Here is a 57,671-nt window from a genome sequence, read left to right on the forward strand (position 1 = left end):
GGTCCTGACCGCGCTGACGCCCGAGCGGTTGGCCGCGGTGTGGGCGCCGAAGGCGGACGGGGCCCGGCACCTGCACGAGCTGACCCGGGGCCACGACCTGGCCGCGTTCGTCCTGTACTCCTCCGTCGCCGCCGTCCTGGGCGGTCCGGGGCAGGGGAGCTACGCGGCGGCGAACACCTATCTGGACGCGCTGGCCGTCCACCGACGGTCGATCGGTCTGCCCGCCCAGTCCCTGGCCTGGGGTCAGTGGGAGGAGGCCAGCGGCATCACCGGCCACCTGACCGACGCGGACCTCCGCCGCTCGGCCCGCGCCGGACTGCGCACGATCTCCGGCGAGCGCGGCGCCCGCCTGTTCGAGGCGGCCGCCCGCGTGGACGCCGGCTACCTGGTGGCCGCGCCGCTGGACCTGGCGGCCGTCCGGGCGCAGCAGCCCGTCCCGGTGGTGCTGCGGACCCTCGCTCCGGCGCCGCGCCGGGCCGCCAGGGCGGCGACCGGCGACGGCGGGGCACCGGCGCTGCTGTCCCGGTTGGCGGTGCTGGCCGAGGCCGAGCGGCCGGCCGCCGTGCTGGAGCTGGTCCGCGCCGAGGTGGCGGGCGTGCTCGGGAGCGACCCCGGCGGCGTTCCGGCCGCCCGGCCGTTCAACGAACTGGGTCTGGATTCCCTGAGCGCGGTCGAGTTGCGCAACCGGATCACCGCGGTCACCGGTCTGCGGCTCGCCCCGACCATCACCTTCGACCACCCGGACCCGACGCAACTGGCCGACCACCTGGCCGTGTTGATCACGGAGCTGCTGGCCTCCGGCGGTGCGGCGCCGGCCGGCGCCGCACCGGCAGGGGCGGCGGCCGGAACGGCGGCCGGGAGCGTGGCGGCCGCGCACGGGAGCGGTGGCGGTGCGCCGGTGGACGACCCGCGCCACCCGCTCTCCACGCTCTACCGCCGGCTGGCCGCCCAGGGCAGCTTCCCCGAGGCGTCCGCGCTGATCGGTGTCGCCTCCCACCTGCGGTCCAGGTTCGGCGCCGAGGAGCGCGCCCGGCACGTCCTCAAGCCGATCCGGCTGGCCTCCGGCGACGGCGAGCTCGCCGTCGTCGCGTTCCCCGCGCTGAGCGCGATCTCCGGGCCGCACGAGTACGCCCGGCTGGGCCACTCCTTCCAGGGCGAGCGGGACGTCTTCGTCGTGCCGTCCCCGGGCTGGGACCCGTCGGACCTCCTGCCCGACCACCTCGACACCTACCTCGACATGCACACCGAGACCGTGCTCGAACTGCTGGGCGACGAGCGGCCGTTCGTCATCGTCGGGCGCTCGATGGGCGGTTGCGTCGCGCAGGCCGTCGCCGAGCGGCTGGAGGCGCGCGGCCGGGCGGTCGCCGGGCTGGTCCTGGTCGACTCGTACCCGATGGACAGCGCCGCCCGTGAGGGCATGGGCGAGTGGTGGCTGCACGCGATGCTCGGCGGCATGATCGACCGGATCGAGCAGTACGACATGATCTGGAGCGACTCCAGCCTCACCTCGATGGGCGGGTACAACAACGTCTTCGCCGGCTGGGAGCCCAGCCCGGTCGCGGCGCCGATCCTCGCCCTGCGCGCCGACACGCCGCTGCGCGGCATGGTCGTCGACACGGCGGAGCGCGAGGACTGGCGGGCCTACTGGCCGGTGCCGCACGAGGTGCTGGACATCCCCGGCGACCACTTCACCGTGCTGGAGCAGCACACCCCGACCACGGCCGAGGCCGTCCGCGGGTGGATCGACCGCATCGAGCGCACCCGGCAGGGCTGACGACGGGCCTGCCGGCCCCGGGCGGGACCGTACGACCCGGCGGGACCGCCCACGAGGAACACGGCCGACCCCGCCGCCCGTGCCGGGTACGACAACCCGGGCGAGCGGCGCGGCAGCCGCAACGAGAGGAAGGAAACAGGCATGACGGATCCGGTAGTGCTGGTCACCGGAGCGGCGTCGGGCATCGGCGAGGCGACGGTCCGGCTGTTCGCGGAGCGCGGCCACGGCGTGGTCGCCGTGGACGTCGACAAGGCGGGACTGGAGGCGCTGGCCGAGCTGGACGGCGTGGCGACCCTGGTGGGCGACGTGTCGTCCGAGGAGACCAACGTCGCCGCGGTCGCCCTCGCGCAGGAGCGGTGGGGCCGGCTGGACGCCGCGGTGCTCAACGCCGGTACCGGCGGCGGCGGTCCGCTGGAGGCCCCGGGCGCGATCGAGCGGTTCGACCGCCTCTTCGCCGTCAACGTGCGCAGCGTGGTGCTGGGGATCCGGGCCGCGGTGCCGGCGCTCCGCGAGGCCGGGGGAGGGGCGATCGTCGCCACCTCCTCGGTCTCCGGCCTGCGCGGCGACCCGGGCACCTGGGCGTACAACGCGACCAAGGCGGCCGTGATCAACCTCGTCCGGGGCACGGCCATCGACTACGCAGCCGAGGGGATCCGGATCAACGCGATCGCGCCCGGCGGCACCGTCACCGGGCTGACCGCCGGACAGGTCGCCGACCCGGAGTTCTCGGCGTTCATCACCCGCCGGATCCCCGCCCAGCGCTGGGCCGAGGCGCGGGAGCAGGCCGAGGTGGTCTGGTTCCTGACCTCCCCGGCGGCCTCCTACGTCACCGGGGTCACCGTCCCCGTCGACGGAGGACTGAGCGCCAACGGCGGCATCCTGCTGCCGCCGCCGGCCCGGGGCCGCTGACCCGGTACGGCGGCCCGCCGCCGTACCGCACCGACCGAAGTACCCCCGATTTGTCCCAACTGACGAGGAGAGCAACACCGATGAGCATCGAGGCGAACAAGGCCCTGGTCGAGCGGTACTACCACGAGCTGGTCACCGGGCAGCGGGTCGAACTGCTGGAGGAGCTGGTCGCGGAGGACGCCGCCGACGAGACCAGGGTCGGCCCCGGTGGCAGCGGGACCCGGGAGGACTTCCGCGAGCACCTGCGCTGGCTCTGGGAGAACGTCCGCGACGTCAAGGCCACGGTCGAGGACCTGGTGGCCGAGGGCGACCGGGTGATCGCCTTCTGGCGGATCGAGGGCGTGCACGTCGGCCCGGTCTTCGGCGTCCCCGCCACCGGCCGGTCCTTCGTCGGGCACAGCATCAGCTGGCTGACCGTCCGTGACAACAAGGTGGTCCGCTACAACGTGCTGCCCGACCGCCTGGGCATCGTCCAGCAGCTGGCCCCGGCCACCGTCTGACCCTGCCTCACCGGGGCGCACCGCCGCCCCCTCCGGCCCCCGGGGCCCGGCCGGCGCCGCCGTCGGCCGGGCCCCGGGGCGCTTGGCCGAACCCGACCCCGAACCCGACCCCGGAACCGATCCGCCAGGAGGAATCCCCATGACCGCCGCCGACCTGAGCCCGGCCGACGCCGAACAGCTGCGCCAGCTGCTCGCCCGCTTCTCCCACGCCTTCGACAACGCGGACGCGGAGGCGCTGGCCGGGGTGTTCGCCGAGGACGGTGTGATCGAACTCGCCCGCACCGGAGCCGTGTTCACCGGCCTGGAGAAGATCCGGGTGTTCGCCCGTGACCTGGGACAGGACCACCCGGACCACCAGACCCTCGACTCCGTCCTCACCGTGGACGAGGACGGTACCGTCCGGGGCCGCAGCCGCTACCTGGCGATCCTGCCCGACGGCTCGGTCCACAACGGCGACTACTTCGACGTCTACACCCGCACGGCGGACGGCTGGCGGATCGCCCACCGCCGCTCCGTGCCGCGCTACCCGCGCCGCCACCACCACGCCTGACCGACGGGCCGCCGGGTGCGGCCGAGCGGCCTGTCCGACGGCCCGGGCGTCCTGCGCCCGGGCCGCGTCGTGCCGCGACCGGTTCGGCGGCCCGCCGGGGCCCCGAGGCCGGCCGCCGAACGGGCCGGCGAGCCGGTCGCGGTGCAGGTCAGGGCAGTGGCCGGGGCGCCGGGACGGCCTTCGGTCCGGGTGTCGCTCAGGGCCCGTCCTAAGGGTGGGTTAGGGGTCCGGTAGGGGTCCGCGGGGGTGCGCCCGCCGATAGCTTCTCGGCATTCCCCAGCTCGTCCCCTCCCACCAAGACGGAGTCATCAGCATGCCCATCACCGGGCCCCGGCCCTTCCCGCTGCTCGCCGCCCTCACCGCAGGGATGCTGCTCCTGGCCGGCTGCAGCTCAGGCTCCGGAGCCGGCTCCGGCGGACCGGGGGCGGCCCAGGACGGTTCGGCCGACAAGCCGGTCCAGGGCGGGGCACTCACCTACGCCACCGACGTCGAGCCGATCTCCTTCGACATCCACGTCAGCCAGCAGGACATCACCGGCGCGATCCAGCGCAACGTCTTCGACTCCCTCGTCCACCAGGACGCGAGCGGCGAGTTCCAGCCCTGGCTGGCGGCCTCGTGGGAGATCACGCCGGACCTCAAGACCTACACCTTCCACCTGCGCGACGGCGTCAAGTTCACCGACGGCACGCCCTTCGACGCGGAGGCGGTCAAGGCCAACTTCGACCGGATCGTGGCCAAGGAGACCAAGTCCCAGTACGCGGCGAGCCTGCTCGGCCCGTACACCGGGACCGAGGTGGTCGACACCCGCACCGTCAAGGTCTCCTTCAGCGAGCCGTTCGCGCCGTTCCTCCAGGCGGCCAGCACCGCCTACCTCGGCTTCTACTCGCCGAAGACGATCAAGGAGAACGGTCCCAAGCTGGGCGCCGGCGGCGCGGCCGACGTCGGCACCGGCCCGTTCGTGTTCAGCAGCTACACCAAGGGCCAGAGCGCCGTCTTCACCCGCAACCCCGACTACAACTGGGCGCCGTCGAGCGCCAACCACCAGGGGCCCGCGTACCTGGAGAAGCTCACCATCCGCTTCCTCACCGAGGACTCGGTCCGGGTCGGCGCGCTGAACAGCGGCCAGGTCCAGGTGGCCGAGCCGATCCCGCCGACCGACGTCAAGACCGTCCAGGGCGACCCGAAGCTGCGCACCGTCACCACCGACGCGCCCGGCGCCAACTACGCGCTCGTCCTCAACACCACCAAGGCCCCGCTGGACGACCCGCAGGTCCGCAAGGCCGTGCAGCGCGGCATCGACCTCGACACCGACATCCAGTCCGTCTACTTCGGCGTCTTCAAGCGCGCCTGGAGCCCGGTCTCGCCCACCACCCCGTACTACAACAAGGCGCTGGAGAAGTCCTGGCCGTACGACCAGGCGGCCTCCAACAAGGCCCTGGACGAGGCCGGCTGGACCGCCCGCGACAGCGAGGGCTACCGCACCAAGGACGGCAAGCGACTCACCCTGTCGTGGCCGCTGCCGCCCGCCGAGTTCGTCCGCGAGCAGCGTGAGACGCTCGGCCAGGCCATCCAGGCCGACCTCAAGAAGATCGGCGTCGAGATCACCCGGCCCCGCCTGGACATCGGCACCTACATCGGGAACGTCTACGGCGGCAAGGAGCACATCGCCGACTACAGCTGGGCCCGGTTCGACCCGGACGTCCTGCGGCTGTACTTCCACAGCGCCAGCAAGCCGTCCACCGGCGGCCAGAACGCGACCTTCTACCAGGACGCCCAGCTCGACGAGTGGACCACGACGGGCAAGGGGACGTTCGACAAGACCGTCCGCCAGGACGTCTACGGCAAGACCCAGCAGCGCGCCATCGACCTCGGCCTGATCGTCCCGCTGTACGTGCGCACCGCCGTGGTCGGCACCTCGGCCAAGGTGCGCGGCCTCAAGGCCGACCCCAACACCTGGCTCGCCTTCCACGGCGCCTGGCTCGCCCAGTGAGCACCGGCACGGGCCGGTCGGACACCCGAAGCCGAAACCGAAGCCGAAGCCGGGCCCGGAGCCGACGCACGGACTCCCGGACCCACCGCCCGAACTCCTGGAACTGAGGGATGACCACCACCCGACCGACGGCCGCCGCCACCCCGGCGGCCGTCCGCCAGCCCGCCGCCGTCCGCGTCCTGCGCGCCGTGCTGCGCCGCCTGCTCGGGGCGTTCGCCGTCCTGCTCGGCGCCGCCACCGTGGCCTTCGCCGCACTCCAGCTGACCCCCGGTGACCCGGTCACCGTCATGCTCGGGCCGGGCACCGCCGCCACCCCCGAGGTCAAGGCCGCGATCCGGGAGCAGTACGGACTCGACCGGTCCGTGCCGGTCCAGTACGTCACCTACCTCGGCCACCTGCTGACCGGCGACCTCGGCGAGTCCTTCCAGCTCCAGAGGCCGGTCGCCGAGCTGATCGGCGATCAGCTCGGGCCGACCGTCCGGCTCGGCCTGGCCGCCCTGGCGCTGGCCGTCCTGCTGGCGGTCGGTGCGGCCGTGGTCACGGCCGGCCGGCGGCCCGCCCTGCGGGCGCTCAGCTCGCTCGCCGAACTGCTCGCCGTCTCCAGCCCGTCCTACTGGATCGGCATCCTGCTGCTCACCGCCTTCTCGTTCCAGCTACGGATCTTCCCGGTCGCCGGCGACGACGGGTTCGCCGCCCTGGTGCTGCCCGCCGTCACGCTCGCGCTGCCGGTGGCCGGGATGCTCGCCCAGGTGCTGCGCGAGGGACTGGAGGCCGCCCTCGGGAGGCCGTTCGCGCTCACCGCCCGCTCACGGGGGCTCGGGTCGGCGGCCGTGGTGCTCCGGCACGCGCTGCGCCACGCCGCCGTCCCGGTGGTCACCCTGACCGGTTGGCTCACCGGGTCGCTGCTGGGCGGCGCGGTGCTCGTCGAGTCGGTCTTCGGCCGGCCGGGGATCGGGGCGCTCACCCTCCAGGCGACCACCAACAAGGACCTTCCACTGGTGATCGGGCTGGTCCTGCTCTCGGCGCTGGTCTTCGTGGTCATCTCGACCCTCGTCGACCTGCTCTACCTCGTCATCGACCCACGGTTGAGGAACGGCTGAACTCCCATGGCCCACAACACCGTTGCCACCGCCGATCCGGCCGAGCAGGGCGACCCGGCCGGACCGGGAGGTCCGGAAGGTCCCGGAGGTCCGGACGGCCGGCCCGGCCCGGGGAAGCCGGGCGGCCGGACCGCCCGTACCTCCTCGTCGGCCGGCTCCGCCGCGTCGCTCGTCCGCCGGATCGGGTTCGCCCTCGCCGTCGCCGTGCTCGCCCTGCTGGTCCTCGCCGCCCTCGCCCCCGGGCTGCTCACCTCCGTCTCGCCGGTGGAGACCCATCCGGTCGAGGCGCTCACCCCTCCGGGCGCCGAGCACTGGTTCGGCACGGACCAGCTCGGCCGCGACCTGTTCGCCCGGGTCCTGCACGGCGCCCGGCCGTCCCTGCTCCTGGGCCTCGGCGCCTCCGTCTTCGCCGTCATCGGGGGCACCGCGCTCGGCCTCGCCGCCGCGCTCGGCGGACGCTGGGCCGACCAGGTGCTGATGCGGCTGGCGGACGTCCTGCTCGCCCTCCCGCCGATCCTGCTCGCGCTGCTGGCCGTCACCGTCCTGGGCACCGGCTCGCTCAACGTGATGCTCGCCATCGCGATCGCCTTCGTCCCCGGGTACGCACGGATCGTCCGGGCCGAGACGCTGGTCGTCCGCCGCTCGGGGTACGTCGAGGCGGCGGTCGGACTCGGCCTGCCGCGCCCGCTGCTGATCGTCCGGCACGTCCTGCCGAACGCCGTCGGGCCGATGCTGGTCCTCGCCACCGTGGGCTTCGGCACGGCGCTCATCGCGGCGTCCGGGCTCAGCTTCCTCGGCCTCGGCCCGCAGCCGCCCAGCCCCGAGTGGGGCGCGATGCTCTCCCAGGGGCGGCGCTTCCTGGCCACCGCCTGGTGGATCGGCGTCTTCCCGGGAGCGGCGATCACCGCGGCCGCCCTCGTCGTCAACGTCCTCGGCCGTCGCGCCCAGGCCCGCTTCACCCGGAGGACCGAGGCATGACGTCCGCGCAGGCCCCGAAGCAGACCGCGGCACCGGCCACCGCCCCGGCCACCGCGAAGGTCGCCGCACCCACCTCGAAGCAGGCCACCGACCGGGCCCGGACCGACGCGCCGGCCCCGTCGGCCGCCGGGCCGGCGCCCCTGCTGACCGTCGACGGGCTCGACGTGCGGTTCGGCGCGGTGCACGCCGTCCGGGACGTCTCGTTCACCCTCGACCGGGGGGAGTGCCTGGCCGTGGTCGGCGAGTCCGGCTCCGGCAAGAGCGTCACCGCCCGCACCCTGGTCGGCCTCACCGACGCCGCCGCCGGTCCCACCCGTGCGCCCGCCGGCGTCACCGCCCGCCGGCTCGTCTTCGACGACCGCGACCTCACGGCCCTCACCGAGGCCGAGTGGCGCGGCGTGCGCGGACGCCGGATCGGCCTCGTTCTCCAGGACGCCCTGGTCTCGCTCGACCCGCTGCGCACCGTCGGCGCCGAGGTCGCCGAGCCGCTGCGGGTCCACCGCCTGGCCGGCCGCGACGAGCTCCCCGACCGGGTCCGCGGGCTCCTCGAACGCGCCGGTGTCCCCGAGCCCGGACGGCGCGCGGCCCAGTACGCCCACCAGCTCTCCGGCGGCCTGCGCCAGCGCGCCCTGATCGCCTCCGCCCTCGCCGCCGAACCCGACCTGCTGATCGCCGACGAACCCACCACCGCCCTCGACGTCACCGTCCAGGCCCAGGTGCTCGACCTGCTCGACGGCCTCCGCCGCCAGGGCACCGCCCTGCTGCTGATCAGCCACGACCTGTCGGTGGTGGCCCGGCTCGCCGACCGGGTCGCCGTCATGTTCGGCGGCCGGATCGTCGAGACCGGCCCCACCGAGCGCCTGCTCCGCGACCCCCGCCACCCCTACACCCGCGCCCTGCTCGACGCCGTCCCCGGCGCCCGCACCCGCGGCACCCGGCTCGCCCCCGAACCCCTCCGGCAGGCCGCCCCCGAACCCGGCGGCTGCCCGTACGCGGCCCGCTGCGCCGCCGCCGACCCGACCTGCCGGAGCACCCTCCCGCCGGTGGACTCGCTCGGCGCGCGCTGCTGGCACCCCGGGACGGCGGCGCTCACCGTCCGCGAACCGGTCCTCCTCGGTCTCACCGCGCGGTCCGCCGGCACGCCGGCCGGTCCCGACGCGTCCGGCCCGGCCACGCCCGGTCCCGCCACGTCCACCGCCGACGCGTCCGCCCTCGCCAAGTCCGCCCCCGCCACCTCGGCGTCCGACGCGCCCGCCTCCGGCGCCCCGCTCCTCGACGTCGACCGGATCACCAAGTCCTTCGCCGGCCGCCAGGTCGTCCGCGAGGTCTCCTTCCGGCTCCACGCCGGAGAGACGCTCGGTCTGGTCGGCGAGTCCGGTTCGGGCAAGACCACCGCGGCCCGGATCGTCCTCGGCCTGGAACGCCCCGACACCGGAACCGTCCACCTCGCCGGCCGCCCGTGGAGCGAGCTGCCCGAACGCCGCCGCCGTGCGGACCGCCTCCGCATCCAGGCCGTCCAGCAGGACCCGCTCGGCTCCTTCGACCCGCGGTTCACCGTGCAACGCCTCGTCGCGGAGGCCGTCGCCCGCACGGGCGTGCCGCGCGGGGCCGAACGACGGCGCCGGGTGACCGAACTGCTCGACCAGGTGGGGCTCTCCGCCACCCTCCTCGACCGCCGCCCGACCGCGCTCTCCGGCGGCCAGCGCCAGCGCGTCGCCATCGCCCGCGCACTGGCCCCGGCCCCGACGCTGCTGGTCTGCGACGAACCGGTCTCCGCCCTCGACCTCTCCGTCCAGGCGCAGATCCTCGACCTGCTCGCCGACCTGCGCCGCGACCTCGGCCTCGCACTGCTCTTCATCTCCCACGACCTCGGCGTCGTCCAGCACCTCGCCGACCGGGTCGCCGTGATGAAGGACGGCCGGCTCGTCGAGACCGCGACCGTCGACCAGCTCTTCGACCGCCCCGCCGACCCCTACACCCGTCAACTCCTGGACGCCACCAACCTCGTGGAGGCACGTCGATGACCGGATCGCTCCTCGCCACCAGCGACCTGCACGTCGGCTACGCCGAGAACCGGGCGGTCGTCGACCGCCTGTACCCCGGCTCCGCCGACGACTGGCTGATCGTCGCGGGCGACATCGCCGAGCGCTTCGAGGACATCGCCCGGGTGCTCCGCCTGCTGAGCGGGCGCTTCGCCAAGGTGGTCTGGGCGCCCGGCAACCACGAGCTCTGGACCCCGACCGACGACCCGGTCCAGCTGCGCGGCGACGCCCGCTACCGCGCCGTCGTCGAACTCTGCCGCAGCCTCGGCGTCTCGACCCCCGAGGACCCGTACCCCGTCTGGACCGGCCCCGGCGGCCCGGTGGCCGTCGCCCCGCTCTTCGTCCTGTACGACTACACGTTCCGCCCGCGCGGCACCACGACCAAGGCCGACGCGCTCGCCGCCGCCTACGCCGCCGGCGTCGTCTGCACCGACGAGTTCCTCCTCCACCCCGACCCGTACCCCGACCGCGACAGCTGGTGCCGCGCCCGCCTCGCCGTCACCGAGGCCCGCCTCGCCGCCCTCGACCCCGCCGTGCCCACCGTCCTGGTCAACCACTTCCCGCTCCGGCGGGACCCGACCTACGTGCTCCGCCACCCCGAGTTCGCCCTCTGGTGCGGCACCGAGCGCACCGCCGACTGGCACCGCCGCTTCAACGCGGCGGCCGTCGTCTACGGTCACCTCCACATCCCCCGCACCACCCGCACCGACGGCGTCCCGTTCCACGAGGTCTCCCTCGGCTACCCGCGCGAGTGGGCCCCGCGGGGCGCCCCCAGTCCGCTGCGCCGCATCCTCCCCGCCACCCCCGCGCCGCCCGTCGCGGTCCGCCCCGCCCCCCGCTTCGCCGTCCGCCTGTAGGGGCCGGGCGGTACCGGCGAGGGTTGACTGCGGATGACGGGGGTTGACGGCCGGGAAGTGTGAGTGGTTGAGTACTCACATGCAGAACGAACGACCCCGCCAGTTGTCCACCGCCGAGGAGCGTCGCGAGACGGTGCTGCGCACCGCCATCGGGGCCTTCGCCGCGCGGGGGTACTTCGGCACCACCACCACGGAGGTGGCGAAGGCCGCGGGCATCTCGCAGGCCTACGTCTACCGGCTCTTCCCGAGCAAGGAAGCCCTGTTCGTGGCGGTGGTGGACCACTGCTTCGTCCGCGTGCGGGGCAGTCTGGAGCGGGGTGCGGCCGAGGCGAAGGGGAGCTCGTCCGACCTGGTGCTCGCCGCCATGGGTGACGCCTACGCCAAGCTGATCAGCGACCACGACCTGATGCTGGTCCAGCTGCACGCCCAGGCGGCGGCGGTCTCCGAGCCGGCCGTCCGGGAGGCGGTCCGGCGCGGGTACGCCCGGCTGGTGGAGTACGTCCGCGGCGCGTCCGGCGGGGACGACCGGCAGGTCCAGGAGTTCTTCGCCACGGGGATGCTCTGCCACCTGCTGGTCTCGCTGGGTGTCGAGGCCGTCGACGCGCCGTGGACGAGGACCCTCGCGGCCGGCATCACCCACTACTGACCCACCGCCCCCGGGGCGACCCGGTGGCCGCTCGATCCCCCTGGTGAGGCACCGGCGGGGCCGGAGGTCCGCGCGCAGCGGCCCGGACGGCACCGCCGTTTCCTTGGCCGCAAGTGTGAGTGGTCTATCACTCATAGAATGGAAGGAGGGTGTCATGAGTCCGCAGGGAACCCGACCCGCTCCGGTCCGCGAGGGCCGTGGCCCGGGCGCCGCACTGGCGGCGCTGGCCGGGGCGCAGTTCGTCGTCATCCTCAGCACCTCGATCGTCAACGTCGCCCTCCCGAGCATCCGGGACGGCATCGGCCTCACCGACGACGGCGCGTCCTGGGTCGTCAACTCCTACGGGCTCGCCTTCGGGGCACTCCTGCTGGCCGGCGGTCGCCTCGCGGACCTCCTGGGCCGACGGCGCGTCCTGCTCGGGGGACTGGCCCTGTTCGCCGCCTCCTCGGCAGCGGCCGGGCTGGCGCCGAGCGGGGCGGCGCTGATCACGGCCCGGACGGTGCAGGGCCTGGCCGCCGCTGCCGTCGCCCCCGCCGCACTCGCCCTGGTGACGGACGTGTTCCCGCCCGGTCCGGGGCGCGGCCGGGCCTTCGGGGTCTGGGGTGCGGTCTCCGGCGCGGGCGGCGCCGCCGGGGTCCTGCTCGGCGGCGCACTCACCCAGGGGCTCGGCTGGCCGTGGACCTTCCACGCGACGGCGATCGGCGCCGCGCTCGTCCTCGCCGCAACGGTCGCCCTGCTGCCGGCCACCTCTGCGAAGGCCGTCCCCGCGAAGGCCGCCTCCGCGAAGGCCGTCCCCGCGCCGGGCGCTCCCGCGCCGGGTACGGAGCCGCCGGAGCGGGGGAGGGGCGGGTTCGACGTCCTCGGCGCCGGGACGGCCGCGCTCGGTCTGACCGCCTTGGTCTGGGCGCTGACCGCCGCCCGCCGTGCCGGCTGGACCGACCCCCCGGTGCTCGCCGCCCTCGCCGCGGCCGTCCTCCTGCTCGGGCTCTTCCTCCTGGCCGAGCGCCGCCACCCGAGCCCGCTGCTGCCGCCGCGCCTGTTCCGCACCGGACAGGTCGCCGCCGCGAACCTGCTGATGGTCCTGCTCGGCTCGGTCTGGATCGCGCTGTTCTACCTCCTGCCGCTGTACCAGCAACAGGTCCTCGGGGACGGTCCGCTGGCCGCCGGGACCGGCCAGCTCCCGCTCGCCGCCGCCAACATGCTCGGCGCTGCGCTGGTCCCCCGGGCGGCCCGCCGGTTCGGCGCCGCCCCGGTGCTGGCCGCCGCGCTGCTGACCGAGGCGTCCGGACTGCTCTGGCTCTCCCGGATCGACGCCGACGGCGGGTACCTCACGGACGTGTTCGGCCCGAGCATCGCCGTCGGCCTCGGCCTGGGAGCCGCCTTCGCCCAGTTGACCGGCATCGCCGTCGTCGGCGTCCCGCCGACCGACTCCGGGCTCGCCGGCGGCCTGGTGAACACCACCCGGCAGGTCGGCGGCGCGGTCGGCCTGGCCGTCCTCGGCACCCTCGCCGCCGCCGTCACCGCCGGGCAGGAGGGCCGGCTGCCCCGTCCGGAGGCCCTCACCGCCGGCTACCGGGTCGCGTTCCTGGGCGGCGCGCTCGTCCTCGCGGTCGCGGCGGGCCTCGCGCTCGTCCTGCTCCGCCGGCCGGCCCGGACCCCGGCCCCGCTCGCCCCGGCCGCCGCCGCGCCGCTGCCCGACCCCCGTTGACCACCCCGCAGCACGCAGCGCAGCCCGTCCCACCGCGTTCACCGTCGTTTCCACCGCACCGCAGTCCCGCCGAGGAGAGGAACTCCCGTGTCCACGCACACCATCGACACCACCGCCCCCGTCATCGTCCGCCTCGCCGTCACGGTCGACGCCCCGCCGGCCACCGTCTGGGCCGTCCACACCGACATCGACGCCTGGCCGCAGTGGAACCCGGACGTCGAGACGGCCCGGCAGGACGGCCCGCCGGTCGCCCCCGGCACCTCGTTCACGTGGCGGACCCACGGCCTGGAGATCCTCTCCACCGTCCGGGAACTCGTTCCCGGCGCCCGGATCGTCTGGGGCGGCCCGGCCAACGGCATCGAGGGCATCCACGTCTGGACGTTCGAGGAGACCGGGGACGGCCGGGTGACGGTCCGGACCGAGGAGTCCTGGAGCGGCGCGCCCGTCGACGCCATGCCCGAGGCGATGGAGCAGGCGCTGCGGGAGTCCCTGGAGCGCTGGCTCGGTCACCTCAAGGCCGAGGCCGAACGCCGCACCCGCTGAGGCGACCCGCCCCGCACCCCGCCCGACCTGCTCACCCGCCCGCCCCGCACCCCGCCCGACCTGCTCACCCGCTCACCAGCCCGCGAAAGGTTCCTGCCGTGACCGCCACCGCCAAGCCCTACCTGACCGGCCACTACGCCCCCGTCGCCGACGAGATCACCGCGACCGGGCTGACCGTCGAGGGGCACCTGCCGCCCGAGCTGAGCGGCCGGCTGATCCGCAACAGCCACAACCCGAAGCCCGGCGTCACCCCCACCCACTGGTTCAAGGGCAGCGGCATGGTCCACGGCATCAGGCTGGGCGAGGGCCGCGCCGAGTGGTACCGCAACCGCTGGGTCCGGACCCCCGCCCTGGACGGCGCGCCCTACCTGACCGAGCACGGGCCCGACCTCACCGTCTCCACCGCCGGCACCCACGTCATCGAGCACGCCGGACGGCTGCTCGCCCTCTGCGAGTCGGCCCTCCCCTTCGAGCTGACCGCCGATCTGGAGACCGTCGGCGCCTACGACTGGAACGGCCGGCTGACCTCCGCCATGACCGCCCACCCCAGGGAGGATCCGGTCACCGGCGAACTGCACTTCTTCGCCTCCTCCCCGTTCCCGCCGTACCTGATCCACCACGTCTCCTCGCCCGACGGCACCGTGCTGGCCAGCCAGGAGGTGCCGGGCGCGAGCGCCGCCCTGAAGCACGACTTCGTGATCACCGAGCACTACGTGGTCTTCCTGGAGGGCTCGGTCACCTTCGACCCGACCGACCACTCGGGTATCCCGTACGGCTGGGACGACGCCCGGGCGGCGCGGGTCGGGGTCATGCCGCGCGGCGAGGGCCGGGCGTCGGAGATCCGCTGGTTCCCGATCGAGGCCGGCTACGCGATGCACTTCGCCAACGCCTACGAGGACGCCGCCGGGCGCGTCGTGATCGAGGGCCCGGCCGTGGGCCGCGAGGGCTGGCAGCGCTCCTGGAACTGGTGGATCGGTGCACCCGACCGCGGCGCCGAGCCCAACTCCGGCTCCCGCAGCCGCCGCTGGACCGTCGACCTGGCGGCCGGCCGGGTCCGCGAGGAGCAGACCGACGACCTGACCGTCGAGTTCCCGACCATCAACGAGGCGTACCTCGGCCGCGAGCACCGCTACCAGTACGCGCTGTCGTTCCCCGACGACCGCGGCGTCGGCAACCACACCCTGGTCAAGTACGACCGCCGCACCGGAGGGCGGCAGCTCCTGCCGGTCGGCACCGGGCAACTGCCCAGCGAGGCCCTGTTCGTCCCGGCCGCCGGCCGGGCGGACGCGGACGAGGACGCCGGCTACCTGCTCACCGTGGTCAGCGACCTCAACGCCGACGCCTCCCGGCTCCTCGTCCTGGACGCCTCCGACCTCGCGCTCCCGCCGGTCGCCACGGTCCACCTGCCGCGTCGGGTGCCGGCGATGATCCACGGCTCCTGGATCCCGGACGCCGACCTCGGCTGACCACCGGCCCGTCCGGGCCGCCCCGGACAGCGCCCGCCCCGACCGCGACCCCCGTGCGGTCGGGGCGGGCGCGCCCGTTCGTCCGCGGTACCGCCGCTACCGCAGCGCCCAGTCCGGCACCCACGTCCCGCCGCCGTGCTCGCCACCGCCCCCGACGCCCTCCGCGACCGCCGTCCCGGCCGCGCCGGTCGCCCCGTCCGCGCCGTCCGCCCTGGTGAGGTGCTCGCGGAGCGCGGCGAGCCCGGGGTGCGGATTGTCCACGTGCCAGAGCAGCGCGTGCGGGTAGACCGGGGTCGGGTCGTGCACGGTGATGCGCCGCAGGTCGTGGCCGGCGGGCCAGAGCAGGTGGGTCTGCGCGCTGACGAAGGTCGCCAGCTCCGGCACCTCGGCGACGGTGTCGAGCAGCGGCTCGACACCGAAGTCCGACCCGGTCACCTCGACGGTCAGCCCGAAGGCGGCCGCCAGGTCCTCGTAGTAGGCCGCCCACTCGGTGCCCGTGACGATGCCGGGCACCCAGATCCGGTGTCCGGCCAGCGCGGCGAGCGTGACCGCGCGGGCGTCGGCCAGCGCGTGGGACGGCCCGGTCAGGAGCTGGAGGGGCTCGTCCAGCACGGGCACCGCCCCGATGTCCTCGGGCAGCCGGCGGCCCGGCATGGTGACGGCGCGGAACGAGGCGTCGATCGTCCCGGCCCGGAGCTCGGCCACGGCCGCGTCCACGTCGAACCGCGTCACGACGTCGAGCGCGACCTCCGGGTGCGCGCGGTGGAAACCCCGCAGCAGCGCCGCCGGGGCCAGCCGGCGTCCGATGACGTCCACCCGCAGGGCCCGCCGCCCGGCCTGCACCGAGGCGGTCGCGCGTTCCTCGGCCCGGAGCAGCGCGCGGGCGTGCGGCAGGAACGCCTGCCCGTCGACGGTCAGCCGGGCGCCGCGCGGCGTGCGGGTGAACAGCCGTACCCCGAGATCCCGCTCCAGCGCGGCGACCCGCTTCGACACCGCCTGCTGGCTGACCGAGAGTTCGGCCGCCGCGTGCTGGAAGCGGCCCGCGTCCACGACGGCGACGAAGGTGCGCACGGCATCGAGATCCATGGCCGCCATCCTAGGGATCCGCGGGACACAACCACCGGTTGTGGCGGGCCGGCCCGCGGTTGTTTGATCCCCGGTCCGCCGTCCCGCTTTGATGGCGGCTGTCGACCGCCGGTCGGAGGAGGAGCGCGGTGAGGATGTCGCTGGGACGGCGGTTCGGCTGGCTGTGGGGGGCGTACGCGGTGAGCGCGCTCGGCACCCGGCTCGCGTTCAACGCGCTTCCGCTGATCGCGATCGAGGTGCTGGCGGCGGGCCCCGCCGAGGTGTCGGTGCTGGCCGCCGCGGGGGCGGCCGTCGGTGCGGCGGTCGCGCTGCCGCTCGGCCCGTGGGCGGAGCGCCGCCGCAAGCGGCCGGTGATGATCACCATGGACCTGCTGCGGTGCGCGGCGCTGCTGAGCGTTCCGGCCGGGTACGCGCTCGGTCTGCTCACCTTCCCCCAGCTCCTGCTGGTGTCGGTGCTCGTCGCGGCGGCCGACATCACCTTCGGTGCCGCCGCCGGGGCCTGCCTGAAGGCGCTCGTCCGGCCCGAGGACCTGCTGACCGCCAACGCCCGGTTCGAGGCCACGAGCTGGACCACCATCGTCCTCGGGCTGCCGCTCGGCGGCGTCGCGATCGGACTGTTCGGCCCCGTCGTGACCGTGCTCGCCGACGCCGGCAGCTACCTGCTCTCGGCCGCCGGCCTGCGTGCGATCGGTGGTAGGGAGCCGCGCCCCGCGCCCGCCCCCGTCGCCCCGCCGCGGGCCCGCGACCTCTTCGAGGGCTGGCGCCACCTGCTGGCCCACCCGGTGCTGAGGCCGCTCTTCCTCAACACCGTCCTCGTCAACGCCCTGATCATGGCGGTCGAGCCGCTGCTCGCCGTCCTGCTCCTGCGCCGACTCGGCTTCGCCCCGTGGCAGTACGGTCTCGCCTTCGCCGTTCCCTGTCTCGGCGGGCTCATCGGCTCACGGCTCGCCGGGCGCGCCGTCGCCCGCTTCGGACGGCACCGCGTCCTGCGCGTCGCCGGCACGCTGCGGGCCTGCTGGCCGGTCGGCCTCGCCTTCGTCGGGCCGGGCACGGGCGGGCTCGTCCTCGTGATGGCGGTCGAGTTCGCGCTGATCACCTGTCTGGGCGTGTTCAACCCGGTGCTGGCCACCCGCCGCCTGGAGGAGGTCGCCCCCGACCGTACGGCCCGCGTTCTCACCGCCTGGTCCGTCACGGCCAAGGCCGCCGTCGCCGCCCTGACCGCCCTCTGGGGCCTGCTCGCGGTCCTCGTCGGCCTCCGCCGGGCCATCGCTCTCGCCGGCCTCCTGCTGCTGGTCACCCCGCTGCTCCTTCCCCGCCGGCCCGCCGCGCCGCGGCTCCCGGACGCCGCACCGCAGGGCGTCGGCCGGATGGCCTGAGCGGACGGGCCGGCGGCTCCGGAACGCCCGACGGTGCTCGGCAGAAGTTTGCACGACTGTCATGTGGCAGTTCTGCCACTTCCCTACCGTGGGTGGCGTCCGTCCGACCCGCGACCCTTCCCACCGAGCGAGCGAGGGCCCATGAATCCGCACACCGACCCGACCCCGGCAGCCCCGGGCACCGGAGCCGTCGGCATCGTCCAGATCTCCGACCTGCACTTCCAGGACACCCCCGTGCCCCGGAGGTTCGTCACGCACGAGCCCGGCGACGGGCTCGCGGCCGTCCTCGCGGAAGCGGCCCGGGCGATCGGGGAGGCCACCCTGGTGGTCGCCACCGGCGACCTCGCGGACACCGGCGAGGCGGGCGCCTACGAGCGGATGGGCGAGGTCCTGGACGCTCTGCCCGCCCCGGTCTACTGCCTCGCCGGCAACCACGACCGGCAGGACGCGCTGCAGGCCTGCCTGCCCCGCCCCAACGTGCACCTGGAACCGGCCGTCCGGGTCGGGAACTGGCTGATGCTGTTCCTCGACAGCAACGCGCACGGCCGCGAGGCCGTTGCCGACGGCACCTACCGCGACCGGGACGACCGGGTGCACGCGGCCGCCCAACCGGGCCTCACCCCGGTCGAGGAGGAACGCGCCCGTGCGATCCTGACGACCACCGGCGCCGACCACGTCTTCGTCTGGCTGCACCAGCCGCCGCTTCCCCGGACCGCTCCGGATGCCCAGGGGGACAGCGAACTCGCCCTGTTGGTCCGCGACTTCCCCAAGATTCGGGCGATCGGCGCCGGCCACCTGCACGGCGACCTGTCGGGCGAGTTCGAAGGTCGTCCCGTGTACGTGTGCCCGTCGACCTTCTACAGCATCGACCACGCGAACCACGGCCTCGACGGCCCCGGCTACCGCACGTACACCCTGTACCCCGACGGCCGCGTCGACAGCGAGGTCCGGACCGTGTCCGGAGGGATCACCGACGCCATGCGGGCCGCGCCCCTCCCCGGCTTCCTGGCGGACCTGTTGGCGGGCCGGACGACCGGAGAGGAGCTCCAGGCCCTGGGCGACGCCGAGTTCGAGGAACGCTACGGCGAACCCCGCCCGATGCGCCGACACTGAGCCCGCCGCTCCGCCGCTCCATGGGGGCAGCCGTCGCCGGGCCGGAGCGCCGGGCCGGTGATCGGGCGGGGCCGCGCGGCTCACGCGGGCAGCGGCGGCCTCTCCCGGCCGACCTCGTCGAGCACCAGCCGCGCGGCCACCGCCGCGCCGTCGGTGCGGACCGTGCCCGCCACCGCGGCCGCCCGGTCCCGGGTCGCGGGGGCCAGCGCCGCCGCGAGCGCGGCCGACAGCGACGCGGTGGTCGGCGTCGGGCCGTCATGGGCCACACCGATGCCGAGCTCGGCGACCCGCCCGGCCCAGTACGGCTGGTCGGCCCCCTGGGGCACCACCACCTGCGGCACGCCTGCCAGGGCAGCGGTCGTGGTGGTGCCGGCACTGCCGTGGTGCACGACGGCGGCCGACCGCCGGAACAGGGCCTGCTGGTTGACCTCGTCGACGACGAAGCAGTCGTCCCGGTCGTCGACCGGGGCCAGGCCGGCCCAGCCGCGCGCGAGGACCACCCGGAGGCCCCGCGCGCGGGCCGCGTCCACGGCCGCCCGGGCGACGCCCGCCGGATCCGGCACGGGCGTGCTGCCGAAGCCCACGTACACCGGCGGAGTACCGGCGTCCAGGAAGGCCGTCAACCCGGCGGGGAGCGGGCGCTCGTCCGGCAGGACCCACGCGCCGGTCTGCACCACGTCGAGCTCCGTCGGCTGCCACGGGGCCAGGAACGGATCCGCGGCCATCCACGGCCGGTCGGTGAAGGCGTAGTCGCGGACGCCGGTCACCGGCGGCAGCCCGGCGGACGCCCGGCGGGCGTTGAGCTCCCCGCCGAACATCTCGTCGGCGATCCGGGCGTCGAGGTCCCACAGCGCCCGGCGGTCGCTCTCGTCCTCGGGCAGCGGCCGGCCCCGCCGCGCGGGCGGCGCCCGGTGGGGCGACGGCAGGCTGACCGGCTGGTGGCTCGCGTGCACGTAGCGGATGCCCAGCTTCTCGGCGACGGACCGCGCACCGGCCGCGGCCGGCAACGGGCCGGTCACCACCAGCACGTCACACCCCTCGGCCGCCGCGGCGAGCGTGTCGAACTGCGCGTCCATCAGGTCGGCCACCCGCCGGGCCAGGCCCGCCGCCGACCCCGGGGTCACCGTGGTCACCAGCGGCCGTACCGGGTCGCCGGCCGGCACCACCTCGACGCCGACGCAGGCGAGCCGCTCCGCGAACTCCTCGTCCGGAGGCGCGCACACCCGCACCTCCGCGCCGAGCTCCCGCAGCCGCACCGCGAGCCCCACCATCGGCTCGACACTGCCGCGCGACCCGTACGCCGACAACACCACACGCATGCATGACTCCCGTGAACTCGCAGGTCAACCTGGCTACGGCCGGACATTCTGCGGCATCACGGGGGCCTTGCCGCAAGGCCCCCGATGCGCTATAAGTTCAGAGTGGCGAGGGGTGCGGGTTCCTCCCCCTTCGCCCCTCGACGCCCGCCGCGGGCGGACGACCTGCCGGTGGCCCCCCTCCCGCTCCGGGACGCCCCGCAGGCGCGCGGGGAGCCGGCGCCCTGCGGTACGCGGTGCACGAGGAGCCGAGCGGCCGGCCGGCCGGGTCGAGGAGTTCCGGCGGGGCGCGCACGCCCGTGCCTCGGCGGCGTTGCACGGCGTCCGGAAGAGCCCTTCCACCCCGGGGGGCTACGCCTTCCCCGCGTACTGAGGCGGGGCCGCCGGGGCCGCCGAGGGTGTCGGCCGGCGGTCGTGCGGCGCTCGATAGGCTCGGGACGAATCATCAGGTCCGAACAGGAGGTCCGCGCACCATGGGCGGGACGGTCACGGCGGTCAGCAGCAGCGGCGAGTACACGTTCACCAAGCCCAACCGGGACGGCATCACGCTGCTCGCCGGCCTCGGGGTCGAGGGGGACGTGCACGCGGGCGTCACGGTGAAGCACCGGTCGAGGGTCGCGCAGGACCCGACGCTCCCGAACCTGCGACAGGTCCACCTGATCCACGAGGAACTCTTCGCCGAGGTGGGCGAGAAGGGCTTCGAGGTGGCACCCGGCCAGCTCGGGGAGAACATCACCACCGGCGGGATCGACCTGCTCGGCCTGCCGGTCGGGACGCTGCTGCGGATCGGGGACGCGGCGGTCGTGGAGGTCACCGGGCTGCGCAACCCCTGCCTGCAGATCGACGCCTTCAGCAGCGGGCTGCTGAAGCAGGTCGTGGGGCGGGACGCGGAGGGGAATGTCGTGCGGAAGGCCGGGATCATGAGCGTCGTCCGGGAGGGCGGCGTGGTGCGCCCCGGTGACGTGATCGAGGTCGAGCTTCCCGAGGGCCCGCACCGGCCGCTCGACCGGGTCTGAACGGTCCCGGACGCGGGGCGGGCGCCGGGGCGGGCGCGCGGGCGGGGGCGGGTCCGTAGGCGGGCGCGGCCCGGAGGCGGGATGGGCAGGGCGCGAACAGATAGGTTAGCCTAACCTAAGCTTCGATGGGATCGGCTGCCGTCCGCCGACGTGCCGCCGACCCGCCCGCTGAGAGGAGAGAGGGCCCTGACCAGCACCACCGCCCCCGCGCGCTTCGTGCTCTTCCCGCTCCACGTCGTCCGGAGCACCCGCATCACAGCCCACCTGGCCCGCATCACACTCGGCGGCGAGAGCCTCGCCGGCTTCGTCAACGGCGGCCTCGACCAGCGGATCAAGCTCCTCCTGCCGCAGCCCGGCCAGACCGAACCGCTGACCCCGCCCGGTGAGGGCGAGTTCGGCTGGTACCAGAGCTGGCGGGCCATGGACCCGGCCGTCCGGCCGGTGCTCCGCACCTACACCGTCCGGGCGCAGCGCCGGGACCCCGACGAGATCGACATCGACATCGCCGTCCAGGGCGACCACGGGCCCGGCTCCCGCTGGGCCGTCAAGACCGCCCCCGGGGACCGCGTGATCGTCTGCGGGCCGGCGGTGGAGGAGGCCGGAGGCGTCGAGTTCCGGCTGCCGCCGAGCGCGGACTGGGTCCTGCTGGCCGGGGACGAGTCGGCGCTGCCGGCCGTCGCGGCCATCCTCGACGAACTGCCGGCCGGGCTGCCCGTGCGGGTGTTCGCCGAGGTCGAGGGCCCGGGGGAGGAGGGCTACCTGCCCACCGGCCGGCCCGGCGTCGAGGTGACCTGGCTGCACCGGGGCGAGGACGTCGACCCGGTCCTGCCCACCGCCGTCCGGGCCGCCGAACTCCCGCCCGGCGAGCCGTACGCGTGGATCGCCGGCGAGGCGGCGAGCGTCCGCGAGCTGCGCCGCCACCTGGTCCGCGAGCGCGGGATCGACCGGCGCGCCGTCTGCTTCATGGGCTACTGGCGGGCCGGGCGGACGGAGGACCAGCGGGCCGAGGACGGCCCGGCGGTCGACGACGACTGACGGAACCCGGCCACCCCCGGGCGACCCCCAGCCCGGGACGGGCCCCTCGCCGGTCGCTACGATCGCACTCCGATCATGGACGGGGGACTGTGGGCACGGTGTGGACACGGCTGACCGGGTGGCTGCTGGCGATCAGCGCCGTCGTCACCGAGGTGTGGGCCCTGCTGCCCGCCCTGAGCCCGGACGCGGTGGCCCTCTCCACCCGGGCCCGGTTGCTGCCGCTGCTGGTGACGCCGGTCTGCGCCGCGGCCTGGTCGGCCGCCTCGGTGGCGGCCCGGCGGCGCCCTCCCGGGTCTGACCTGCGGACGAGGAAGCCGGGGCGGGCCTTCGCGTTCCTGACGGGGGATTTCTCGGTCATTCCGACCCAAAGGCCCTGCCGCACGGGCGCTGACACCCTACCGTGGAAGGGAGTCTGCCCCGGTCCGGGGCGGAACGGGGTGATCGAAGCGCACGAAGGAAGGAAAGCCATGGGGGTACGTGCACGGCTGCGCGGGGGCGCGGTCGCGGCGGGGGTCGCGGTGCTGGCGGTTGGGGCCCTGGGGGTCGGGGTGGCTCCAGGTCAGGCGGCGGCTGCCGACCAGTGGCGGCCGCAGCCGGGGACCCTGTACATCTCCGACTTGCCGAAGACCGAGTCGTGGCGCGCCAACCCGACCGCCCGGGGGTGGGGCGACGACTTCGACTGTCCGGTGGGCTGGCCCGCCGAGCCGGCCGAAGTCAATGTATGGCACCGGGACTTCACCACCGCGGAGACCGCGTTCGCCCAGCAGAAGGTGGCGGTCTTCGACACGGAGGCCGAGGCCATCGCCTTCGCGGACAAGGCCCGGCAGGACTACGTCGCCTGCGCGCACGCCCCGCAGCGGCCCGGCGTGAGCGCAACCTACCTCGACCACGGGGTGATCAACGTCGAGGAGGGCGCCACCCTTCAGGGGATGCACACCTTCGACGCCAACGCCACCGAGCGCCCCGACTACAACTACCTGTGGGGCGTGGGCCGCGACGGCGACACGGTGACGCTGGTCCTGTGGCAGAGCTACTGGGGCGACCCGCCTGTGATCCCGTGGAAGAACACCCTGAACACCGCGGTGAAGAAGCTGTACTGAGCACCCGCCGCCGACTCCTTGCCGCGGGTCCCGGCCGGGGCGGCGCGGCAGCCTCCGCCCCGGTGCTACCGCCGGGGCGGTTCGATCCTGGTGCGGGCCGGGGCGAGCAGCCGGTTGAGCAGCTCGGCGCCGGCGGCCGTGTCGAGGGGCACGGGTTCGGTCCCGGCCGGCTTCACCAGCCCGGCGGCGCCCTCGCGCTCGTAGAGGACGCAGGCGGCGCTCGACAGGTCGCGCTTGGACGGCCACTTCAGCCCGCGTGACCACGGCGCCTGGCCGCGGATCCAGGCGCCCCAGCGGCGGGTCCGGGCGTACGCCTCGGGAGTGGAGTGGATCAGCCACTCGTCCTGGTGGACGGCGGCGAGCTGGTCGAGCGTCATCAGGCCGACGAGGGGGATGTCGCAGGTGGTCTCGATCTGCGACAGCACCCTGCCCCGGACGGCGACCCTACGGATCCGCCGCCAGCCCTTCTCGTCGAACGGGATGCCGCGCACCAGCGTCTCCATCACCGCCGTCCGCTCCGAGAACCCGGCGTACAGGTACGGCAACTGCTCGCCGTCGCCCTGGAAGGAGCAGAACCGGCCGCCCTCGTAGAGCGCGTCGGCGGGGTTCGGGTTGAACGCGGTCGCCGGGTAGGCGGCCAGGTGGACGCGGTGGAGCACGGTGCCGGCGGGCAGCAGCTCGCGGTGCGGGACGGCGCGCACGGTGGGGGCGGGGACCTTCACGTCGGGCATCCGGTCACCACTCCGCGATCTCGGCACGGGCCGCCGCGAGCAGGGAGTGCTCGCCGGGGGTGCCCAGCAGGCGGGCGGGGACGGCGTCCAGCCAGGCGTTGGCGCCCAGCCACCAGTCGGCGACGCCCCACGGGTCGTCGTCGGCGTCGAGCAGGCGGTTGACCTCGACGACCAGCGGGAGCGGGAGGCCGGAGGCGCCGTCGAACTGGAAGGACGGCAGCCGGACGGTGCCCTGGCGGTCGGTCAGCCGGATGAGGTCGGGGTCGGCGGGGTCGTGTCCGCCGGCCCGGTACTCCGCGGCGGTGACGTTCCCGGCGTCGAGCAGCCAGTCGTCGGCGTCGGGGGGTGGCTGCGCCGCCGCGGGTCGGCGGCCGAAGAACGTCAGCGCGCTCAGGACCGCTTCCCGGTTGATCTGCTCGGCCCGGGCGCCGCGCGCGTAGCGGACCGAGTCCTCGAACACCGCCCGGGCCGGGTGACCGTCGGGAACCGAGGCGAGCAGCAGCCGGACGATCCTGCGTGCGATCCGCTCGGGGTCCCCGGAGGGCGCGTTGAGCAGCTCCCGCAGCCGGGCCCGGGCCGACTCGTCGAGGAACTCCTGCACCTCGTCCCAGCGTTCCCGCAGGGCCTCCAGCACCTCGGCCAGCTCCATCGCCCGTCACCTCCGTCCGCCCGACCCGCGTTCGCGATCCACGATCCGCCGAGGGGCAATCTAGCGTGCCGGTGTCGACCGCGGGCGGTGATCACCGATTCCCGCAAGGCGGGAACAACCCTCCACGATCTGCGGCATGATGGGCCTTCAGCAGCACCTCGGGGGCGGTGTGCCGGTCCACGCGTGGTCGTCCGACGACTCGGCCCGCACCGGCCCTGACGGCGCGCGTAGGGTGTTCCGACCGGTGCCGAGCCCCCGGTCCGCACCGTACGTCACGACTCGCGCTCGGAAGGCGGCCGGTGAGCAGTTCCGCGGGATACGGATGGTCCTACGTCGACCAGGAGGCCGAGCGCCGTCGGCGGTTGCGCGCGCAGTTGGCCGCCGAGGCCCAGCGGGCCGAGAACCTGCGGCGCGCCGAGGAACGCCGGGCGGAGCTGCGCGCCCGGCTCCTTGCCGAGGAGCGGCGGGCGGACTTGCGCGCCCGGCTCGGCGAGCTGAACGAGGAGGCGCAGGGGCTGCGCGGCGAGGCCGGGCAGCTGCGCCGCGCGTACCGGGCCGGGAAGGTGCGGGTCGAGACGGTCACCGTCGGCGCCGGGGCGGACGAGGCCGAGCTGACCCGGGCGATCGAGCGGGCCCGGGCGGCCAACGGCCGCGCGGCGCGCGAGCTGGCGGAGGCCGTCCAGGACGTGTGGGCGGCGGTGCTGCCGGAGGCGGTGGTCGAACCGGAACGGCCTCGCCCGCCGAGGAAGCCCGTCCGGAACGCGGCGGGGGACGCCGCCACGGCGGCGGCAGCGGCGGAGGAGGCGGCGCGCGAGCTGGCGGAACGGACCGACGGTGTCCGGGCCGGTGCGCTCGCCGAGGCCCAGGCCGTGCTGGACCGGGACGTGCCCCGCTGCGACCCCGCCGACCTGGAGCGGGTGGCCGGGCTGGTGCGGTCCCTGAAGGCGGCCGGCACCGTCTCCGACGTGCGGACGACGCTCACCGACCTGGCGGCGCTCGTCCAGCACTCGGTGCTGCGCCGCGGTCGCGACGAGGAGCGCGCCGAACTGCGGGCCGCACTGGTGGAACTGGCGCAGGAGACGGAGCCGGGGGAACGCGACCGGCTGGTCGCCGACCTCACGGCCGCCGAGGACCCGGCCTACCTGCGCCCCGCCGTGGAGGCGGCGGTGGCCCGGGCGGACGCGCACCGCAACCGCGGGCCGGTGGCGGTGGCGCTCGCCGAGGTGCTGCGCGAGCGGGACTACCTGGTGGGCGAGGACTTCACCGACCTGCTGGCCGAGGAGGGGGAGGTGGTGGTGCCGTTCGGCGACCCCGAACCCGGTGGCGCGGCCGGCGGCGAGGCACCGGTGGCCGGGTACGGGCTGCGGCTGGTGCTGTCGCCGGACCGGGCGACGCTCTCGACCTCGGTGGTCAAGCGGTCCGGCGGTCCGACGGCCGGGGACGGTACGGCCGACGGTGCGGCCGGCGACGGGGTGGACGAGGAGCTCGACGCGGAGCAGGACGAGCTGGTCCAGCAGTGGTTCTGCGACGAGCAGTTGCCCTCCATCGAGGAGGGCGTCCGGGAGAAGGGCGTGCGCCTGGAGCGGACGTCCGCGATGGCGCCGGGCACGATGGCCGCCGGCGTGGTGCCGAGCGGCTCGTGGCCGCCGCCGGCCGCCGCCGTCCCGCGCCGCGGGACGAGGAAGCCGGGCCGCAAGGGCTCGGCGAACGCCGCCCAGGCCTGGCAACAGCAGCAGCGACAGCGTGAGCGGTGAGAACGTGAGCAGGGACGACACGAGCGGCGGGAACGCGGACGGTGGGAGGGCGGACCTTCGGAAGGACGCGGCGGCCGGTGCGGCCGGTGCGGAGGGGCCCGACGGCGCCGGGGCGGGAGACGGTCCGCGTTCGGCGACGCCCAGTTGGATCCGTGAGCTGGACATGGCGCTCACCGTCTACCCGCAGGTGCTGCTGACGGGCAACGTCCGTGACCAGTACCTGCTGCCGGACGACCACGCCGCCGGCAGCAGCACCACGCTCGCCCCGTACACCCTGGGCGGGGTGATCGAATCGCTCTGCCTGGCCCGCGGTTACGGCGCGCTCGCCTTCGTCGACCAGGTCAACGACCGGATCGCCCTGCTCAGGCTGAGCGCCACGGTCGAGGAGGTCCCGGAGGTGATCCGGCAGTTCGCCGAACGCGACGAGCGGTGGCGCCGCAGCGGCGGCGCGGGCAACGGCGCGCCGGACGCGGACGACGAGGACGAGCCCGAGCTGCTGGACCGGCTGCGCGACGCGATGGTCGGCGTGGTCCGCCACCCCGGCCCGCCGATCGGACTCGTCGTCCCCTACGCGGCCCGGCTCGGCTCGGCCCGGGCACCCGTCGCGGGCGAGGCCGCCCGGCTGTTCGCCGCCGCCGAGGAGCTGGGCCACACCGCCCGCCCCGTGCAGGGCAGCACGGTCGTGACGCCGTACAACACGGTGTTCTGGGTGGTGGAACGGCAGGAGGACCTGCCGATGGAGTTCGCGGTCGGCAGCCGCGCGGTGCGGGTGATCAACGTGCCGCAGCCGCCGCACGACCAGCGGCTGGCCGCCGCCCGGCACGTGGTCGGCGGGCTGGCCCGCTACCAGGCGGCGACCGGCGGTCGGCTGCTCGACGCGGCCGAGACCGTGTCCGCCGCCAAGGCACTCGCCGACTCCTCCCACGGCATGGGCAGTTCGGAGGTGATGGCGATCGGGCGAATGGCGCTGGACCGCGGCCTCCCGGTGCAGCGCCTGGACGAGGCGGCCCGCCTCTACCGGATCGGCGTGCTCGACAACCCGTGGGCCACCGCGGCGCTGCGCGAGCGGATCGCGGACGGTGAGCGGTTCCTCAACGGCAAGGTGATCGGCCAGCCGTACGCCGTCCGCCGCACGCTGGAGATCTTCATGCGTTCGGCCGCGGGGCTGAACGGCGCGCAGTCGTCCAGCTCGCCGAGCCGGCCGCGCGGCACCCTCTTCCTCTCGGGCCCGACCGGTGTCGGCAAGACCGAACTCGCCAAGGGCGTCGCCGAGATGATCCTCGGCAAGGATGCCCGGCCGATCCGCTTCGACATGAGCGAGTTCGCCGAGGAGCACGCCCGGGACCGGCTGATCGGCGCCCCGCCGGGCTTCGTCGGCCACGACGCGGGCGGCGAGCTGACCAACGCCGTTCGCGCCAACCCGATGAGCGTGCTGCTCTTCGACGAGATCGACAAGGCCAACCCGCGGCTGTTCGACCTCTTCCTGCAGATCCTGGAGGACGGCCGGCTCACCGACGGACGCGGCGCCACCGTGTACTTCACCGAATGCGTGCTGATCTTCACGTCCAACCTCGGGATCACGGCGACCGTGGTGGCGGAGCAGTCCCGGGACGGCGGGCGGGCGGCGGCGGAGAACGGCGGCCCGGGCGGCGAACCGGTACCGCAGGCCGGCGAGCCGGCGCAGGCGGCGCCCGCCCGCGGCGGCCGGCGTCAGCTCACCCGGCACGACGACCCGGTGATCGTCCGTCAGGCGCTGCGGGAGGCCTTCGACACCTTCTTCAACGACCAGATCCGGCGTCCCGAGCTGCGCAACCGCTTCGGCGACAACTTCATCCCGATGGACTTCATGCAGGAGAAGTGGGTGCCGCAGATCCTCGACAAGGCGATCGCCTCGGTGGCGGGCCGGATCCGGGACGTGCACGGCGCCGAACTGACCGTCGCGGACGACGCGTGGGAGGTGCTGCGGGTCGAGGCGACCCGGCGGCTGGACCACGGCGGTCGCGGGGTCCTGACCGCCGTCGAGTCGGCGCTGGTCAACCCGCTGGCCAAGGAGGTCTTCCGGACCCTGCCGAAGCGCGGCGAGCGGATCGAGGTGGCCTCGGTCGAGGGCGACGGGGACGGCGAGGGCTACCGCGTCGAGGTGAACCGTTGGCCCGGGTGAGCGAGGAGTCGACGGGCGGCGGGCGCGTCGCCGACCCGGCCGTCGGGCACGGTGCAGGACCGGCCGTCGCCCCGGAGAGCCCGCCGGCGGCCCGGGTGAGCCAGGTCTACCGGCCGGTCACCTCGCTCGGCCCCGGCCGGCGGATGGGCGTCTGGTTCCAGGGGTGCACCCTGGCCTGCCCCGGCTGCATGTCCCGGCACACCTGGGAGCCCTCCGGCGGGCGGGAGCTGACGACGGAGCGGTTCGCCGCACTGTGGCGCGCGGCCCTGGCCGACGGGATCGACGGCCTCACCGTCAGCGGCGGCGAACCGCTGGAACAGGCGCCGGCCCTCGCCGCCCTCCTCGGCGCCGCCGACGAGGAGCGCCGCCGCGCCGGCCGGGCCGCCGACCTGCTGGTGTACACCGGCTGGGAGCCGGAGGAACTGGCCGCCGACCCGGCGACCGCCTCCGCACTGGCCGGCGCCGACGCGGTCGTCACCGGCCGCTACCGGGCCGGGCAGCCGACCCGGCTGGTCTGGCGGGGATCGGCCAACCAGCGGCTGGTGATCCGCACCGCCCTCGGCCGCGAGCGCTACACGCCCCACCTGGACCACCGCCCCGAGCGGCCGGAACTCCAGGTGCACGTCACCGAGGGCGAGGTCCGGGTGATCGGGGTGCCGCGCCCCGGTGACCTGGGCCGGATCGAACGAGACCTGGTCCGGCGCGGCGTGACTCTCCGGGAGACCTCGTGGCGACCGTGATCTACCGCTGCCCGGTGGGAGCGCCGGGGGAGTGCCCGACCTCCGGTACCCGGGGGTACTGCCAGGTGCACTTCTTCGTGGAGCTCGAACGGTACGACCCGGAGCAGGACGCGCCCCCGCCCCCCGGGCCCGCGCCGTCCGCGCCCGGTACCGCGTCGGCCGCCGGGTCGCCCGCGACCGTACCGGCCGCCGCACCCGAGGCGGCGACGCGGCCGGCCCGCGCCGCACCCGCACAGCAGGGGCGGCGGCCGGAGCCGGCCGCCCGTCCGGTGGTCCGGCTGGCGCTGGTGATCGCCGGGGCGCTGCTGCCGATCCGGGGCGAACGCCGGCGCGGGGGCTGCGGGTTGGCCATCGGCCGCGACGACCGCGACTGCGCCGCGATCCCCGGCCTGGCGGACCTCAACCAGCTCTCCCGGCACCATGCGGAGCTGAGCTGGATCGACGGGGTGCTGCACGTCAGGGACGTGGGGTCGACCAACGGCACCTTCGTCGACGACCGCCCGGTCACCGGGCCGACCGTGGTCTGGCCGGGGCACCGGCTGCGGTTCGCGCAGGACATCGACGTCCAGGTGATCGAGATCGACGAGTTCGGCGCTCCCCGGTGACCCGGGGGCGCGAGGAGGAGAACGGCGCGATGGCCGACACACCACCGGAACCGAGTCCGCCCACCCGCAAGCAGGGTCGGGGGCAGGGGACGGGACAGGGGAGGCGCCAGGACCAGGTCCCGGGACAGGGGGCGAACCAGGCCCGGGGCGGAGGCCAGGCGCAGGGCGGCGGCCGAAACCAGGGTCAGGGCCAGAACCAGGGCCAGAATCAGGGCCAGGGCCAGGGCCAGGGCCGGACGCCCGGGCAGGGCCGGTCGGGCGACGGCCCGACCGCTGCGAGCCCGCCCACCCGGGTCCAGCGCTCCGGCGGGCCCGCGAACGACGGCCGGACCGGCACCGAGGGCGGCCGGGCACCGACCAACCCCCGGTCCGGCACCCCGCAGGGAGCCCCGGCCGCGAGCCCGCCCACCCGGGTCCAGGGCGGCAGCCGTCCCCGGCGGACCGGGAACGGCACCGGAGGCACCACCGGCGCGACCACCGGTTCGACCGACGGCGCGCCCACCGGCGGGGGCACCCCGGCCGCCGGGAGCGCCGTCCCCTCGCCGGCCACCCGGCTCCAGCGCGGCAAGCCCCCCGCTCCCGCCCCGGCGCGGACCCCCGCGCCCGGTGCGCCCACCCGCGTCCAGCGCCCCGGCGCGACCCAGCCCCCGCCGGCCCCCGGCGGGTCGGCGAGCCCGACGGCCGCCCCCTCCGCAGGTCCCTCCGCCGACCGGGCGGGAGCCTTCCCCAACGCCCTGACCGACCGCTACCACCCCGTCGGCCCGGCCGGTTCCGGCAGCGAGGGCACCGTGTGGCACGTCCGCCGCGCCGACGGCGGCGGCGACGCGGCCGTCAAGGTCGGCAACCCCGGCGTCCAGGCCGACACCGAACTCCTCACCCACCTCGGCGATGCCGCCTTCCGCCGCCACGTCCCCGAGATCCTCGGCCACGGGCGGATCGAGCACGCGGGCGCGCTCTGCGACTGGATGGCGATGGAGTACCTGCCGGTCACCCTGGCCGACCACGTCGCCGAGCTGCGCCGCCGGGGCAGGCTCGACCGGCCCGGCGAGACCGAGCGGATCATCCGCGAACTGGTCGCGCTGCTGGACTTCTGGCAGACCACGGTGGACCGCAACCCGGTGGACTTCAAGCCGGCCAACATCCTGGTCCGCGAGGGCGGCCGGTCCGGCCGCGGCGGTCCGGCCGCGCCCCAGTTCGTGGTGGCGGACTTCGGCGGCGTCGCCAAACTCACCGCCAGCCGCCGGTTCTCCGCCGACATGCAGGTCACCGTCGCCTTCATGGCGCCCGAGCAGCTCGCCGGCCACAACCACCGGGCCGGCCCGTGGTGGGCCCTGGGCACCATCCTGTACGAGGTGTTCACCGGCGGGACCCGCTACCGGCGGGCGGACGGCGGGCTGGTCAGCGACGAGGCCCTCCAGTACCGGCTGGTGATGGAGGACGTGGTGGACCTTGCCGCCGTCACCGACGAGCGCCGGAGGCTGCTGCTCCAGGGGCTGTTCACCAAGGAGCCGGCCGACCGCTGGACCGCGCCGCAGGTCCGCGACTGGTTGGCCGGCGGCAGCCCGGACGTGGTGCGCACCCGGGTCGCCCCGGAGGCCCCCCAGGTCGAGGCCGGGCCCGCGTACCGCCCGATCGCCTACCGGGGCGCCGACTTCCACGACCCGACGGCGCTGGCGGTGCGGATGCTCGCGGAATCGGGCGACGCGGCGGCCTGGCTGATGAGCGGAGGCGCGCGCCGGCTGCGCGACTGGCTGCGCGACGAGGTCAAGGACACGGCCCTCGACCTCCACTACCTGAAGGACGTCGACCGCGGCACCCCGGCGGACAGGTCGCGCGCGGCCTCGCGCGCGGTGCTGGCGCTGGGCGCGGTGTTCGCGCCGGAGGCGGTCCCGCACGTCCGGGACCGCCGGGTGGACGCGACCGGGCTGGCCCGGACGGCCGGCGAGGACGGCACGGCCGCCTTCGTCGACGAGCTGATCGCCGCCGGGCTGCCGGCGCTGGCCGCCCGCTTCCGCTGCGGGCACGAAGCCTGCCCGGACGGGGCCTGCCGCCGGCTGCTGGCGCTGACCGAACTGCCCGCCGTGCTGGAGGCCGTCGGGCGGGAGGCCCGGGCCCTCGGCGGTCGCGGCGGTGGCCGCGGCGGCGGAGGCCGCGACGGACGCCTCACCGCCGACGAGCTGGCGACGGCCCACCGCTGGGCCCTGCTGCTCACCGTCCAGCCCGATGCGCAGCGTCTCGCGGTGGTGCGGCGGGTCTCCGCACTGCCGGGCCCGCTGCGCAGGCTGCCGGCGCCCGCGCACACGGCCGCCACCGTCGTTGCCGACACGGCCGGCACCGCCCGTGCGGCCGTGCTGAGGGGCGAGCGGGACCGGTTCCGGCGCGCCTGGTCGGAGCTGCGCCGCCGCGCGCTGGCCGCCTCCCCGACCACGGCCGAGGGCCGGGCGCTGCTGGCCGCCGCCGCCGTGCTGCACGTGCGGAGGGTCCGCGCCGAGGGGGCGCGGCGCGGAGCCGACCGGGGCGCCTGGAAGACGACGGCGCGCGCCTGGGGACGGGGCGCCCGGAGCGCGGTTCCCCGGCGCGCGGCCGCGGCCGTGCTGCTGCTCCTCGGACTCGCCGTGACGCTCTGGGCGGGCGCGGTCTGGCGGATCGCCGTCGACGCCGGAGCGGGCGGAGCCTTCCTGCCCGACGGCGCGTTCGGCGGCCCGCTGCGGACCGCGGGGGACACGGCGGCCCGGGAGACCGTCGGACAGCTGGGCGCCGCCCTGGTCGCCGCCGTCGCGGTGGCCGCGTTCCCGGCCCGGATCGGCCGGCGGGTGCTCCTCCTGGTCGTCGCCGCGGCCTTCGCCGTCGGCTACCTGCGGCTCGGGCCGCCCATGACGGTGCTCAGGCCGCCGGCCGCGGTGGTCGAGCGGGTGGTGATGTTCGAAGGCGGCCTCGGCAGCTGGGCGGGTGTCGGGGCGACGGCCGGGGTCGTCCTCGCCCTGGTCCTCAACGGCCGCTCCAACCGCTGGCTGCTCAACCCCGCCAACGAGGCCGAGGAACGGGCCGCGGGCGACCGCCGTCGGCTCGCCGCCCGCCGCCGGGCCCGCGGCGGCAGCCCGAACCGCTGGCGGACCGGCCGCGCCGGCCTCCGCGACCGGCTGCTCTTCGCCCTCGGTGGCACCCTCGTGCTGACACTGCTGCTCTGGGCGGCCGTCGAGGTCCGACTCGTCGTCGGGCAGCCCCACCACCCCACCCCGGAGTCCTGGGGCACCGGCCAGGCCGGCGCCGCCTACCAGGCGGACTACCTGCTGCTGCTGGCCTTCCTTGCCCTCCTCGGCGCCGTGGCCGCCCCCCGGACCGCGCCCCGGATACTGGTCGGCTCGGCCCTGGGCGTGGTGGTCCTGGGAGCCTGGCCGCCCCCGCTCGGCCCGCTGGAGGCCCTGCGCATCCCGGTGCTCGGCAGCTGGTTCTCCTCGATCGCCGAGGTGTGGGGCCACGCTGCCTTCTGGGCCGCCCTGCTGGTCGCCCTGCCGCTCGCCTGCTACGTCGGGTTCTGGACGGTCCGCCGGGTGGCGGAGTGAACCACCGGATCACGCACGACGTGAGGTGAGGTCCCGAAGCGCCGGCGGCCCCCCGGCCTGACGTCCGCCGTCCCCTCGGTCGTCGAGCAGCCGCCAGGCGGTGAGGGCGAGGGTGGACCGCAACGGGCCCGCCGCCTCGGTGGGTTCGAAGCCCAGGGTCTTGGGTCTGCTCCAGCCGTCGGGCGACGCGGCTGCGGTGCAGGCCGGGCGGCGCTCCGCTCCGGCCCGCCGCCCGCGTACGTCGCCGGCGCGGAGTTCGACCCGCCCCGCGACGAGAACATCGAGTACGCGCCGCGCCTCCTGCGGGCGGGCGTTTCGGCCGAACTCCACCAGTGGCCCGGCACGTTCCACGGCTCGCAGGCGATCCTGTCCGCCGAGGTCCGGCCTCGGCAGACCGCCGAACTCGCCGCGGCGCTGCGCCGTGCCATGGCCGGCTGACGGCGTCCGCGGCGCGGCTCTCCGCGCCGAGCCGCCCCGGGCGCGACGCAGACCTGTCCTCCCTCCCCTCGGGCTACGGAGAACCGGGACCACCCGTCCCCGGGGTCTGGGAGGATCGGCGCATGGCCAGGCGCGACTACGAGAACGACCCCGCTGCTCCGAAGCCCAACAGCCTCGTCCCCGCGGCCTCGGCCGTGGTCGTGGACGACACCGACGGGCGGGTGCTTCTCCAACGCCGCACCGACAACGGCATGTGGGCGCTCCCCGGCGGAACGATACGCGGGCGTTCTGTGCGGGGCCGAGCAGCGCGGACAGGTCACGGGGGTCGGCGAGGCGGGCGCCGTAGAGATTGCTGCGGTGGCGGGGCGGGACGGTGATGCGGGCGCAGTCGTCATCGGTGAGGACGCCGCCGTCGAAGACCAGCGTCAGGCGTTCGAGGTAGCGGTCGGCCGGGCTGAAGTCGACGGCGAGGACGGCGGACACGGGCCGGTGGAGGCCGGTCTGGGCGTGGAGGGTGCGGGCGGCCGCGCGGTGCGGCGGCTCGTTGGTGCGGGCGGCTCCGCCTCACTGGGCGAGGACCGGCCGTTCAGCCTACCGGTCACGCTTCTGGCCATGCCTGATCGCAAGGTGCTCGGTTACGCCGAAACTGAGGTACGCGGCTATCTCGACCGGGATATCGAGACTGTCCTTCCGCTGGTCAAGGGCTACGATCGGCTTCAGGCCGAGGCGCTGGGCCAAGCCTCGTCCGTGGAGCTGATCCGTGCGGTACGGAGGGATTTTGAATGGATGTCGACCTGACCGACGCCCCTTGGCGGAAGAGTACCTACAGTGGCGGGCAGAACGGCTGCATAGAGGTCGCCGACGGCTGTATCGGGCTCATGCCGGTCCGTGACTCGAAGGACCCCGACGGGCCCGCTCTCCGCTTCCCCGCCGATGCCTGGCGGTCCTTCGTCGCCGCCGTCCGGGCGGGCGAGTTCGGCGGTATCTGAGCAGCGCCCCGGCCCGGCCGTCCGGTGTGCCGGGCGGCCGGGCTTCTCCGTGCCGCTTGTTGTTGACCGGGGGCGGGTGGTGCGGTTGTCTGCCGTGGACGGGTGGGCGACGGGGGAGGTCATGTTCCGGTGACGGTGCTCGACGAGGCCGCGGCGTCGGTCGCACGCGGGCGGAGACTGCTGGACGAGTACGACGCCGAGGCGGATCCGAGGCGCGAGTCCGTCCTTCTCTCCGGTGCGCTGACCGCCTTCGCCTCCGCGCGCGGGCTGTTGGAGCGGGCCGGGGCGGCGGCGCCGGCACAGGTGTCGGCCGAGGTGCGGTTCCTGCTCGGGCTCACCCTCTCCGTCCGGTACTGGCGGGCCGCGGCGCAGCCGGACTTCGCGGAGGACCAGGAGATTAGGTCCGCCGTGCTGGCCGAACGGACTTCTGCCGTCGAGCTGTTGACGCTCGCCGTGGCGCTCCTCGATCCCGGTGCGCCGGAGCGTGCGGAGGCCGCCGGTCGGCTGGGGCTGCTGCTGCACGTACGCCACGAGGACGCGCTGGCCGACGCCTCGGCCGACGGGGACGCCCGCGCGGACGACCTCGACCGGGCCGTCGAGGCGCTGCGGCTCGCCTGCCCCGTCCCGGTCCCGCCCGGTCCCTGGCGGGCACTCGCCGGACGGGATCCGTCCGACGAGGCCGACTACGACGACCAGGACCCGGGCTTCGTGGCCAACCTCGGCTGTGCGCTCGCCGACCGGCACGACCGCGACCTCGACCCCGCCGACCTCGCCGCCGCGAGCGCCGTCCTGGAGGGCGTCCTCGACGGGTTGCGCCCGCCGCCGTGGACGGACGCCGACGGCCCGCCGTTCCGGCCGGCCCCGGACGCCGAGCCCGGCCCGGTCGACCTGGCCGAGCCCCTCGAACTCGCCGTCCGGGAACGCCTCGCCCTCCTGCTGGTCGGGGACGAGCGTCGCGCCGCCACGCCCGAGCAGGAGCTGCGCGTCGAACGGGCGGTCATGCACCTGGAGTTGATCGCGGCGACCAGCGCGCCGGACGACCCCTACCGGTTGCGGGCCTCGCTCAGCCTGATCGACCGGTACTGGGAGCGCTGCGACGGCACGATCCGGCCGGAGGACGTGGACCACCGGCTGGCCCGACTGCGCGATCTGCGCCGACTGCTCCCGCCCGAACACGAACTGGGCGGCACGGTGCGCTGGTTGCTCGGTGGCGCGCTGGCCGGACTGGCCCGGCTCGACCGCTACGTGGCGACCGAGGAGGCGCGGGAGTCGGTGGAGGTGCTCCGCGAGGGCCTGGCCGGTATGGCCGGGGACGACCCGGTGCGGCCGGCCTCGCACGCGATGCTCGGCACCGTGGTGAACGCGATGCGCGAGCACGACCCGGAGACGTACCGCACCGAGGAGGCCGCCCACCACCTCACCGTGGCCGTCGATTCGATGCAGGAGGAGGATCACGGGATCCGCCGCAGTGACATCCTCCAGCAGCTGGCCCACGCCTCCATCGTGCAGGGCGAGTTCTCGACCGACCTGGGCGCGGTGGACCGGGTGATCGGACTGCTGGACGAGTCGCGGGCGAAGCCCTCCGGCACCCAGTGGTCGGAGGACCACCTGCACGGTTCGCTGGCGGCGGCGATGAGCAAGCGCTTCGCGCTGACCAACGAGATGGCCGACCTGGACGCCGCGATCCGGCACGAGCGCGCCGCGTTCCGCCGGGCCGCACCGGACGACGTCAACCGGGCCGTCTACCTGGAGAACCTCTCGGTCAGCCTCTACCAGCGCTTCCTGCTCGGAGGGGACTACCAGGACCTGGAGGCCTCCCGCCGCTACCACGCCGAGGTGCTGGCCTTCCTGTCCCGTTCGCGGCACGCCGGGGTGGACCGGCTGGTGGCGCGTGAGCTGCCGACCCTCCAGCGCACCCGGCTGATGCTGGAGTTCCAGGACGCGATGACCGGCCGGGACACCGGGCGGATGGGCCGGGTGGTGGCCGAACTGGAGCCGCTGGTGGCGGCGGTCCCGCCGGACGACCCGCTGTACCTGCTCGCCCGCGGCGACCTCGGCGCGGTCACCTTCATGCACGCCCTCTTCACGGCCCCGGACCGGATCGTCGAGGCCGTCGGCCTGATGGTGGAGGCGGCGGAGGAGACGCCCGCCGGGCATCTGCACAAGGCGGTGCTGACGATGCGGGCGGCGTCGGCGCTCGGTCTGCTGGCCCTCTACCCGGTCTACTCGGAACACCGCGTCGGCGGCGCCCTGACCTACCTCGACGAGCTCGACAGGGCCGTCGACCCGGCGAGCCTGGAGGGCACGCGCGGACAACTGCTGCGGGCGATGCTGCTGATGATGCGGTACCGCCACGCGCGGCTCCCGGCCGACGCCGTCGCGGCGCTGGCCGCCGCGGGGGCCGTCCGTGACCGGCTCCGGCGCGGGAGTCCCACCCAGCTGCTCGCCGCGGCGACGATGCTGGTGGCCCGCGTCCACCGGCAGCGCCTCGGCCCGGACGACCGCCGGCTGGGCCGCGAGTTCGGCCTCGCCGCGCTGCGCGAGACGGCCGCCGCCACGCTGCTCCAGGCCGCCGCCGCCCCGGCCCTCGTGGTGGCCCGGGACGCCGCCGCCCAAGCCCTGTCGATCGCCCACTGGTGCCTGGCCGACCTCGATGCGGTGGGGGCGGGAGAGGAGCCCGGGGAGCCGTCCGGCCCGGACGCCGCGACGCCCCACCTGCGGGCCGCCGTGGAGGTGCTGGAGCTCGGCCGGGGCCTGGTGCTGCACGCCTCCACCACCACGACCGACGTCCCCGACCTGTTGCGGGCCGCCGGCCACGAGGATCTCGCCGCCGCCTGGGCGGTGGGCGGTGAAGCCGGTGACGTCGGCCCCGTCGGTTCGCTCGATGCCCTGCTCGGCCTTCCCGGCACGCTGCTCGACTCGCTGCCCGGCGGCGCTGCCGTCCCGATGCCGGACGACCTGCGCCGCCGCGCGGTCGCCGCGCTGGCCGACTCCCCGGCCGGCACCCTGCTCATGGCACCACCGTCGGTCGAGGAGATCGCCCGGAGCCTGCGTGCGGCCGGAGCCGACGGCCTGGTCTACCTGCTGCCGCCCGGCGAGGGCCGGAGCGGTCAGGCGCTGCTGGTCACGGCGGCGGGCACGGGCGGTGTCGAGCTGGTGCCGCTCAGCCTGGTGAGCTCGGACGCGCTCGGCCCGCGCGGTCCGCTGACCGCCTACCGGCGGGCACACGTGGAGCGGCAGGCCACCCTGGGCGACCACCCGGCCGGCCACCCGGACCGGATCGCCGCCCGGCGCCGCTGGCAGGCCACCCTGGCGGAGCTGTGCGACTGGTCGGGCACCGCCGTCCTCCGGCCGCTGCTCCGGCACCCGGCGCTGCGATCGGCCGGCAGTGGTGGGGTGGCGGGCGGGCTGCCCCGGCTGGTCCTGGTGCCGTTCGGCGAGTTCGGCGGTGTTCCCTGGCACGCGGCGCTGCTGAGCAGCGGACTGCGCGACGGCAGCCGGCCGGTCCGCGCCCTGGAGCGGGCGGTGCTGTCGTACGCCGCCTCGGCGCGCCAGTTCTGCGAGGTGGTCGGGCGGCCCCGGCTGCCCCTGGGCGAGCGGCCGGTGATCGTCGGCGACCCGACCCGCGAGCTGATGTTCGCCGAGGTCGAGGCGGAGTACCTGCACGCCGACTACTACCCGCACGGGACCCTGCTCGGCTACGTCGAGGGCGCCGAGGGCGCGGGGACGGCGCGCGAGGTGCTGGCCGCGCTGCCCGCCCCGGGGCGGGCCGGGGCGTCGGTCCTGCACCTCGCCTGCCACGCACTGCCGTCGGGCGGCTCCCCGCTGGACGCCTACCTCGGCCTGGCGCCCGAACCGGGGCCCGTCCGGTCCGGCGCGGAGGGCGCGGGGCGGGCGGCGGGCCCGGACGGGCAGGACCCCGCGCGGAGCGGCCGGCTGCCGGTCGGCGACATCCTGCGGCAGGCCCAGGGCCGCCCGCCGGGCTCGCCGGGCGGGCTGGTGGTGCTGGACGCCTGCGTCAGCGACCACACCGGCGGCGACCTCGACGAGGCGCTCACCCTCTCCACCGCGTTCGTCGCCGCCGGGGCCACCGGGGTGATCGGCTCCCGCTGGGAGGTGGTCGACGAGATGGTGTGCGTGCTGATGTACGTGTTCCACGGCCGGCTCGCGGAGGGCGATCCGCCGGCCGAGGCGCTGCGCCGCACCCAGCTGTGGGCGCTCCGACCGGACCGCCGGCTTCCGCCGGGAGCCCCGGCGGAGCTCGTCGCGCTCGCCCGCCGCGACACGGCTGCCCTCGACGTGTGGGCGGCCTTCGCGTACCAGGGCGCGTGACGGGCGGTCACGCTCGCCGGTGACCGCCCGTCAGGCCCGTCAGGCCCGTCAGGCCCGGCGGGCCCGGCCCCTGGTCCGTTCCGGGGCCGGGGGCGCGGTGGCGGGGAGCGGCTGCCGACGTCGCGAAGGGTCGGGCGGAGGGGCCTGGGGCGGGCCGTCCCGGGCTGTGTTTCGGGAGGCTTTCCGCCGTTCACGCCCGGATCGGACCCCTTCGCCCTGGCTGTCCCACCCGTCACACTGGTCCCACCGGTGAAGCTGGTCCAGACCATTGACGCCCCCTTGGGGGCTCCCTAGCATGATCCGCACTGCGGCGGCCATACGGGGGCCCGCCGCCTTCGCCGAGCGCGCAGCTCCCTTCCACCCACACAGGGCACGCGGCCGAGCCATGTCCCAGACCCGCCGTCCCCTTTGCGGGGCGGGTACCGAGGAGCACCATGTCCAGGACCGTCCAGGAGCCCGAGCACCGGCCTGCCCAGCCGTCCACGCCCGGCAGCCCGACCACCACCAACGCCGTCAACGCCACCGCCACGTCCACCGCCACCGCCGTCCTCACCGTCGGGCAGGAACGCCTCTGGTTCCTCGACCAGATGGACCCGGGCGACCCCGCGTACAACATCCCGCTGGTGCTGCGCCTCACCGGCGAGCTGGCCCCGGGGTCGCTGCGCGCCGCCCTCGACGGGCTGGTCGCCCGCCACGAGGCGCTGCGCACCCGGTTCCCCGCCGAGGACGGGCGGCCGGTCGCCCTGGTCGACGCGGCGGCGCCCGTCCCGCTCGACGAGATCGACCTGCGCGGACGCCCCACCGAGGAGACGGCCGCCGCGCTCGCCGGACGCACCAACCGCGGCTTCGACCTGGCCGCCGGACCGCTGCTGCGCGCCGCCCTGCTGCGCACCGCCGACCGCGAGCACGTGCTCTGCCTCGTCCTGCACCACATCGCCGCCGACGGCTGGTCACTCGGCCTGCTCCGCACCGAACTCGCCGACCGCTACGCAGCGCACCGCGCCGGACGGCCGCTCGACCTGCCCGCCCCGCCCTCCTACGCCGCCCACGCCGCCGCCGAACGCGCCTGGCTCGCCGGCCCGGAGGCCGCCGGAGCGGTGGCGTACTGGCGCGATCGGCTGGCCGGCGCGCCCGCCCTGGAGCTGCCGCTGGACCGGCCCCGGCCCGCCGGGCCTGGCAGCACGGGTGCCTTCCACACCCGGATCCTGCGCGGCGCCGGCCCCGAACTGGAGACCTTCGCCCGCGCCCGCCGGATGACCCCGTTCATGGTGCTGGCCGCCGCCTACCAGGCACTGCTGCACCGCTGCACCGGCCAGGACGACTTCTGCGTCGGCGTGCCCACCGCCGCCCGCACCACCGTCGAGAGCGAGTCGACGGTCGGCTACTTCTCCTCGGCCCTGGTGCTGCGCGCGGACCTCGCCGACGCGCCGACCTTCGACGCGCTGCTGCGCCGGGTCCGCAGCGACTGGCTGGGCGCACTCGGCCACGGCCGGGTGCCGTTCGAGCAACTCGCCGAGGAGCTCCGGCCGGACCGCGACCCCGGCCGGACCCCGCTCTTCCAGACCCTGCTGACCGTGCACACCCAGCGCGGCGGAGCGCTGGACGAGCACGCCTTCGCGGACCTGGTCTGCGCCGAGACGGACGGCGGCCACACCGCCGCCAAGTTCGAACTGGCCCTGGACGTCCGGCCGGACGGCGCCGACCTGCAGGCCGTGTTCGGCTACCGGACCGACCTGCTGGACGAGGAGTGGGTCGTCAGGCTCGGCCGCCGCTTCGAGACCCTGCTGCGGGCCGCGCTCGCCGACCCGGACACCCCGGTCCACCGGCTGCCGCTCCTGGACGCGGACGAACGCGCCGCCCGGGCGGGGGAGTCCACCGGACCGGCGCTGCCCGACCACCCGGCCACCGTGCTCGACGCGATCGACCTCGCCGCAGCGGCGGAACCGGCGGCCGTCGCGCTGGTCGGACGCGACGAGACCCTCGACCGGGCGCAGCTCGCGGACGCCTCCCGCGCCCTGGCCGCCCGGCTGGCCGCCCACGGTGTGCGGCGCGGCGACCTGGTCGCGTTCTGCCTGCCGCGCGGGCCGCGCGCGGTGGTCGCGATGCTGGCGGCCTGGCGGGCCGGCGCCGGCTACCTGCCGCTCGACCCGGAGTACCCGGCCGCCCGGCTCGCCTTCATGCTCGCCGACAGCGGCGCCGCGGTGCTGGTCACCACGGACGGCGCGCCCGTCGACGGCCTGACCACCGCGGTCCCGGTGATCCCCGTCCTGCCCGCCCGCTCCGTCCTGCCCGCTCGCCCCTTCGTGCCCGCCGACGCGGACGGCCCCGGCGGACCGGCCCCGGACGCCGCGCCCGTGCCGCTCCCGGCCGGGGCCGCCGCCGGCCCCGACGACACCGCCTACCTGGTCTACACCTCCGGTTCGACCGGAACCCCCAAGGGCGTCCTCGTCCCGCACCGCGCGCTCGCCGCCCGGGTCGCCTGGATGCGCGAGGGCTACGGCATCACCGCCGCCGACCGGGTGCTCCAGTACGCCTCGCTCTCCTTCGACACCTGCGCCGAGGAGGTGTTCCCGGCCCTCGCCGCGGGCGCCGCCCTGGTGGTCGCCGATGCCGGAGCCGCACTGCCCGACCAGCTCGCCGAGCCGTCCGCCGCCGGCCTCACCGTCCTCGACCTGCCCACGCCGTACTGGCACCGGCTGGCCGCCGACCTCGACGCCACCCCCTGGCCGCCCGGTCTGCGGCTGCTGATCCTCGGGGCCGACCAGGTCGCCCCGGAGGCCGTCGCCGCCTGGCGGGCCCGCTTCGGCGACAGCGTCCGGCTGGTCAACTCCTACGGCCCCACCGAGACCACCGTCATCGCCACCACCGCCGAACTCACCGCCGCGGACGCCGGGCACCGCCCGCCGATCGGCCGGCCGATCGGTGCCACCACCGTCGCCGTGCTCGATCGCCACGGCACGCCCGTACCGCCCGGCACTCCCGGCGAGCTGGTCGTCGGCGGGGCCGGTGTCACCGACGGCTACCTCGGCCGGCCGGGGGCCACCGCCCGCGCCTTCGTCCCCGACCCGGACGGCCCGCCTGGCGCCCGCCGCTACCGCACCGGTGACCTGGTGCGCCACCGCGCCGACGGCGCCCTGGAGTTCCTCGGGCGGATCGACGCGCAGGTCAAGGTGCGCGGCTACCGGATCGAGCCCGGCGAGGTCGAGTCGGCGCTGCTCGCCCGGCCCGGCATCGGCGAGGCCGCGGTGGTCGCCCGCGGCGACAGCCTGGTCGGCTACGTCGTGCCCGCGCCCGGCGCGGGGGCTCCCGACCCGGCCGCGCTGCGGGCCGCCCTGGCCGCCACCCTGCCCGCCCACCTGGTGCCCAACGCCCTGGTCGCGCTCGACGCGTTGCCGCTGACCCCCAACGGCAAGCTCGACCGCCGGGCCCTGCCCGCCCCCGACACCCGCCCCGACCTGCGCGCCGCCTACCTCGCCCCGCGCACCGAGGCGGAGGAGCTGGTCGCCGAGGTCTGGCAGGAGGTGCTCGGCCTCGACCGGGTCGGCGTCCACGACGACTTCTTCGATCTCGGCGGCCACTCCCTGCTCGCCACCCGGGTCATCGCCCGGATCCGCGGGACGGCCGACCTCGCCGTCCCGCTGCGCACCCTCTTCACCCACCGCACGGTGGCCGCCTTCGCCGACGCCGTCGAAGCCGCCCTGGTCGCCGAGCTCGCCGCGCTGTCCGACGACGCCGTCGAGGAACTGCTCGCCGCGCAGGACGCCCTGGAAGGGACCGCAACGCCGCAATGAGCACCGACATCACCATCTCCGCCGCCGGGGCGGACGCGCCCGCTGCGGGCGCGCCCCCGGCGGACCCGTCGCCCACCGCCCCGTCGCCCAGCGGCGAGGCCCCTGCGGTCACCGCCCCGGCCCGGGCGGCCGAGCCGCCGGCCGCCGGTCTCACCGCCGCGAAGCGGGAGCTGCTCAGCCGGCGGCTGCGCGCCCGCACCGCCCCGCGCGGGGCGATCCCGCGCCGCGCAGCCGACGCGCCCGTACCGCTGTCCTTCGCCCAGGAACGCCTCTGGTTCATGGAGCAGTTCGCACCGGGCACCGCGGCCTACAACATCCCGGTGGTCCGGCGGCTGCGGGGGCCGCTGGACGCCGGAGCCCTGCGCCGCGCCCTGGACGCCTCCGTCGCCCGGCACGAGACCCTCCGCTCCCGGTACCCGGCCACCGAGGACGGCCGCCCGCTGCTGGCCGTCGACCCGGCCGGCCCGGCCGCCTTCACGGTGACCGACGCCGACGGCGAGGCGCACGCCGGACGGCTGGTCGACGAGACCTCCGCCGTCCCGTTCGACCTGGAGAACGGCCCGCTGCTGCGTGCCCTGCTGATCCGGCTCGCCGACGACGACCACGTCCTCCTGCTGGTCGTCCACCACAGTGTGGGCGACGGCTGGTCCAGCGAGGTACTGCTCGGCGAGATCCTCCGCGGCTACGCCGCGTACGCGGCCGGCCGGCCCGACCCGCTGCCGGAACTCGCCGTCCAGTACGGTGATTTCGCCATCTGGCAGCGCGAGCGGCTGAGCGGCGGTCGGCTCGCCGCCGAGGTCGCGCACTGGGGCCGGGAGCTGGCCGGCGTCGAACCGCTGGAGCTCGCCTTCTCCCGCCCCCGGCCGCCGCGCCAGACCTTCGACGGCGCCGGCTACGGCTTCGCGGTCGACCGGGACCTGCTCGACCGGCTCACGGCGCTCGGCAAGCAGCACGACGCCACCGTCCACATGGTGCTGCTGGCCGCCTTCCAGGCCCTGCTCGCCCGGTACAGCGGGCAGCGGGAGTTCGCGGTCGGCTCGCCCGTCGCGGGCCGCACCGAGCCCGAACTCGAAGCCCTGGTCGGCATGTTCGTCAACGTGCTGGCCCTGCCCGCCCGCCTCGACGGCGACCCGGCCTTCACCGAGCTGCTCCGCCGCACCCGGGAGACCTGCCTGGAGGCGTACGCCCACCAGGAGTTGCCCTTCGCCCAGCTGGTCACCGAGCTCAAGGTGCCCCGCGACGTCACCCGGCCGCCGGTCTTCCAGGCCGTCCTCGCGGTGCAGAACTACGCCACCCAGCGCGACGGGATCGACGGACTGCCGGTGGAGGTCGAGCCGTTCGGGGTGCGGGCCAGCGGCACCCGGTTCGACCTGGAACTCTTCCTCCAGGAGTGGCCGCAGGGCCTGCTCGGTTCGTTCAACTACAACACCGACCTGTTCGCCGAGGGCGACATCGCCCGCCTCGCCGGACACCTCGGCCGGCTGCTCACCGCCGTCGCCGCCGATCCGGACACCCGGCTGTCCGCCCTCGGCGAGCTCCCGGAGGCCGAACGCGGCTTCGAGATCGACGAGTTCAACGACACCGCCGTGGACCGCCCGGCCACCACGCTGACCGCCCTGGTCGCCGAACAGGTCGCCCGCACCCCGGACGCGGTCGCCGTCGCCTTCGAGGGCAAGCCCGTCCTGACGTACCGTCAGCTAGACGCCGCCGCCGACCGGATCGCCGCCCGCCTCGCCGCCGAGGGCATCGGCCCCGGCAGCCTGGTCGCGGTCAGCGCCGAACGCTCGCCCGAGCTGGTCGCCGGCCTGCTCGGCGTGCTCCGAGCCGGCGCCGGCTACACCCCGCTCGAACCGGAGTACCCGGCCGAGCGGCTCGCCTTCCTGCTCGCGGACAGCGCCGCACCCGTCCTGCTCACCCAGCGCGGGCTCCCCGTCCCGGACGGCTGCACCGCGCGCGTCCTGCTGCTCGACGACCCGGCCGAGTGGCCCCGGGCGAGAACCCGGACCGGTGGCCCCGCCGGTCCCGTCGGGCCGGACCCCGACGACCCCGCGTACCTGATCTACACCTCCGGCTCCACCGGCCGCCCCAAGGGCGTCCCCAACACCCACCGGGCCATCGCCAACCGCATCCGGTGGATGCAGGACGCCTACCGGATCGGCCCCGGGGACGCCGTCCTGCAGAAGACCCCGGCCGGATTCGACGTCTCCGTCTGGGAGTTCTTCTGGCCGCTCACCACCGGCGCCAGGATCGTCCTCGCCAAGCCCGGCGGCCAGAAGGACAGCGGCTACCTGCGGGACCTGATCGTGCGGGCCGGCGTCACCGTCGCCCACTTCGTCCCCGCCATGCTCACCGTCTTCCTCGCCGAGGACGGCATCGAGGAGTGCACCGCACTGCGCCGCGTCGTGTGCAGCGGTGAGGCCCTCCCGCCCGACACCGCACGGGAGTTCACCGGCCGCCTGCCCGGCTGCGCGCTCGCCAACCTGTACGGCCCCACCGAGGCCGCCGTCGACGTCTCCGCCTGGGAGTGCGAAGGCCCGCTGGAGACCGTCCCGATCGGCCTGCCGATCGACAACACCCGCCTCTACGTCCTGGACGAGGCACTCCGGCCGGTGCCGCCCGGCGCCCCGGGCGAACTGCACATCGGCGGCCCCGCCGTCGCCCTCGGCTACCACCGGCGACCCGGCCTCACCGCCGCCCGGTTCGTCCCCGACCCCTACGGCCCGCCCGGTGCCCGCCTGTACCGCACCGGCGACCTCGCCCGCCGCCGGCCCGACGGAGCCCTCGAACACCTCGGCCGGATCGACCAGCAGGTCAAGATCCGGGGCCTGCGGATCGAACCCGGTGAGACCGAGGCCGCCCTGCGCGCCCGGCCCGGCATCGCCGACGCCGCCGTGGTCGTGCGCGAGGACCGGCCCGGCGACAAGCGGCTCGTCGGCTACCTCGTCCCCGAGCCCGGCGCCGACGAACCCGACCCCGCCGCCCTGCGCGCCGCGCTCAAGCGGACCCTCCCCGACCACCAGGTGCCCACCGCCTTCGCCGTCCTCCCGGCGCTGCCGCTGACCCCCAACGGCAAGCTCGACCGCCGGGCCCTGCCCGCGCCGCGCCTGCGCCGCGACGCCGGCGCCACCGCCCCCCGGACACCCGCCGAGCGGGTGCTCGCCGAGATCTGGGCCGAGGTGCTGGGCCTGCCCGAGGTCGGCACCGACGAGGACTTCTTCGACCTCGGCGGCCACTCCCTGCTCGCCACCCAGGTGGTCGCCAAGGCCCGCCGGCGCCTCCCCGAGGCCGGGGCCCGCCCGGTCAGCGTGATGGACCTCTTCACCTGCCGCACCGTCCGCGACCTCGCCGCGCTCGCCGCCCTCGACGAGCAGGACCGCGGCCCGCGCCGCCTGCTGCACCGGCTCACCCGGCCCGTCCCCGCCGACCGCCGCCGGCTCACCCTGGTCTGCGTCCCGTACGGCGGCGGCAGCGCCGTCGTCTACCAGCCCGTCGCCGACCTGCTGCCCGCCGACACCGAACTGTGGGCGGTGGCCATCCCCGGCCACGACATCGGCGTCACCGAGGAGCACCTGCCCTTCGACGAACTGGCCGAGCAGCTGGCCGCGGAGGTCCGCGAACGGGTGGACGGGCCCGTCGTGGTCTACGGGCACTGCGGCGTCGGCACCGCGCTGGCCGTCGCGACCGCCCGTCTGCTGGAGGCTTCCGGGCGGGAGCTGGAAGCGGTCTACGCCGGCGCCCAGTTCCCGTTCGCCAAGCCGCGCAGCCGCGTGCTCACCGCGCTCAGCGGACTCGCCTCGCTGGAGCCGCTGCTCGGCGACCGGGTCTACGTCAACTGGCTCACCGGCATGGGCGTCGACACCTCCGAGCTCGACCAGGACCAGATCCGGTTCATCGTCGGCAACATGCGCCGGGACTCCAAGGCCGCCGAGGCGTACTTCACCCGCGCCATCGCGGAGGTGGCCGCGGGCGCGCCCCGGCTGCGGGCGCCGCTGGTCTCGCTGGTCGGCGACCACGACCCGGCCGCGGACTTCTACCAGGAGCGCTACCGCGAGTGGCTGCTGCTCGCCGAGCGCTCCGCCGTGGCCGTGCTCGACCAGGGCGGTCACTTCTTCGTCAAGTACCGGGCCGCCGAGGTCGCGGAGGCGGTCACCACCGTGCACCGCGCGGTGCTGGCGGGGGAGACCGGTGACCTGCCCGCCCGGGCGCCGGAGAACTCCTGGTGGTTCCACGGCGAGACCGGCCCGCTCACGCCGCTCGCCCCCGAGGCCGCGGTCGACCCGGACACGCCGCTCGCCCCCGAGGCCGCGCCGGCCGCGGCGGAGCCCGACGGCCCGCAGCCCGGCCTCGGCCGCTTCCTCGCCGTCGCCACCGGCCAGCTGGCCTCCATCACCGGCTCCGCGCTCACCGAGTTCGCCCTGCCGATCTGGATCCTGCTGGAGACCGGCTCGATGGCGCGGTACGCGCTCTACGCCGTCGTCGCCATGCTCCCCGGCATCCTGGTCGGCCCGCTGGCCGGCGCCCTGGTCGACCGCCTCGACCGGCGGAAGGTGATGCTCGCGGGGGACGTCGCGGCCGGGGCCACCCAGGCCGCGATGCTCGCCCTGCTGCTCGCCGGGCAGCTGCACTCGTGGGAGGTGTACGTCCTGCTCGGCGTGCTCTCCGTCGCACTCACCTTCCAACGCCTCGCCTACGCCTCCGCGGTGCCGCAGATCGTCCCCAAGCAGTACCTCGGCCATGCCAACGGGATCGTCCAGCTCGCCTTCGGAACGGCGCAGTTCGTCGTGCCGCTGGTGGCCGTGGCGCTGATGGCGGCGATCGGCCTGCGCGGCATCCTGATCATCGACGTGGCCAGCTACGTCCTGGCGATCGGCATCCTGCTCGCGGTGCGGTTCCCCCGCACGCTGCCCTGGACCCGGCGCGAGTCCCTCACCGCGGAGATCAAGCAGGGCTTCGGCTGGTCCTGGCGCAACCGGGGCTTCCGGGCCATGCTGCTCTGGTTCGCCGGGCTGAACGTCTTCCTCTCCCCGCTGTTCCTGCTCATCACGCCCATGGTGCTCGCCTTCGACGACCTGGACGGCGCCGCCCGGGTGGCGGTGGCCGGCGGCGCGGGCGCGCTGCTCGGCGGCGTCACCATGGGCTTCTGGGGCGGACCGCGCCGGCACCGGCTGCGCGGGATGCTGGGCCTGGCCGCCCTGCTCGCCCTGGCCGGGGCCGTCACCGGTCTGAACGCCGGCCTCTGGGTGATCGCCGCGGGGGCGTTCGGGATGTCCTTCGCGCTCTCCCTGGTCAACGGCGTCTACTCGACGATCGTCCAGGTCAAGGTCCCGCAGCGGTTCCACGGCCGCGTCTTCGCGCTCAACACCCTGGTCGCGTGGTCGACCCTGCCGCTCGGTCACGGCGTCATCGCCCCGCTGGGTTCGGCCGTGTTCGGCCCGCTGATGGAGCCGGGCGGCGGGCTCGCCCCGGTCTTCGGCCCGCTGATCGGCACCGGCCCCGGGCGCGGCATCGCCCTGATGTACGTGCTGTTCGGCCTCGCCATGCTCGTCCTGGTCGCCGTCGGACTGCGGCTGCCCGCGCTCGCCCGCTTCGACCGGGACGTGCCCGACGCCGAACCGGACGACCTGGTCGGGCTGCGCGAGCGGGCCCGCCTCGCGGCCGACCGCCGGGCCGCGACGGAAGCCGCGGACCGGGCGAAGGCGGGCGCCGCGTGAACCGCGCCCCCGCCACCCTGCCCGAGCTGCTCGCCCACCGGGCCGCCGCCCACCCCGGGCGGACCGCGATCGTCAACGGCCCCGACCGGCTCGACTTCGGTGCCTGGCAAGCCCGTTCGGGAGCGCTCGCCGGCGCGCTGCGCGCCGCCGGACTCCGCTCCGGCGACCGGGTCGGCCTGCGCCACGGCACCGCCGACTGGGCGGCCTACGCCGTCGCCCACCTGGCCGTGCTCCGGGCCGGCGGCGTCGCCGTCCCGCTCTCCGACCGGCTCGCCCCGGCCGTCACCGCGCACGCCCTCGCCGACTCCGGGGCCCGGTTCCTCGTGTCCGCGGCGGCGGACGCCCCCGCCCCCGCGGACGGGGTGACGGCCCTCACCGAGGCGGACGCCGCCGGCCACCCCGCCGATCCCGGCCTCCCGCCCGCCGATCCGGCGGCCCCCGCCCAGATCCTCTACACCTCCGGCACCACCGGCACGCCCAAGGGCGTCACCGCCACCCACGCCAACCTGGCGTACGGCTGCACCCTGGACGAGCGCCGCCGCCCGCTGCGGCACTCCGCGGCGTTCCTGCACTCCTTCCCCGTCGGCACCAACGCGGGCCAGACCATGCTGGTCAACGCGCTCAACGCGCACGCCGCCTGCATCGCCGCCCCCCAGTTCACCCCGCTGCGGTTCCTCCGGCTGATCGCCGAACACGACGTCGGCAGCGTCTTCCTCGTCCCCGCGACGGCGATCGAACTGCTCGGCTCGACCGCCCTCGCCAAGGCAGGGGCGGACGCCCCCGGTGTGCTGGACGGCGTCAAGCTGGTCGGCTCCACCGCCGCGGCCCTCCCGCAAGCGGTCGCGCTGGCCCTCGGCCGGGCCTTCCCGCACGCCCAGATCGCCAACTACTACACCTCCACCGAGGCCGCGCCCGCCCAGGTCACCCTGCTCTTCGACCCGGAGCACCCGGAGTCGCCGGGGCAGCCGGCGTCGCTCGCCGACCTGCGGATCACCGACGCCGACGGCCGGCCGCTGCCGCCCGGCGAAGCGGGCGAGCTCTGGCTCCGTTCGCCGACCGCCCCGCGCGGCTACCTCGGCGAGCGGGACACGACGGTGTTCCAGGGCCGCTGGGTCCGGATGGGCGACCTCGGCCGGATCGACGCCGACGGCTTCCTCCACCTGCTCGACCGGGAGAAGGACGTGATCAAGTCCGGCGCCCACAAGGTGTCCACCCTCCAGGTCGAGAACGCCCTGCACCGCCACCCGCTGGTCGCCGACGCGGCCGCGTTCGGCATCCCGCACCCGGTGCTGGGCAGCGTGGTCGCCGCCGTCGTCGTGCTCGCCCCCGGCGCCGGGCCCGAGCACGCGGCACCGACCCCCGCCGAGCTGCGCGCCTTCCTGCTCGACCGGCTCGCCGCGCACGAGCTTCCGGCCACCGTCCTGTTCCGCGACGCACTGCCCCGCAACGAGGGCGGGAAGGTCCTCAAACGCGAACTGCGCCGGCTCCTGACGACCCACGAGTCCCCCGAGGCACCCCGATGAGCACCCCCCTCAGCCCCGCCCAGCACGGCATCTGGCTCACCGAGCAGACCCTCGACGCCGGCGCCGCCTACCACCTCGCCGTCACCGTCGGGTTCGACGGCCCGCTCGACGTCCCGGCGCTGGCCGGCGCCTGCGCCGCGGTCGCCCGCCGGCACCCCGCGCTCGGCAGCCGGATCGCCCCCGACGGCACCGCCGTCCTGGCCGGTCCCGCGCCCGAGCTGCGGGTGGCCGACTGCGGCGAGGACGAGCTCGGCAAGCTGCTCGCCGACGAGACGGCCGCCCGCTTCGACCTGGTCGCCGGGCCGCTCGCCCGGTTCGGCCTGTACCGGACCGGGCCGGGCCGGCACGTCCTGCTGGTGACCGTCCACCACCTCGCCTTCGACGGCGAGTCCAAGGACCGGCTGGTCGCCGACCTCGCCGCCGCCTACCGCGGTGACCTCCGGGAATCGGCGCCGCCCGCCCTGGCCGCGGCCGACCCGGCGCCGCAGGACGTCGCGGACGCCACCGCGTACTGGGCCGACCGCTGGCGCGAGCCCGGTGTGCCGGTCCTGCCCGGGCTGCGGCAGCCGGCGGACGGCGGAACCGCCCCCGGGCCCGGCGCCGCCGTCCCCTTCCGACTGACCGGCGCCCGGTACACCGCGCTGGCCGGCACGGCCGACCGGCTGGGCGTCACCCGCTTCGAGCTGCTCACCGCCGCCTGGCACGCCCTGCTGCTGCGCTACGGCAACCGGGCGCCCGCCACCGCCCTCGAACTCTCCGTCCGACGCCCCGGCGAGGAGACCGCCGTCGGCCTGGCGGTCAACGAACTGCCGCTGTTCACCGAGCCGTCGGCCGGGCAGCCGTTCGCCGCCTTCGCCCGGGCCGTGCGCGGGGAACTGCGCACGCTGTACCGGCACCGCACCGTGCCGCTCGGCCGGGCCGTCCGCGGCCTCACCCCGCGCACCGCGCTCACCCCGCTCTCCCTCAGCTACCGCCGCCGGCCCGCCGGCACCGCGGGCCCCGGCTTCGCCGCCGCGGGCACCACGGCCGGGGACCTCGCCGCGACGGTCCGCTGGACCGGCTTCGCGGGCACCGCCCGCAACCTCCTCCACCTCCAGTTCGTCGACTCCGAGGGCGAGTTGACCGGAAGCCTGCAGTACCGGACGGAAGCCCTCGCACCGGGTGTCGCCGAACGGATCGCGGGCCACCTCACCACCCTGCTGGACGGCGTGGTCGCCGACCCCGCCACCCCCGTCGGCGACCTGCCGCTGCTGGGCCCCGACGAACGGGCCGCCCGGCCGGCCGCACCGGCGCCCCGTCCCGAGCTCGCCGAGGACACCGTCCCCGCCCTGTTCGCCGCCCGCGCGGCGGCCACCCCGGACGCCGTCGCCCTGGTCGCCGACGGCGTCGCGCACTCCTACCGCGAACTCGCCGCCCTGGTCGCGCACGCCGCCGCCGCGCTCACCCGGCACGGCGCCGGCCCCGGCACGCTGGTCGGCATCGCGCTGCCGCGCGGCCGGGACCAGCTGGTCGCCGTCCTCGCCACGCTGGCCGCCGGCGCCGCCTACCTGCCGCTCGACCCCGAGTACCCGGCCGAGCGGCTCGCCTTCCTGCGCGCCGACGCCGGGCTCGCCCTCCGGGTCACCGGCGAACCCTCCGGGCCGGGCGACCTCGCGCCCGGCGACCTGGCCCCCGCACCGGCGGGCGCCCCCGGACCGGGCGAGGGGCCCGCGCTGCCCGCGGGCCCCTCGCCCGCCCACCCCGCCTACGTCCTCTACACCTCCGGCTCCACCGGCACCCCCAAGGGCGTCGAGGTGCCGCACGGCGCGCTCGCCAACCTGCTCGCCGCCCTGCGCGACCGGCTCGGCAGCCGCCCGGAGGACCGCTGGCTCGGGCTCACCTCGCTCTCCTTCGACATCTCCACCGTCGAGCTGCTGCTCCCGCTGACCACCGGCGGCCGGGTCGTCCTCGCCCCCGAGGGCGCCCACCGGGACGGGCCCGCGCTGCTCCGGCTGATCGGGCGCGAGCGGATCAGCCACGTCCAGGCCACCCCCAGCGGCTGGCGGGTCCTGCTCGACGCCGGCCTCCGGAGTGCGGCGCCCGGTCTGACCGCGCTCACCGGCGGCGAGGCGCTGCCCGCCCCGCTGGCGGCCGAACTGGCCGCCGCCACCGCCCGGCTGGTCAACGTCTACGGCCCCACCGAGACCACCGTCTGGTCCACCCTCGCCGAACCCGTCGAGACCGACGGCCGGGTCAGCATCGGCGAGCCGCTCGCCAACACCCGCGCCCACGTCCTGGACGAACGCCTGCACCCCGTCCCCTCCGGGCTGGCGGGCGAGCTGTACCTCGGCGGTGCGGGCGTCGCCCACGGCTACCGGGGCCGCCCCGGCCTCACCGCCACCCGCTTCCTCCCCGACCCGTACGGGCCGCCCGGCGCCAGGCTCTACCGCACCGGCGACCTCGTCCGGCTGCATCCCGGCGGCGCCCTGGAGTACGTCGGCCGCGCCGACACGCAGGTCAAGCTGCGCGGCCACCGGATCGAACTCGGCGAGATCGAGGCCAGGCTGGCCGAACACCCGGCCGTGGCCCGGGCCGCCGCCACCCTGTACGGCCCCGACGGTGACCGCAGGCTCGCCGCCTACGTCGTCCCCGCCGGTCCTCCGCCCGGGCCGGACGAGCTGCGCGCCCACCTCGCCGCCACGCTGCCCGCCGCCGTCCTGCCGAGCGCCTACGTCGTGCTCGCCGCGTTCCCGCTCACCCCGAACGGCAAGCTGGACCGCGCGGCCCTGCCCGAACCGGTCACCGTCCGGCCGGAGCCGACCGCCCCGGCCACCGGGCCGGACGAGCCCGACGACACCACCGCCGCCGTGCTCGCCATCTGGCGCGAGGTGCTGCGGCTGGACGACCTCGGGCCGGACGAGGACTTCTTCGACCTCGGCGGCCACTCGCTGCTGATGACGTCCATCGCCGCCCGGATCCGCCGACAGCTCGGCGTCACCGTCCCGCTGGACGTCTTCTTCGACACCCCGACCGTGCGCGGCGTCGTCGCCGCCGTCGCCGACCTTCGCAAGGAGTAGCCCGTGAGCACCGCAACCGTGTACCAGGTGGTCGTCAACGACGAGGAGCAGCACGCCCTCTGGCCGTCCGGCGCCCCGCTGCCCGCCGGCTGGCGTGCCGAGGGGTTCGTCGGGACGGAGGAGGAGTGCGCCGCCCACGTCGACCGGGTCTGGCCGGACATCCGCCCGCTCAGCCTGCGCCGCCGCCTCGCCGAGCAGGCGGCCGCCACCGGCGGGGCCGCCCGGTGAACGCCGCCGCGCCCGCCCCCGCCGACGCCCTGCGTCGCCGCCTCGCCGCGTTGCTCTCCGACGCCACCGACGGGCAGCTCGGACAGGACGAACTCCTCGCCTCCGACACCTCGTTGACAGCCCTCGGGGTCTCCTCGCTGGCACTGCTGCGCCTCGCCGACGGCCTGGAGGAGGAGTACGAGGTGCTGATCGACCTCGGTGACCCGGCGCTCCACGCCGAGGGCCTGGACGGCCTGGCCGAACGCCTCCGCCGACTCGGGGTGGAGCCCACCGGATGAGCGGACCCGCCGAAGCCGGGCCGGCCGTGGACGTGGGCGGGTCGGCCGTGACCGACCCGCCCCCGGCCGGGCCGGGCGACCTCACCGTCGCCTTCACCGGCACCCGCACCGGCCTCGCCCCGCTCACCTGGGGCCAGCGCGCCATCTGGCACGCCATCGGCCGCACCGTGCCCAACGACCACTACTTCAACCTGGGCCGGGTGCTCCCGCTCGCCGACCGGGGAGCCCCCGTCGACGTGCCGCGGTTCGCCGAGGCCGTCGCCGCGCTGCTCACCCGGCACGAGGCGCTCCGCACCCGACTCGTCCTGGACGCGGACGGCGAACCGCGCCAGCACCTCCTCGCCGGCGGCGAGATCGGCGTGACCGTCCACGACGAGCCCGATCCGGCCCGAGCCGGGCACGCCGCCGAGGACCTGCTCGCCGTGCTCGCCGGGCGGCGGTTCGACTACACGGAGGAGTGGCCGGTCCGGATCGGCGCGGTCCGCAGCGGCGGCCGGATCACCCACGCCGTGCTGGCCCTCTGCCACCTGGCCTCCGACGGCCACGGCGCCGAGGTGCTGCTGCGGGACCTGCGGTTGCTGGTCCGGCGCGGCTCCGCGGGCCGACCCTGCGCCGACACCCCGTTCGACCTCGCGCACGAGCAGCACGGACCGGCCGGCCGGCGCCGGGGCGCCGCCGCGCTGGCCCGCTGGGAGGCGGACCTGCGCCGGGTACCGCCGACCATGTTCGCCGAGCCGGTCGCCGAGCCGCGCACGCCCCGGTTCTGGACCGGCCGGCTGGTCTCCGCGGCCCTTCCGCCGGCGGTCGACGCGCTGGCCGCCGCCCACCTGGTCAGCGGCTCCACGGTGCTGCTCGCCGCCTCGGCGGTCCTGGTCGCCGCCGACCAGGGGCACCCGGCCGCGGCCGTCCTGCCCATCGCCGGGAACCGGGCCGCCCGGGACCACCGCGACCTCGTCGGCACGCTCTCCCAGGACGCCCTGGTCGTCCTGGACCTGCCGGCGGACCCGGACGGCCGGATCGTCTTCACCGACCTGCTCCCGGCCGCCTGGCGGGCCGCGCTGGCCGGCTACCGGGCCGCCGCCTACGACCCGGTGGAGTGGGACGCCCTGCTCGCCGGGATCGCCCGCGAGCGCGGCACCGAGGTCCACCCCTACTGCTGCTTCAACGACATGCGACTGGTCGAACGGCCGCTCCGCGAGGGGGCGTTGCCGGCCGGGGAGGAGCTGGCCGCGCTCCGCCGGCGGACCGTCCTCGACTTCCCGGCCACCCAGGAGCGGGTCGCCTGCCGCTACTGCCTCCACCTGACCGGGGACGACACGGCCCTCACCGTCACCCTGACCGCCGACACCGCCTACCTGCCCCCGGACGCCGTCCACGCCCATCTGCGGGCGATCGAGGAGGTCGTCGTCGCCTCCGCCGCCGGCCGGCCGCCCCGGCTCGCCGACCTGCCCGGGCTGCTCGCCGGGTACCGGGACGCGGACTCGTGACAGCGGGCCCGGTCCCGAGGCCGCTCGCCCGCGCGGAGGGCACCTCGTGCGTGCAGGGCGGGCGGCTCCGCTTCCACCTCGCCCCCGGCGACGACGGCGACGACGACAGGGGCGAGGGCGGCCGGAGCGGCCGGCCGCTGCGCGGGCGGGTCGTCGTCACCGACGCGGTGACCGGCGAGGTCCGGCTCAAGACGGCCGTCACCGGGCGGCTCTTCGACCTCACCGTGCCCGTCGGCTGGCCGAGTTCGCTCTACCGGGCGAGCTTCCACGACGAGCGCCCGGAGCAGCCCGCTCCCGAGCGGGACGCCGAGCACGAGGTCTGGTTCGTGGTGCGCGCCGCCCGGCCCGGCGCCGTCTCCGGCACCCTGGTCTCGATCCCGTTCGCCACCTGGCGCGCCTACCACCGGGCCGGGCAGCCCGGCCGGGGCCTCTACTACGCCGAACAGCCGGACCGCGCCGCCAGGGTCCCGCTCGACGCGCCCGGCGGCGGTCCGCCGCCCGAGCGCTGGGAGGAGCCGCTGCTCCACTGGCTGCCCCGGGCCGGATACCCGGTCGAGTACTGCTCCGGACTCGACCTGCACGACCGGCCCGGTGGCGCCGAACTCCTCTCCTCCTACCGGCTGTTGGTCGTCAACGGGCACGACGAGTACTGGTCCGCCGAAATGCGGGACACCGTCGAGGAGTTCGCCCGCCGGGGCGGCAACCTGGCCTTCTTCGCGGCCAATACGGCGTGGTGGCAGATCCGCCTGGAGGACGGCGGCCGCACCCTGGTCTGCCACCGGGACGCCGCCGCCGACCCGGTCACCGCCACCGACCCGCGCCGTGCCACCGTCGAGTGGTCCAGCTCCCCGGTCGACCGTCCGGAGAACACCATGACCGGCGTCAGCTTCCGCCACGGCGCCGGCGCCTGGGGCGACGGGATGGCGGTCATCGGCCGCGAGTCGTACACCGTCCGCTTCGCCGACCACTGGGTCTTCGACGGCACCGGCCTGGCCGACGGCGACACCTTCGCGCGCGGCGCCCTCGGCTACGAGACCGACGCCGCCGAACTCGACTGGTCCGCCGGTGTCCCGCGGGCCACCGGCCGCGACGGCACCCCCCGCTCCTTCGCCGTCCTCGCCACCGCCGACCTGCGGCACTGGCGTGCCCACGGGCAGGGCGGCTGGGCCACCATGGGCGTCCACCGGCTCGGCGCGGGGACCGTCTTCAATGCCGCCACCATCAACTGGGGTCGGGCCCTGGGCGATCCGGTGGTCGACCGGATCACCCGCAACGTCCTCGACCGCCTCGGCGGCGCCGCCGCACCGCGCTGGCACACCGTCGGTCCGGCGGAGGGGCTGCGCGCCCTCGCGGTGTGCGAGGGACTGCTTTTCGCCGTCGCCGGGGACGGCACCACCCTGCTCCACCGTGAGCCCGGCGACCAGAACCTCCCCTGGACGCCCTGCCCGCCCGTGTCCGGGCCCGCCGCCGGGGCGCGGACCGGCAGCGCCCCCGGGCCCGCCGCCGCACCGGTCGCCCCGATCCGCTGCCTCACCGCCCCGCGCGAGGCCGCCGGCCCGGTCCCGCTCGCCCTGCTGGCCGTCACCGAGGACGACCGGCTGCTCACCCGCGACCCCGTCCCCGGTCCGGCCCCCTGGGCCGCCGCCGGTCACGTCCCGCGCGGGACGGCGGCGCTCGCGGTCTGCGACGGCACGCTGTTCGCCGTCACCCCGCACGACGACACCCTGCACCACCGGTCCGCCCTCGCCCCCGAGGAGCCGTGGCGTCCGCTCGGTCCCGCCGCCGGGGCCACGGCCCTCGCGGTGCTGAACGGCCGTCTGCACGCGCTCACCCCGGCCGGCCTCGCCACCCGCCCCCCGACAGCCGGGCCGGGTGTTCCGTTCGTCCCGGCGGAGGGCTCGTTCCCGCCGGCCGTCGCCCTCGCCGCCCACGCCGGCCGCCTCCTCGCCGTCTCGGCGGACGGGCGTCTGCTCAGCCGTCCGGCGGGGTGAGCGCGGGGGTGCGGTCCGGCAGGGCCGGGCGTGCGGTGAATCCGGCTGTACGCGGCCCTGCCGGACCGCTATCTTCGCGTTCCGAGAGGTGCTGCTCGCCGACCCACCTGCTTCCGACCACTGATGGAGTGCTGTGACCGACTACGAGACGGCCCGGCTGGTCAGCTTGATCGTCGGATCCGTGAACGTCCTCGTCCCGCTGGCCGGAGCCGTCGTGGCCGGCACCTTCCTGCGCCGCAGGGGGCGGAACGCCCGCCTGGCGATGATCGGCTGCCTCGTCATGGCGGTGAGCCCGATCGTCGTCTCGGTCGTGCTGGCCTTCGCGACGGACAGCCTCTACGACGAACTCGGGCTCGCCATGGCGATCAACGCGCCGATCCTGCTCGCCCTCCCGTTCCACCTGGCCGGACTCGGCCTGATCGTCGCCGGAGCCCTGGCCGCGCCCGCCCCCGCCCCGCAGACGGTGTACCTCGCCGGGCCGCTCCCGGCCGTCGACCGGCCGCCCACCGACGCGGCCCCGAGCGTCTGACCCGTCGGAC

At 76.1% G+C, this 57,671-nt stretch carries 42 protein-coding genes and 1 pseudogene; 37 read left to right on the forward strand and 6 right to left on the reverse strand.

The window, feature by feature from the left end; translation table 11 throughout:
- The 13 genes from PUR61_RS07280 to PUR61_RS07340 all read left to right on the forward strand — a co-directional run.
- Window positions 1-1,774, forward strand: a 1,774-nt coding sequence (locus PUR61_RS07280) for an alpha/beta fold hydrolase (RefSeq protein WP_329876866.1), incomplete at its 5' end; no start/stop codon positions are given.
- Between the two features lie 141 nt (window positions 1,775-1,915).
- A complete protein-coding gene (locus tag PUR61_RS07285; protein WP_329876868.1) occupies window positions 1,916-2,683 on the forward strand; it encodes an SDR family NAD(P)-dependent oxidoreductase in 768 nt (255 codons plus the stop codon).
- A gap of 80 nt (window positions 2,684-2,763) precedes the next feature.
- The gene (locus PUR61_RS07290) at window positions 2,764-3,183 is read left to right on the forward strand and encodes an ester cyclase (RefSeq protein ID WP_329876870.1); all 420 of its coding nucleotides are present in this window, start codon (window positions 2,764-2,766) and stop codon (window positions 3,181-3,183) included.
- A 139-nt stretch (window positions 3,184-3,322) separates the two neighbouring features.
- The gene (locus PUR61_RS07295; protein ID WP_329876872.1) at window positions 3,323-3,733 is read left to right on the forward strand and encodes a nuclear transport factor 2 family protein; all 411 of its coding nucleotides are present in this window, start codon (window positions 3,323-3,325) and stop codon (window positions 3,731-3,733) included.
- Between the two features lie 313 nt (window positions 3,734-4,046).
- The gene (locus PUR61_RS07300) at window positions 4,047-5,723 is read left to right on the forward strand and encodes an ABC transporter substrate-binding protein (protein ID WP_329876874.1); all 1,677 of its coding nucleotides are present in this window, start codon (window positions 4,047-4,049) and stop codon (window positions 5,721-5,723) included.
- A 110-nt stretch (window positions 5,724-5,833) separates the two neighbouring features.
- On the forward strand, window positions 5,834-6,823 hold the full coding sequence (locus PUR61_RS07305; RefSeq protein WP_329876876.1) for an ABC transporter permease: 990 nt from the start codon (window positions 5,834-5,836) through the stop codon (window positions 6,821-6,823).
- Between the two features lie 6 nt (window positions 6,824-6,829).
- Window positions 6,830-7,801 (forward strand): ABC transporter permease, encoded by a 972-nt coding sequence (locus PUR61_RS07310; protein WP_329876878.1) that lies wholly within the window; start codon window positions 6,830-6,832, stop codon window positions 7,799-7,801.
- Window positions 7,798-9,825, forward strand: a complete 2,028-nt coding sequence (locus PUR61_RS07315) for a dipeptide ABC transporter ATP-binding protein (protein WP_329876880.1) — start codon at window positions 7,798-7,800, stop codon at window positions 9,823-9,825. The genes PUR61_RS07310 and PUR61_RS07315 overlap by 4 nt, the downstream gene beginning before the upstream one ends.
- The gene (locus PUR61_RS07320; protein ID WP_329876883.1) at window positions 9,822-10,700 is read left to right on the forward strand and encodes a metallophosphoesterase family protein; all 879 of its coding nucleotides are present in this window, start codon (window positions 9,822-9,824) and stop codon (window positions 10,698-10,700) included. The genes PUR61_RS07315 and PUR61_RS07320 overlap by 4 nt, the downstream gene beginning before the upstream one ends.
- Window positions 10,701-10,779: 79 nt before the next feature.
- Entirely contained in the window at window positions 10,780-11,346 is a 567-nt protein-coding gene (locus PUR61_RS07325) for a TetR/AcrR family transcriptional regulator (RefSeq protein WP_329876885.1), read from the forward strand.
- Between the two features lie 154 nt (window positions 11,347-11,500).
- Complete coding sequence (locus tag PUR61_RS07330; protein WP_329876887.1) at window positions 11,501-13,054, forward strand: MFS transporter; 1,554 nt, start codon at window positions 11,501-11,503, stop codon at window positions 13,052-13,054.
- Between the two features lie 87 nt (window positions 13,055-13,141).
- Window positions 13,142-13,597 (forward strand): SRPBCC family protein, encoded by a 456-nt coding sequence (locus tag PUR61_RS07335; protein WP_329876889.1) that lies wholly within the window; start codon window positions 13,142-13,144, stop codon window positions 13,595-13,597.
- Window positions 13,598-13,695: 98 nt separating this feature from the next.
- Complete coding sequence (locus tag PUR61_RS07340; protein WP_329876891.1) at window positions 13,696-15,063, forward strand: carotenoid oxygenase family protein; 1,368 nt, start codon at window positions 13,696-13,698, stop codon at window positions 15,061-15,063.
- A 96-nt stretch (window positions 15,064-15,159) separates the two neighbouring features.
- Here the strand turns inward: PUR61_RS07340 and PUR61_RS07345 are convergent, their stop codons facing one another.
- Window positions 15,160-16,149 (reverse strand): LysR family transcriptional regulator, encoded by a 990-nt coding sequence (locus PUR61_RS07345; protein WP_329876893.1) that lies wholly within the window; start codon window positions 16,147-16,149, stop codon window positions 15,160-15,162.
- A gap of 134 nt (window positions 16,150-16,283) precedes the next feature.
- On the opposite strand from PUR61_RS07345, the gene PUR61_RS07350 reads away from it, so the two are divergent.
- Window positions 16,284-17,525, forward strand: coding sequence for an MFS transporter (locus PUR61_RS07350; protein WP_329877059.1), 1,242 nt, complete (start codon window positions 16,284-16,286; stop codon window positions 17,523-17,525).
- Between the two features lie 141 nt (window positions 17,526-17,666).
- Window positions 17,667-18,638, forward strand: a complete 972-nt coding sequence (locus tag PUR61_RS07355; RefSeq protein ID WP_329876895.1) for a metallophosphoesterase — start codon at window positions 17,667-17,669, stop codon at window positions 18,636-18,638.
- Between the two features lie 80 nt (window positions 18,639-18,718).
- On the opposite strand, the gene PUR61_RS07360 is transcribed toward PUR61_RS07355, so the two are convergent.
- The gene (locus PUR61_RS07360) at window positions 18,719-19,957 is read right to left on the reverse strand and encodes a glycosyltransferase (RefSeq protein ID WP_329876897.1); all 1,239 of its coding nucleotides are present in this window, start codon (window positions 19,955-19,957) and stop codon (window positions 18,719-18,721) included.
- A gap of 470 nt (window positions 19,958-20,427) precedes the next feature.
- On the opposite strand from PUR61_RS07360, the gene PUR61_RS07365 reads away from it, so the two are divergent.
- Together PUR61_RS07365 and PUR61_RS07370 are read left to right on the forward strand one after the other, a co-directional pair.
- Window positions 20,428-20,970: an MOSC domain-containing protein gene (locus PUR61_RS07365; RefSeq protein ID WP_329876899.1), complete on the forward strand. Its 543-nt coding sequence runs from the start codon at window positions 20,428-20,430 to the stop codon at window positions 20,968-20,970.
- Between the two features lie 150 nt (window positions 20,971-21,120).
- A complete protein-coding gene (locus PUR61_RS07370; protein WP_329876901.1) occupies window positions 21,121-22,005 on the forward strand; it encodes a siderophore-interacting protein in 885 nt (294 codons plus the stop codon).
- A gap of 73 nt (window positions 22,006-22,078) precedes the next feature.
- Here PUR61_RS07370 and PUR61_RS07375 read toward each other — a convergent pair whose 3' ends face one another.
- Window positions 22,079-22,363 (reverse strand): hypothetical protein, encoded by a 285-nt coding sequence (locus PUR61_RS07375; RefSeq protein ID WP_329876903.1) that lies wholly within the window; start codon window positions 22,361-22,363, stop codon window positions 22,079-22,081.
- A 109-nt stretch (window positions 22,364-22,472) separates the two neighbouring features.
- Between PUR61_RS07375 and PUR61_RS07380 the strand changes: the two genes are divergently transcribed.
- Window positions 22,473-23,105 (forward strand): hypothetical protein, encoded by a 633-nt coding sequence (locus tag PUR61_RS07380; protein WP_329876905.1) that lies wholly within the window; start codon window positions 22,473-22,475, stop codon window positions 23,103-23,105.
- Window positions 23,106-23,170: 65 nt separating this feature from the next.
- Here the strand turns inward: PUR61_RS07380 and PUR61_RS07385 are convergent, their stop codons facing one another.
- Together PUR61_RS07385 and PUR61_RS07390 are read right to left on the reverse strand one after the other, a co-directional pair.
- Window positions 23,171-23,836 (reverse strand): RES family NAD+ phosphorylase, encoded by a 666-nt coding sequence (locus PUR61_RS07385; protein WP_329876907.1) that lies wholly within the window; start codon window positions 23,834-23,836, stop codon window positions 23,171-23,173.
- Between the two features lie 4 nt (window positions 23,837-23,840).
- A complete protein-coding gene (locus PUR61_RS07390) occupies window positions 23,841-24,485 on the reverse strand; it encodes a hypothetical protein (protein WP_329876909.1) in 645 nt (214 codons plus the stop codon).
- Between the two features lie 299 nt (window positions 24,486-24,784).
- On the opposite strand from PUR61_RS07390, the gene PUR61_RS07395 reads away from it, so the two are divergent.
- From PUR61_RS07395 to PUR61_RS07415, 5 genes are read left to right on the forward strand one after another with little or no spacing between them, the layout of a single operon-like run.
- Entirely contained in the window at window positions 24,785-26,239 is a 1,455-nt protein-coding gene (locus PUR61_RS07395) for a hypothetical protein (RefSeq protein ID WP_329876911.1), read from the forward strand.
- Window positions 26,240-26,243: 4 nt separating this feature from the next.
- On the forward strand, window positions 26,244-28,400 hold the full coding sequence (locus PUR61_RS07400; RefSeq protein WP_329876913.1) for an AAA family ATPase: 2,157 nt from the start codon (window positions 26,244-26,246) through the stop codon (window positions 28,398-28,400).
- Window positions 28,397-29,140, forward strand: a complete 744-nt coding sequence (locus PUR61_RS07405) for a 4Fe-4S single cluster domain-containing protein (RefSeq protein WP_329876915.1) — start codon at window positions 28,397-28,399, stop codon at window positions 29,138-29,140. Before PUR61_RS07400 ends, PUR61_RS07405 begins: the two co-directional genes overlap by 4 nt.
- Window positions 29,128-29,745, forward strand: coding sequence for an FHA domain-containing protein (locus PUR61_RS07410; RefSeq protein WP_329876917.1), 618 nt, complete (start codon window positions 29,128-29,130; stop codon window positions 29,743-29,745). Before PUR61_RS07405 ends, PUR61_RS07410 begins: the two co-directional genes overlap by 13 nt.
- A gap of 29 nt (window positions 29,746-29,774) precedes the next feature.
- Window positions 29,775-33,308 carry a protein kinase domain-containing protein gene (locus PUR61_RS07415; RefSeq protein ID WP_329876919.1) on the forward strand — a complete coding sequence of 1,178 codons (3,534 nt, stop codon included), beginning with the start codon at window positions 29,775-29,777 and terminating at the stop codon, window positions 33,306-33,308.
- 9 nt (window positions 33,309-33,317) lie between these two features.
- Here PUR61_RS07415 and PUR61_RS45190 read toward each other — a convergent pair whose 3' ends face one another.
- Window positions 33,318-33,659 (reverse strand): hypothetical protein, encoded by a 342-nt coding sequence (locus PUR61_RS45190; protein WP_443035132.1) that lies wholly within the window; start codon window positions 33,657-33,659, stop codon window positions 33,318-33,320.
- Here PUR61_RS45190 and PUR61_RS07420 point away from each other — a divergent pair.
- The 14 genes and pseudogenes from PUR61_RS07420 to PUR61_RS07485 all read left to right on the forward strand — a co-directional run bounded on the left by PUR61_RS07420 (window position 33,588) and on the right by PUR61_RS07485 (window position 57,661).
- On the forward strand, window positions 33,588-33,746 hold the full coding sequence (locus tag PUR61_RS07420) for a hypothetical protein (RefSeq protein ID WP_443035133.1): 159 nt from the start codon (window positions 33,588-33,590) through the stop codon (window positions 33,744-33,746). The genes PUR61_RS45190 and PUR61_RS07420 overlap by 72 nt on opposite strands.
- 122 nt (window positions 33,747-33,868) lie before the next feature.
- Window positions 33,869-34,057: pseudogene (locus PUR61_RS07425) on the forward strand (NUDIX domain-containing protein); the annotation flags it as partial.
- A 46-nt stretch (window positions 34,058-34,103) separates the two neighbouring features.
- Window positions 34,104-34,544 (forward strand): hypothetical protein, encoded by a 441-nt coding sequence (locus tag PUR61_RS07430; protein WP_329876921.1) that lies wholly within the window; start codon window positions 34,104-34,106, stop codon window positions 34,542-34,544.
- Window positions 34,529-34,735 carry a DUF397 domain-containing protein gene (locus PUR61_RS07435; RefSeq protein ID WP_329876923.1) on the forward strand — a complete coding sequence of 69 codons (207 nt, stop codon included), beginning with the start codon at window positions 34,529-34,531 and terminating at the stop codon, window positions 34,733-34,735. Before PUR61_RS07430 ends, PUR61_RS07435 begins: the two co-directional genes overlap by 16 nt.
- Window positions 34,736-34,864: 129 nt before the next feature.
- The gene (locus PUR61_RS07440) at window positions 34,865-39,067 is read left to right on the forward strand and encodes a CHAT domain-containing protein (RefSeq protein ID WP_329876925.1); all 4,203 of its coding nucleotides are present in this window, start codon (window positions 34,865-34,867) and stop codon (window positions 39,065-39,067) included.
- Between the two features lie 434 nt (window positions 39,068-39,501).
- Complete coding sequence (locus tag PUR61_RS07445; RefSeq protein WP_329876927.1) at window positions 39,502-42,858, forward strand: amino acid adenylation domain-containing protein; 3,357 nt, start codon at window positions 39,502-39,504, stop codon at window positions 42,856-42,858.
- Window positions 42,855-48,569 carry a non-ribosomal peptide synthetase/MFS transporter gene (locus tag PUR61_RS07450; RefSeq protein ID WP_329876929.1) on the forward strand — a complete coding sequence of 1,905 codons (5,715 nt, stop codon included), beginning with the start codon at window positions 42,855-42,857 and terminating at the stop codon, window positions 48,567-48,569. The genes PUR61_RS07445 and PUR61_RS07450 overlap by 4 nt, the downstream gene beginning before the upstream one ends.
- Window positions 48,566-50,092, forward strand: coding sequence for a class I adenylate-forming enzyme family protein (locus PUR61_RS07455; RefSeq protein WP_329876931.1), 1,527 nt, complete (start codon window positions 48,566-48,568; stop codon window positions 50,090-50,092). Before PUR61_RS07450 ends, PUR61_RS07455 begins: the two co-directional genes overlap by 4 nt.
- On the forward strand, window positions 50,089-53,148 hold the full coding sequence (locus PUR61_RS07460) for a non-ribosomal peptide synthetase (RefSeq protein ID WP_329876933.1): 3,060 nt from the start codon (window positions 50,089-50,091) through the stop codon (window positions 53,146-53,148). The genes PUR61_RS07455 and PUR61_RS07460 overlap by 4 nt, the downstream gene beginning before the upstream one ends.
- A gap of 3 nt (window positions 53,149-53,151) precedes the next feature.
- Entirely contained in the window at window positions 53,152-53,376 is a 225-nt protein-coding gene (locus tag PUR61_RS07465; RefSeq protein ID WP_329876935.1) for an MbtH family protein, read from the forward strand.
- Complete coding sequence (locus PUR61_RS07470) at window positions 53,373-53,654, forward strand: phosphopantetheine-binding protein (protein ID WP_329876937.1); 282 nt, start codon at window positions 53,373-53,375, stop codon at window positions 53,652-53,654. The genes PUR61_RS07465 and PUR61_RS07470 overlap by 4 nt, the downstream gene beginning before the upstream one ends.
- Window positions 53,651-55,141: a condensation domain-containing protein gene (locus PUR61_RS07475; RefSeq protein WP_329876939.1), complete on the forward strand. Its 1,491-nt coding sequence runs from the start codon at window positions 53,651-53,653 to the stop codon at window positions 55,139-55,141. The genes PUR61_RS07470 and PUR61_RS07475 overlap by 4 nt, the downstream gene beginning before the upstream one ends.
- Window positions 55,138-57,132 carry a N,N-dimethylformamidase beta subunit family domain-containing protein gene (locus tag PUR61_RS07480; RefSeq protein ID WP_329876941.1) on the forward strand — a complete coding sequence of 665 codons (1,995 nt, stop codon included), beginning with the start codon at window positions 55,138-55,140 and terminating at the stop codon, window positions 57,130-57,132. The genes PUR61_RS07475 and PUR61_RS07480 overlap by 4 nt, the downstream gene beginning before the upstream one ends.
- 133 nt (window positions 57,133-57,265) lie before the next feature.
- The gene (locus PUR61_RS07485) at window positions 57,266-57,661 is read left to right on the forward strand and encodes a hypothetical protein (RefSeq protein ID WP_329876943.1); all 396 of its coding nucleotides are present in this window, start codon (window positions 57,266-57,268) and stop codon (window positions 57,659-57,661) included.
- Window positions 57,662-57,671: the final 10 nt, after the last annotated feature.

It is taken from the genome of Streptomyces sp. BE20 (assembly GCF_036322525.1).
Lineage (GTDB): Bacteria > Actinomycetota > Actinomycetes > Streptomycetales > Streptomycetaceae > Kitasatospora.

What these genes read in the sequence shown, in the direction of transcription:
- PUR61_RS07285 (WP_329876868.1), top strand. Translation starts at nt 1,916, where the DNA reads ATGACGGATCCGGTAGTGCTGGTCACCGGAGCGGCGTCGGGCATCGGC.
- PUR61_RS07290 (WP_329876870.1), top strand. Translation starts at nt 2,764, where the DNA reads ATGAGCATCGAGGCGAACAAGGCCCTGGTCGAGCGGTACTACCACGAG.
- PUR61_RS07295 (WP_329876872.1), top strand. Translation starts at nt 3,323, where the DNA reads ATGACCGCCGCCGACCTGAGCCCGGCCGACGCCGAACAGCTGCGCCAG.
- PUR61_RS07300 (WP_329876874.1), top strand. Translation starts at nt 4,047, where the DNA reads ATGCCCATCACCGGGCCCCGGCCCTTCCCGCTGCTCGCCGCCCTCACC.
- PUR61_RS07305 (WP_329876876.1), top strand. Translation starts at nt 5,834, where the DNA reads ATGACCACCACCCGACCGACGGCCGCCGCCACCCCGGCGGCCGTCCGC.
- PUR61_RS07310 (WP_329876878.1), top strand. Translation starts at nt 6,830, where the DNA reads ATGGCCCACAACACCGTTGCCACCGCCGATCCGGCCGAGCAGGGCGAC.
- PUR61_RS07315 (WP_329876880.1), top strand. Translation starts at nt 7,798, where the DNA reads ATGACGTCCGCGCAGGCCCCGAAGCAGACCGCGGCACCGGCCACCGCC.
- PUR61_RS07320 (WP_329876883.1), top strand. Translation starts at nt 9,822, where the DNA reads ATGACCGGATCGCTCCTCGCCACCAGCGACCTGCACGTCGGCTACGCC.
- PUR61_RS07325 (WP_329876885.1), top strand. Translation starts at nt 10,780, where the DNA reads ATGCAGAACGAACGACCCCGCCAGTTGTCCACCGCCGAGGAGCGTCGC.
- PUR61_RS07330 (WP_329876887.1), top strand. Translation starts at nt 11,501, where the DNA reads ATGAGTCCGCAGGGAACCCGACCCGCTCCGGTCCGCGAGGGCCGTGGC.
- PUR61_RS07345 (WP_329876893.1), bottom strand. Translation starts at nt 16,149, where the DNA reads ATGGATCTCGATGCCGTGCGCACCTTCGTCGCCGTCGTGGACGCGGGC.
- PUR61_RS07350 (WP_329877059.1), top strand. Translation starts at nt 16,284, where the DNA reads ATGTCGCTGGGACGGCGGTTCGGCTGGCTGTGGGGGGCGTACGCGGTG.
- PUR61_RS07355 (WP_329876895.1), top strand. Translation starts at nt 17,667, where the DNA reads ATGAATCCGCACACCGACCCGACCCCGGCAGCCCCGGGCACCGGAGCC.
- PUR61_RS07360 (WP_329876897.1), bottom strand. Translation starts at nt 19,957, where the DNA reads ATGCGTGTGGTGTTGTCGGCGTACGGGTCGCGCGGCAGTGTCGAGCCG.
- PUR61_RS07365 (WP_329876899.1), top strand. Translation starts at nt 20,428, where the DNA reads ATGGGCGGGACGGTCACGGCGGTCAGCAGCAGCGGCGAGTACACGTTC.
- PUR61_RS07375 (WP_329876903.1), bottom strand. Translation starts at nt 22,363, where the DNA reads ATGACCGAGAAATCCCCCGTCAGGAACGCGAAGGCCCGCCCCGGCTTC.
- PUR61_RS07380 (WP_329876905.1), top strand. Translation starts at nt 22,473, where the DNA reads ATGGGGGTACGTGCACGGCTGCGCGGGGGCGCGGTCGCGGCGGGGGTC.
- PUR61_RS07385 (WP_329876907.1), bottom strand. Translation starts at nt 23,836, where the DNA reads ATGCCCGACGTGAAGGTCCCCGCCCCCACCGTGCGCGCCGTCCCGCAC.
- PUR61_RS07390 (WP_329876909.1), bottom strand. Translation starts at nt 24,485, where the DNA reads ATGGAGCTGGCCGAGGTGCTGGAGGCCCTGCGGGAACGCTGGGACGAG.
- PUR61_RS07415 (WP_329876919.1), top strand. Translation starts at nt 29,775, where the DNA reads ATGGCCGACACACCACCGGAACCGAGTCCGCCCACCCGCAAGCAGGGT.
- PUR61_RS07435 (WP_329876923.1), top strand. Translation starts at nt 34,529, where the DNA reads ATGGATGTCGACCTGACCGACGCCCCTTGGCGGAAGAGTACCTACAGT.
- PUR61_RS07445 (WP_329876927.1), top strand. Translation starts at nt 39,502, where the DNA reads ATGTCCAGGACCGTCCAGGAGCCCGAGCACCGGCCTGCCCAGCCGTCC.
- PUR61_RS07450 (WP_329876929.1), top strand. Translation starts at nt 42,855, where the DNA reads ATGAGCACCGACATCACCATCTCCGCCGCCGGGGCGGACGCGCCCGCT.
- PUR61_RS07460 (WP_329876933.1), top strand. Translation starts at nt 50,089, where the DNA reads ATGAGCACCCCCCTCAGCCCCGCCCAGCACGGCATCTGGCTCACCGAG.
- PUR61_RS07475 (WP_329876939.1), top strand. Translation starts at nt 53,651, where the DNA reads ATGAGCGGACCCGCCGAAGCCGGGCCGGCCGTGGACGTGGGCGGGTCG.